General features: G+C 66.7%; 49 protein-coding genes, 2 tRNA genes and 1 pseudogene (2 of these 52 only partly in view). 16 read left to right on the forward strand and 36 right to left on the reverse strand.

Annotation, left to right across the window (positions count from 1 at the left end):
* Window positions 1-148: the 5' end (the start) of a hypothetical protein gene (locus tag H261_RS01340; RefSeq protein WP_008613454.1), read on the reverse strand. The gene continues 455 nt to the left of window position 1, outside the view; 148 of the gene's 603 nt are visible here — the first part of the coding sequence; the start codon lies at window positions 146-148; the stop codon falls past the left edge of the window.
* Window positions 149-174: 26 nt separating this feature from the next.
* Entirely contained in the window at window positions 175-1,260 is a 1,086-nt protein-coding gene (locus tag H261_RS01345; protein WP_008613455.1) for an ATP-dependent 6-phosphofructokinase, read from the reverse strand.
* Between the two features lie 91 nt (window positions 1,261-1,351).
* Here H261_RS01345 and H261_RS01350 point away from each other — a divergent pair, with 91 nt between their 5' ends.
* The 3 genes from H261_RS01350 (at window position 1,352) to H261_RS01360 (ending at window position 2,531) form a co-directional block, all read left to right on the forward strand.
* Window positions 1,352-1,558 carry a YdcH family protein gene (locus H261_RS01350; RefSeq protein ID WP_008613457.1) on the forward strand — a complete coding sequence of 69 codons (207 nt, stop codon included), beginning with the start codon at window positions 1,352-1,354 and terminating at the stop codon, window positions 1,556-1,558.
* Window positions 1,559-1,567: 9 nt separating this feature from the next.
* On the forward strand, window positions 1,568-2,056 hold the full coding sequence (gene folK, locus H261_RS01355; protein WP_008613459.1) for a 2-amino-4-hydroxy-6-hydroxymethyldihydropteridine diphosphokinase: 489 nt from the start codon (window positions 1,568-1,570) through the stop codon (window positions 2,054-2,056).
* Between the two features lie 70 nt (window positions 2,057-2,126).
* Window positions 2,127-2,531, forward strand: a complete 405-nt coding sequence (locus H261_RS01360; RefSeq protein ID WP_235062840.1) for a dihydroneopterin aldolase — start codon at window positions 2,127-2,129, stop codon at window positions 2,529-2,531.
* A gap of 92 nt (window positions 2,532-2,623) precedes the next feature.
* Here H261_RS01360 and H261_RS01365 read toward each other — a convergent pair whose 3' ends face one another.
* From H261_RS01365 to rpoZ, 3 genes are all read right to left on the reverse strand, one after another.
* The gene (locus tag H261_RS01365) at window positions 2,624-3,355 is read right to left on the reverse strand and encodes a pyridoxine 5'-phosphate synthase (protein WP_008613463.1); all 732 of its coding nucleotides are present in this window, start codon (window positions 3,353-3,355) and stop codon (window positions 2,624-2,626) included.
* A gap of 138 nt (window positions 3,356-3,493) precedes the next feature.
* Window positions 3,494-5,656 (reverse strand): RelA/SpoT family protein, encoded by a 2,163-nt coding sequence (locus H261_RS01370; RefSeq protein ID WP_008613466.1) that lies wholly within the window; start codon window positions 5,654-5,656, stop codon window positions 3,494-3,496.
* A 133-nt stretch (window positions 5,657-5,789) separates the two neighbouring features.
* A complete protein-coding gene (gene rpoZ, locus H261_RS01375; RefSeq protein ID WP_008613469.1) occupies window positions 5,790-6,170 on the reverse strand; it encodes a DNA-directed RNA polymerase subunit omega in 381 nt (126 codons plus the stop codon).
* A 187-nt stretch (window positions 6,171-6,357) separates the two neighbouring features.
* On the opposite strand from rpoZ, the gene H261_RS01380 reads away from it, so the two are divergent.
* From H261_RS01380 to H261_RS01390, 3 genes are read left to right on the forward strand one after another with little or no spacing between them, the layout of a single operon-like run.
* Complete coding sequence (locus H261_RS01380) at window positions 6,358-6,927, forward strand: LabA-like NYN domain-containing protein (RefSeq protein WP_008613476.1); 570 nt, start codon at window positions 6,358-6,360, stop codon at window positions 6,925-6,927.
* 50 nt (window positions 6,928-6,977) lie between these two features.
* Window positions 6,978-7,613 carry a uracil-DNA glycosylase gene (locus tag H261_RS01385; RefSeq protein ID WP_008613479.1) on the forward strand — a complete coding sequence of 212 codons (636 nt, stop codon included), beginning with the start codon at window positions 6,978-6,980 and terminating at the stop codon, window positions 7,611-7,613.
* Window positions 7,614-7,673: 60 nt separating this feature from the next.
* The gene (locus H261_RS01390) at window positions 7,674-8,105 is read left to right on the forward strand and encodes a bacteriohemerythrin (protein ID WP_008613481.1); all 432 of its coding nucleotides are present in this window, start codon (window positions 7,674-7,676) and stop codon (window positions 8,103-8,105) included.
* A gap of 2 nt (window positions 8,106-8,107) precedes the next feature.
* Here the strand turns inward: H261_RS01390 and H261_RS01395 are convergent, their stop codons facing one another.
* The 5 genes from H261_RS01395 to H261_RS01415 form a co-directional block, all read right to left on the reverse strand.
* Window positions 8,108-10,036 (reverse strand): diguanylate cyclase domain-containing protein, encoded by a 1,929-nt coding sequence (locus H261_RS01395; RefSeq protein WP_008613483.1) that lies wholly within the window; start codon window positions 10,034-10,036, stop codon window positions 8,108-8,110.
* Between the two features lie 116 nt (window positions 10,037-10,152).
* Complete coding sequence (locus H261_RS01400) at window positions 10,153-12,816, reverse strand: valine--tRNA ligase (protein WP_200860219.1); 2,664 nt, start codon at window positions 12,814-12,816, stop codon at window positions 10,153-10,155.
* A 94-nt stretch (window positions 12,817-12,910) separates the two neighbouring features.
* A complete protein-coding gene (locus H261_RS01405) occupies window positions 12,911-13,618 on the reverse strand; it encodes a DUF2497 domain-containing protein (RefSeq protein WP_052004123.1) in 708 nt (235 codons plus the stop codon).
* A gap of 144 nt (window positions 13,619-13,762) precedes the next feature.
* Entirely contained in the window at window positions 13,763-15,097 is a 1,335-nt protein-coding gene (locus H261_RS01410) for a TolC family outer membrane protein (protein ID WP_008613490.1), read from the reverse strand.
* Between the two features lie 237 nt (window positions 15,098-15,334).
* On the reverse strand, window positions 15,335-15,991 hold the full coding sequence (locus tag H261_RS01415; protein ID WP_008613492.1) for a protein-L-isoaspartate O-methyltransferase family protein: 657 nt from the start codon (window positions 15,989-15,991) through the stop codon (window positions 15,335-15,337).
* A 204-nt stretch (window positions 15,992-16,195) separates the two neighbouring features.
* Here H261_RS01415 and H261_RS01420 point away from each other — a divergent pair.
* Together H261_RS01420 and H261_RS01425 are read left to right on the forward strand one after the other, a co-directional pair.
* Window positions 16,196-16,269, forward strand: a tRNA-Cys gene (locus tag H261_RS01420).
* A gap of 74 nt (window positions 16,270-16,343) precedes the next feature.
* Window positions 16,344-16,418 (forward strand) — tRNA-Asn (locus tag H261_RS01425).
* A gap of 43 nt (window positions 16,419-16,461) precedes the next feature.
* On the opposite strand, the gene scpB is transcribed toward H261_RS01425, so the two are convergent.
* Entirely contained in the window at window positions 16,462-17,241 is a 780-nt protein-coding gene (scpB, locus tag H261_RS01430) for a methylmalonyl-CoA decarboxylase (protein ID WP_008613495.1), read from the reverse strand.
* 139 nt (window positions 17,242-17,380) lie between these two features.
* On the opposite strand from scpB, the pseudogene H261_RS26685 reads away from it, so the two are divergent.
* Together H261_RS26685 and H261_RS01440 are read left to right on the forward strand one after the other, a co-directional pair.
* Window positions 17,381-17,561 (forward strand): annotated as a pseudogene (locus H261_RS26685) (methyl-accepting chemotaxis protein); the annotation flags it as partial.
* Between the two features lie 120 nt (window positions 17,562-17,681).
* Complete coding sequence (locus tag H261_RS01440; protein WP_008613500.1) at window positions 17,682-19,352, forward strand: trypsin-like peptidase domain-containing protein; 1,671 nt, start codon at window positions 17,682-17,684, stop codon at window positions 19,350-19,352.
* 10 nt (window positions 19,353-19,362) lie between these two features.
* On the opposite strand, the gene H261_RS01445 is transcribed toward H261_RS01440, so the two are convergent.
* The 7 genes from H261_RS01445 to H261_RS01475 all read right to left on the reverse strand — a co-directional run bounded on the left by H261_RS01445 (window position 19,363) and on the right by H261_RS01475 (window position 30,822).
* The gene (locus tag H261_RS01445) at window positions 19,363-19,791 is read right to left on the reverse strand and encodes a bacteriohemerythrin (protein ID WP_040475573.1); all 429 of its coding nucleotides are present in this window, start codon (window positions 19,789-19,791) and stop codon (window positions 19,363-19,365) included.
* A 68-nt stretch (window positions 19,792-19,859) separates the two neighbouring features.
* A complete protein-coding gene (locus H261_RS01450; RefSeq protein WP_008613504.1) occupies window positions 19,860-20,306 on the reverse strand; it encodes a hypothetical protein in 447 nt (148 codons plus the stop codon).
* Window positions 20,307-20,311: 5 nt separating this feature from the next.
* Window positions 20,312-22,528 (reverse strand): cyclic nucleotide-binding domain-containing protein, encoded by a 2,217-nt coding sequence (locus tag H261_RS01455; protein WP_008613507.1) that lies wholly within the window; start codon window positions 22,526-22,528, stop codon window positions 20,312-20,314.
* 62 nt (window positions 22,529-22,590) lie between these two features.
* The gene (locus H261_RS01460) at window positions 22,591-26,247 is read right to left on the reverse strand and encodes a CHAT domain-containing protein (protein ID WP_008613519.1); all 3,657 of its coding nucleotides are present in this window, start codon (window positions 26,245-26,247) and stop codon (window positions 22,591-22,593) included.
* A gap of 52 nt (window positions 26,248-26,299) precedes the next feature.
* The gene (locus tag H261_RS01465; protein ID WP_008613521.1) at window positions 26,300-28,363 is read right to left on the reverse strand and encodes an adenylate/guanylate cyclase domain-containing protein; all 2,064 of its coding nucleotides are present in this window, start codon (window positions 28,361-28,363) and stop codon (window positions 26,300-26,302) included.
* Window positions 28,364-28,421: 58 nt separating this feature from the next.
* Window positions 28,422-29,366 carry a DUF7354 domain-containing protein gene (locus tag H261_RS01470; protein ID WP_008613523.1) on the reverse strand — a complete coding sequence of 315 codons (945 nt, stop codon included), beginning with the start codon at window positions 29,364-29,366 and terminating at the stop codon, window positions 28,422-28,424.
* Window positions 29,367-29,568: 202 nt separating this feature from the next.
* Window positions 29,569-30,822: a D-alanyl-D-alanine carboxypeptidase family protein gene (locus H261_RS01475; RefSeq protein ID WP_040475574.1), complete on the reverse strand. Its 1,254-nt coding sequence runs from the start codon at window positions 30,820-30,822 to the stop codon at window positions 29,569-29,571.
* 149 nt (window positions 30,823-30,971) lie between these two features.
* Here H261_RS01475 and H261_RS01480 point away from each other — a divergent pair, with 149 nt between their 5' ends.
* Window positions 30,972-32,864, forward strand: coding sequence for an ABC transporter ATP-binding protein/permease (locus H261_RS01480; RefSeq protein ID WP_008613527.1), 1,893 nt, complete (start codon window positions 30,972-30,974; stop codon window positions 32,862-32,864).
* A 208-nt stretch (window positions 32,865-33,072) separates the two neighbouring features.
* Here H261_RS01480 and H261_RS26615 read toward each other — a convergent pair whose 3' ends face one another.
* From H261_RS26615 to H261_RS01540, 14 genes are all read right to left on the reverse strand, one after another.
* On the reverse strand, window positions 33,073-33,858 hold the full coding sequence (locus H261_RS26615) for a glycoside hydrolase family 1 protein (RefSeq protein ID WP_322096271.1): 786 nt from the start codon (window positions 33,856-33,858) through the stop codon (window positions 33,073-33,075).
* Entirely contained in the window at window positions 33,855-34,430 is a 576-nt protein-coding gene (locus H261_RS26620) for a glycoside hydrolase family 1 protein (protein WP_322096272.1), read from the reverse strand. Before H261_RS26620 ends, H261_RS26615 begins: the two co-directional genes overlap by 4 nt.
* Window positions 34,431-34,501: 71 nt before the next feature.
* Complete coding sequence (locus tag H261_RS01490; RefSeq protein ID WP_008613528.1) at window positions 34,502-34,987, reverse strand: cupredoxin domain-containing protein; 486 nt, start codon at window positions 34,985-34,987, stop codon at window positions 34,502-34,504.
* Window positions 34,980-36,338, reverse strand: coding sequence for a cbb3-type cytochrome c oxidase subunit I (locus tag H261_RS01495; RefSeq protein ID WP_008613529.1), 1,359 nt, complete (start codon window positions 36,336-36,338; stop codon window positions 34,980-34,982). Before H261_RS01495 ends, H261_RS01490 begins: the two co-directional genes overlap by 8 nt.
* A 61-nt stretch (window positions 36,339-36,399) precedes the next feature.
* On the reverse strand, window positions 36,400-36,903 hold the full coding sequence (locus H261_RS01500; protein ID WP_008613530.1) for a hypothetical protein: 504 nt from the start codon (window positions 36,901-36,903) through the stop codon (window positions 36,400-36,402).
* Window positions 36,900-38,474 carry a hydrogenase iron-sulfur subunit gene (locus tag H261_RS01505; RefSeq protein WP_008613531.1) on the reverse strand — a complete coding sequence of 525 codons (1,575 nt, stop codon included), beginning with the start codon at window positions 38,472-38,474 and terminating at the stop codon, window positions 36,900-36,902. The genes H261_RS01500 and H261_RS01505 overlap by 4 nt, the downstream gene beginning before the upstream one ends.
* Before the next feature lie 57 nt (window positions 38,475-38,531).
* Complete coding sequence (locus H261_RS01510) at window positions 38,532-39,308, reverse strand: SCO family protein (protein ID WP_008613532.1); 777 nt, start codon at window positions 39,306-39,308, stop codon at window positions 38,532-38,534.
* A 36-nt stretch (window positions 39,309-39,344) separates the two neighbouring features.
* On the reverse strand, window positions 39,345-40,211 hold the full coding sequence (gene cyoE / locus H261_RS01515; RefSeq protein ID WP_008613534.1) for a heme o synthase: 867 nt from the start codon (window positions 40,209-40,211) through the stop codon (window positions 39,345-39,347).
* 88 nt (window positions 40,212-40,299) lie between these two features.
* Window positions 40,300-41,979: a cbb3-type cytochrome c oxidase subunit I gene (locus tag H261_RS01520; protein WP_008613536.1), complete on the reverse strand. Its 1,680-nt coding sequence runs from the start codon at window positions 41,977-41,979 to the stop codon at window positions 40,300-40,302.
* A gap of 16 nt (window positions 41,980-41,995) precedes the next feature.
* Window positions 41,996-42,541: a cupredoxin domain-containing protein gene (locus tag H261_RS01525; protein WP_008613537.1), complete on the reverse strand. Its 546-nt coding sequence runs from the start codon at window positions 42,539-42,541 to the stop codon at window positions 41,996-41,998.
* Between the two features lie 15 nt (window positions 42,542-42,556).
* Entirely contained in the window at window positions 42,557-42,718 is a 162-nt protein-coding gene (locus tag H261_RS25705; protein WP_008613538.1) for a hypothetical protein, read from the reverse strand.
* Window positions 42,719-42,882: 164 nt separating this feature from the next.
* Window positions 42,883-43,947: a COX15/CtaA family protein gene (locus H261_RS01530; protein ID WP_008613539.1), complete on the reverse strand. Its 1,065-nt coding sequence runs from the start codon at window positions 43,945-43,947 to the stop codon at window positions 42,883-42,885.
* A gap of 17 nt (window positions 43,948-43,964) precedes the next feature.
* The gene (locus tag H261_RS01535) at window positions 43,965-44,546 is read right to left on the reverse strand and encodes a TlpA disulfide reductase family protein (protein ID WP_008613541.1); all 582 of its coding nucleotides are present in this window, start codon (window positions 44,544-44,546) and stop codon (window positions 43,965-43,967) included.
* Window positions 44,547-44,631: 85 nt separating this feature from the next.
* Window positions 44,632-46,209 carry a fused MFS/spermidine synthase gene (locus H261_RS01540; RefSeq protein ID WP_008613542.1) on the reverse strand — a complete coding sequence of 526 codons (1,578 nt, stop codon included), beginning with the start codon at window positions 46,207-46,209 and terminating at the stop codon, window positions 44,632-44,634.
* Window positions 46,210-46,386: 177 nt separating this feature from the next.
* Here H261_RS01540 and H261_RS01545 point away from each other — a divergent pair, with 177 nt between their 5' ends.
* The 3 genes from H261_RS01545 to H261_RS01555 all read left to right on the forward strand — a co-directional run bounded on the left by H261_RS01545 (window position 46,387) and on the right by H261_RS01555 (window position 49,668).
* Entirely contained in the window at window positions 46,387-46,830 is a 444-nt protein-coding gene (locus tag H261_RS01545; protein WP_008613543.1) for an Hsp20 family protein, read from the forward strand.
* A gap of 205 nt (window positions 46,831-47,035) precedes the next feature.
* Window positions 47,036-47,797, forward strand: coding sequence for a type 2 periplasmic-binding domain-containing protein (locus tag H261_RS01550; protein ID WP_008613544.1), 762 nt, complete (start codon window positions 47,036-47,038; stop codon window positions 47,795-47,797).
* On the forward strand, window positions 47,794-49,668 hold the full coding sequence (locus H261_RS01555) for an ATP-binding protein (protein ID WP_008613545.1): 1,875 nt from the start codon (window positions 47,794-47,796) through the stop codon (window positions 49,666-49,668). Before H261_RS01550 ends, H261_RS01555 begins: the two co-directional genes overlap by 4 nt.
* Window positions 49,669-49,720: 52 nt before the next feature.
* Here H261_RS01555 and cysC read toward each other — a convergent pair whose 3' ends face one another.
* Genes cysC through H261_RS01575 form a run of 4 tightly spaced genes read right to left on the reverse strand, consistent with a single transcriptional unit; the run spans window position 49,721 to window position 55,286 of the window.
* Window positions 49,721-51,646, reverse strand: coding sequence for an adenylyl-sulfate kinase (gene cysC / locus H261_RS01560; RefSeq protein WP_008613546.1), 1,926 nt, complete (start codon window positions 51,644-51,646; stop codon window positions 49,721-49,723).
* Window positions 51,647-51,664: 18 nt separating this feature from the next.
* Window positions 51,665-52,465 (reverse strand): sulfate adenylyltransferase subunit CysD, encoded by an 801-nt coding sequence (gene cysD, locus H261_RS01565; protein ID WP_008613548.1) that lies wholly within the window; start codon window positions 52,463-52,465, stop codon window positions 51,665-51,667.
* A gap of 26 nt (window positions 52,466-52,491) precedes the next feature.
* Entirely contained in the window at window positions 52,492-53,190 is a 699-nt protein-coding gene (locus H261_RS01570) for a phosphoadenylyl-sulfate reductase (RefSeq protein WP_008613549.1), read from the reverse strand.
* On the reverse strand, window positions 53,190-55,286 hold the full coding sequence (locus H261_RS01575; RefSeq protein WP_008613550.1) for a nitrite/sulfite reductase: 2,097 nt from the start codon (window positions 55,284-55,286) through the stop codon (window positions 53,190-53,192). Before H261_RS01575 ends, H261_RS01570 begins: the two co-directional genes overlap by 1 nt.
* A 152-nt stretch (window positions 55,287-55,438) precedes the next feature.
* Here H261_RS01575 and H261_RS01580 point away from each other — a divergent pair, with 152 nt between their 5' ends.
* The gene (locus H261_RS01580) at window positions 55,439-55,873 is read left to right on the forward strand and encodes a rhodanese-like domain-containing protein (RefSeq protein WP_008613551.1); all 435 of its coding nucleotides are present in this window, start codon (window positions 55,439-55,441) and stop codon (window positions 55,871-55,873) included.
* Window positions 55,874-56,012: 139 nt separating this feature from the next.
* Window positions 56,013-57,142, forward strand: partial view of a L,D-transpeptidase family protein gene (locus H261_RS01585; protein WP_152426637.1) — the 5' portion only. It continues 481 nt past the right edge of the window; 1,130 of the gene's 1,611 nt are visible here — the first part of the coding sequence; the start codon lies at window positions 56,013-56,015; the stop codon falls past the right edge of the window.

A 57,142-nucleotide genomic window follows, 5' to 3' on the forward strand; every position in this document is an offset into this window, starting at 1 on the left:
ACCCGACGTCATGAGTGACGGCAAGGCTCCCTTCGGCGCGGTGGTTGGTGATGTTCCCATTCCGCTCAGTGATGATCTTAGGCGGCGCCATGGTCTGACTGTAGGCTGATGTCGACAACAGCACGATCAGGATACACAAAACCCGCATCTTCTCCCTCCGCCAGCCAGGTACCCCTACATCTCGCCGATATAGATGCCCAGGCCGCGGGCCGTCTGGGCCAGGGTGCCATAGGGGTCGATGGGCCGGGTGATGCCGGCCACGTCCGAGATCGGCACATCCACCACCTGGCCGTGCTGCCAGGCCACCATGCGGCCCAGCTTGCCCTGGGCGATCAGGTCCACGGCATGAACGCCGAAGGCCGAGGCGATGATGCGGTCGCGCATGGCCGGCATGCCGCCGCGCTGTACATGGCCCAGCACGGTGACGCGGGTTTCCGCCTCCACCGTCTCCGCCAGCCGCGCCGCTAGGTACTGGCCGATGCCGCCGTAGCGGGCCTGGCCGCCGCTCTGCACCTGGGTCACCGAAAGTCCGGTCTCGGTCTTGCAGCCCTCGGCCACCACCATCAGGGCGTGGTTGCGCCCCTCGGCCTTCACCTCGGCGATCTTCCTGGCGATACCGTCCAGGGTGTAGGGAATCTCGGGGATCAGCACCACGTCGGCGCCGCCGGCGATGCCGGCGTTGATGGCGATGTGGCCGACGTCGCGGCCCATCACTTCCAGGATCATCACGCGGTGATGGCTGGCCGCCGTGGGGGCCAGCCGGTCCATAGCCTCGCCCGCCACGTTGAGCGCCGTGGCGAAGCCGATGGCATAGTCGGTATGGGCGACGTCGTTGTCGATGGTCTTGGGGATGCCGACCATGGGGATGCCGCCCTGGCGGCACAGCTGGTTGAGGATGCGCATGGAGCCGTCGCCGCCGATCACCACCAGCGCCTCGATCCCCAATTCCTTGTAGCCGTCCACGAAGTCCTGGGAGCGGTCCTTCTTGCTGCCGTCGGGCATGGGATAGGCGAAGGGATCGCCCTTGTTGATGGTGCCAAGGATGGTGCCGCCCAGGCGCAGCATCTCGTCGCCCACCGACTTCAGGTCGAACTCGACGTAATTGAGCGGCCGGTCCATCAGTCCCAGGCTGCCGTCACGGATACCGAACACCTGCCAGCCGTAATTGCGGATGGCACGGTGGACGACCGCGCGCAAGGCCGCGTTCAGTCCGGCGCAATCGCCGCCGCTGGTCAGAATTCCGATACGCTTGGCCGCCATTCCCCAACCTCCTCTTTATCCTACCTTACCCATACCGTTTCCGGCCGAGTTCTGCTACCCTCCAACCACTTATTCCTGACCTCGTCCCGCCATGATCGATGACAATCTTGAAGAGGTCCGCCGTCAACTGGCGGAATTGAAGACCGAGCACCGCGATCTGGACGACGTGATTTCCCGCGTTTCCGGCGAGGCGCCGTTCGATCAGCTGCGCCTGCAGCGCCTGAAAAAACGCAAGCTGTATCTCAAGGACGAGATTTCCCGGCTGGAAAACCAGTTGATTCCCGACATCATCGCCTGACGCTCCATCATGACACTGGTTCACCTCGGCCTCGGCACCAACCTGAGCGACCGGCCCGCCAACCTGCGCGCCGCCTTCGAATCCCTGGCCGCGCTGGGCACCGTCGCCGCCCGCTCCCATCTGTGGGAGACGGCGCCGCTCTACGTCACCGACCAGCCGGCCTTCCTCAACATGGCCGCCGCGCTGGACACCGCGCTGCCGCCGCTGGACCTGCTGGCCCACCTCAAGGCCCTGGAGGACGAACTGGGCCGCGTCGCCTCGGTGCGCTACGGGCCGCGCCTGATCGACCTCGACATCCTTCTCTACGGAGATGTGGTGATGGAGAGCGAGACTCTCACCCTGCCCCACGCCCGGCTGCACGAGCGCCACTTCGCCCTGGCCCCCCTGGCCGAGATCGCCGGAACCGTTCTTCATCCGGTGCTGGGCGCCACCATCGCCCAATTGCTGGAGCGCCTGCCCGAAGCCGCCGACGTCCGCCGCCTGGGGCCCCTTCGGTAATTGCTTGCGCGCCGCTCGCCGGAAGCGCTATGACCCTGCTTTCCCAGCCTGAGGAAAGAGCCAAGTGTTCGTGAGCCGCAGTCAAGCCGAGACCCAGCCGGGCGAAGCGCCGGTCCGCCGCCTCTACCGCATCCTGGTGCGCGATCTGGTGCTGAAATGTTTGATCGGCATTCACGCCCACGAATTGCTGGCCCCCCAGCGGGTGCGCATCAACGTGGACATGAGCGTGCTGGAGCAGGCCGGCCCGTTAAGCGACGACATCGCCAACGTGGTCTCCTACGAGGACGTGATCGACGGCATCAAGGTCATGCTGGCCGAGGGCCACATCAACCTGGTCGAAACCCTGGCGGAAAAGATCGCCGAGCTGTGCCTGACCGATGAGCGGGTGGAAACCGCCCGCATCCGGGTGGAAAAGCTCGACGTCTACGCCGAGGCCGCCTCGGTCGGCATCGAGATCGAGCGCGGACGGCAGTAGAACTTATACCAACCTGCGTTGAGTGAAACTCATCGCGGGTTGGATAGGCCCAACGGGCCGCGCGCCTTACGGCGCCCGCCCGCCGCTTGGCATTACGTCCGGCGGGCCTCGTCCATCAGCTGGCGCATGTGGCGGATGGACGCGTCGAGGCCGACGAAAATGGCCTCGCCCACCAGGAAGTGGCCGATATTCAGTTCCATGATGGAGGCGATGGCCGCCACCGGCTTGACGGTGTCGTAGGACAGGCCGTGGCCGGCGTGGCATTCCAGGCCGATGGCCTCGGCATGGGCCGCCGCCGCCTGGATGCGGGCGAATTCGCGGTCACGCCCTGCCCCCTCGGCGTCGCAATAGGCGCCGGTATGCAGTTCGACCACCGGCGCCCCCAGGGCCTTGGCGGCGTCCAGCTGCTTCGGGCTCGCCTCGATGAACATGGAAACGCGGATGCCGGCGTCGAGCAGGCGCCCGACCAGCGGCATCAGGCTATCGAACTGGCCGACCACGTCGAGGCCGCCCTCGGTGGTGCGCTCCTCGCGGCGCTCGGGCACGATGCAGGCGGCGTGGGGCCGGTGACGCAGCGCGATGGCCACCATCTCCTCGGTCGCCGCCATCTCGAAATTGAGCGGCAGGGTGATCTCGTTGGCGAGGCGCTCCATGTCGCGGTCGGAGATGTGGCGCCGGTCCTCGCGCAGATGCGCCGTGATGCCGTCCGCTCCCGCCGCGGCGGCCATGTGGGCGGCCCGTACCGGGTCGGGATGGCGCCCGCCGCGGGCGTTGCGGATGGTGGCGACGTGGTCGATGTTGACGCCGAGGCGCAGGCGGGTCATGGCCTAAGAACTCCATTGGATTGAATTGGGCTATCGCCCGAACCCATCCGGGGCCAATGCCCCGGACCCCATTTTATTTCATGAATGGGGTTTGGGGCCTTTGGCCCCAGGCGGGTATGGGCGGCAGCCCATGAACACTTAATTCCTTGCCCGGTCCACCGAGTTGATGGCCGGGGTGGCGCGCAGCGCGGCGATGACGTTGGTCAGGTGCTTGACGTCCCTCACCTCGATATCGATCAGCATCTCGAAGAAATCGGTGGTGCGGTTGGTGATCTTGAGATTGGTGATGTTGCCCATGTTCTTGGCGATCACCGTGGAGATGGCCCCGAAGGCGCCGGGTTCGTTGGTCACCACCAGATCGATGCGTCCCACATGGGCGTTGCTGTCCGCCTCGTCCCAGGCGAGATCGAGCCAGCGTTCCGGCTGGTCGGCGAACTGCTCCAGGTTCTCGCAGTCGATGGTGTGGATGGTGACGCCCTTGCCGGTGCTGACGATGCCGACGATGCGGTCGCCGGGCAGCGGGTGGCAGCAGCCGGCGAAGTGCATGGCCATGCCGGGGATCAGGCCCTTGATGGGCACCGCGCCGGCCTTGTCCTTCTTGTTGGTCGAGGGCTTGTCGCCGCGCGCCTTCAGCGCCACCACGTTGTCGTTGCGGTTGGCCTGGGCCTTCAGTTCGGGAAAGACGGTGGAGACCACCTCGCGGGCGGTCAGCGTGCCTTCGCCCACCAGGGCCAGCAAATCCTCGGATGACGGCGCCTTGAAGATGCGCAGCACCCCGTCCAGGGCCTTTTCCGTGAACTCGTAGCCTTCCTGGCGGAAGCTGCGCACCAGGATGGCGCGGCCCAACTCGGTGTACTGGGCGCGCTGCTGGGTGCGGATGAAGCGGCGGATACGGGCGCGGGCCTTGCCGGTGACGACGAAGCGTTCCCAGGTGGGATTGGGCGTCTGGGCCTTCGAGGTGATGATGTCGACCTGATCGCCGTTCTGCAGCTGGGTGCGCAGCGGCATGATGCGGCCGTTGACCTTGGCGCCGACGCAGGTGTCGCCCACCTGGGAGTGGACGGCATAGGCGAAGTCCACCGGGCAGGCGCCGCGCGGCAGCGAGATCAGGTCGCCCTTGGGGGTGAAGCAGAACACCTGGTCGGAGAACATCTCCAGCTTGGTGTGCTCGAGGAATTCCTCGGGGTTGGAGGCGTGCTCCAGGATGTCGAGCAGTTCGCGCAGCCAGCGGTACTGGCGGCCGTCGGTCATGTTGCCGCCGTCGCCGCCCCCCTTGTACTTCCAGTGGGCGGCGACGCCCAACTCGGCCACCTCGTGCATCTCGGAGGTGCGGATCTGCACCTCGATGCGGTGGCGCTCCGGCCCGAACACGCCGGTATGCAAGCTGCGGTAGCCGTTGGGCTTGGGCGTCGAGATGTAGTCCTTGAAGCGGTTGGGAACCATGGGGTACTTGGAGTGGATGACCCCCAGCGCCCGGTAGCAATCCTCCATGTTCCCCACGGCGACGCGGAAGGCCATGATGTCGGACAGCTGCTCGAACCCGACATTCTTCCTCTGCATCTTCTGCCAGATGGAATAGGGCGTCTTCTCGCGCCCCGAGACGGTGGCGGTGATCCCCGATTCGTCGAGAATGGTGCGCAACTCGTCCAGGATGCGGCCGATCAGATCGCCGCCCTGCTCGCGCAGGAAGGACAGGCGGGCGACGATGGAGCCGCGCGCGTCCGGATGCAGCTCGGCGAAGGCCAGGTCCTCCAGCTCCATCTTGATGCCCTGCATGCCGATGCGTTCGGCCAGCGGCGCATAGATCTCCATGGTCTCCATGGCGATGCGGCGGCGCTTGTCGGGGTTCTTGATGTAGTGAAGGGTGCGCATGTTGTGCATGCGGTCGGCCAATTTCACCAGCAGGACGCGGATGTCCTCGCTCATGGCCAGCACCAGCTTGCGCAGGTTCTCGGCCTGCTTGGCGTGGTCGGACTGCAGTTCGATGCGGTTCAGCTTGGTGACGCCGTCCACCAGACGGCCGATCTCGCGCCCGAACAGCTTCTCGATATCCTCCAGCGTTGCCGGGGTGTCCTCGATGGTGTCGTGCAGCAAGGCGGTGATGATGGACGACGAATCCAGCCGGTACTTGGTCAGGATGCCCGCCACCTCGATGGGGTGCGAGAAATAGGGATCGCCCGAGGCGCGGAGCTGCGAGCCGTGCATCTTCATGGCGAAGACGTAGGCGCGGTTGATGGCGTCCTCGTCCGCTCCCGGATCGTAGGACTTGACGCGCTCGACCAGTTCGAATTGGCGCATCATCGCCACGTCACCTCACCTTTCCTCGCCTCAAGTTTGTACCGGGGAACCGTCCCCGGCAAAGAGGAAAAAGCATAAACAAAACCGCCCGCCCCCACCTTCATCAGATGGGAACGGGCGGTTTGGAACGACAGGCTTACTCGTCGCCGGAATCGATGTCGAAATCGGCGCCGGTGTCATTGATCGACATGCCGTCCTCGATCATCTCGTCCTCGTTGGCGACGGTCTCGAAGGCGAGGTCGCGGTCGGGGATGAAGCCTTCCATCTCGTCCTCTTCCGGCTCGTCCACCTCGACGTGCTTCTGGAGGCTCTGGATCAGGGCGTTCTGCAGGCCGTCCAGCGGCACGGTCTCGTCGGCGATCTCGCGCAGCGCCACCACCGGGTTCTTGTCGTTGTCGCGCTCCACCGTCAGCTTGGCTCCGGCGGAAATATCCCGGGCCCGCTGGCCGGCGATCAGCACCAGCTCGAAGCGGTTCGGAATCTTCAGTACACAGTCTTCAACCGTAACGCGCGCCATCGAAGATCCTTGTCTTTAGGCAATCTCGGAAAGAGAAAGCTTATATCGTCGCTTGGCCCATGAAAGCAAGCCCCCATGCCATCGTCCCCTTGCGGCGGGGCCTGCCGCCGCCTACGTTGAAGGTATTCTTCCCCGCCCCTCCCGGTTTAGGACGGCGGGCCAAACCATTTCGACAAGTGAGTACACCATGCAGTTTTATTCCGCCGAGCGACTCGGCCTGTTCATCGACGGCTCGAACCTTTATTCGGCCGCCCGCGCGCTGGGCTTCGACATCGACTACAAGAAGCTGTTGAACCTGTTCGCCGGCAAGGGAAGGCTGATTCGCGCCTTCTACTACACCGCCCTGATGGAGGATCAGGAGTATTCCCCCATCCGCCCGCTGGTGGACTGGCTGGACTACAACGGCTACACCATGGTCACCAAGCCGACCAAGGAATTCACCGACGCCATGGGCCGGCGCAAGATCAAAGGCAACATGGACATCGAACTGGCCATCGACGTGATGGAGATGTGCCAGTACCTGGACCATGTGGTGCTGTTCTCGGGCGACGGCGATTTCCGCCGGCTGGTGGAGGCGGTGCAACGCAAGGGCGTCCGCGTCTCGGTGGTCAGCACCATCCGCTCGCAGCCGCCCATGGTGGCCGACGAATTGCGGCGCCAGGCCGATGTGTTCATCGAGCTGCAGGACCTGGAAAGCCAGATCGCCCGCGCCCAGCAGCAACAGCACCGCGACGACCGCGCCTATCCCGCCGATTGACATCGATCCCGTGCGGATGTCCCGCCCGCATCCTTGCGCAAGGCCAAGACATGCCCCTCTCCCATCCCACTCCCGATTGCGGCCTGTGCCCGCGTCTGGCCGAGTTCCGCCACGCCAACCGCGCCCAGTATCCCGGCTGGCATCACGATCCGGTACCGTCGTTCGGAGGGCTGGACGCCCGGCTGCTGGTGGTGGGCCTCGCCCCCGGCCTCAAGGGCGCCAACCGTACCGGCCGGCCGTTCACCGGCGATTACGCCGGCGACCTGCTCTACGCCACCTTGCTCAAATACGGGCTGGCGAAGGGCGAGTACCGGGCGGCGGCCGATGACGGGCTGGAACTGACCGGCTGCCGCATCACCAACGCGGCGCGCTGCGTGCCGCCGGCCAACAAGCCGCTGCCCGCCGAATTCGCCGCCTGCCGCCCGTTCCTGGCCGCCGAGATCGAGGCCATGCCCCATTTGCGCGGCATCTTCTGCCTGGGCCGCGAATCCCATGACCAGGTGCTGTCCACCCTGTCCTTGCGCAAGGCCGCCCATCCCTTCGGTCACGGCAGGCTTCACGACCTGCCCGGCGGGCTGGTGCTGGGCGACAGCTATCACTGCTCGCGCTACAACACCAATACCCGCCGCCTGACCGAGGCCATGTTCCATCAGGCGCTGGAGGGCTTGCTGGACCGGCTGCGTTAAGACTCCCTTGAAGCGGAAGTGCTAGACTCTCGCGGTGAACGGACGGCGGGAGCGCATGGCATGACCGTCATCGAGTGGTCCAACGAGTTGAAGCTGGGCGTGCCGGCCATGGATGCCGAGCACCGCCAGTTGCTCAAACTGACCAACGATTTCCTGGTCGCCGCCGACGGGCACGCCCCCTTTCCGCGTCTGGCCCGCATCATGGGCGAATTGATCGCGCGGACCCGCATCCACTTCCAGGCCGAGGAAACCCTGCTGGACCGCGCCGCCTATCCCGGGCTGGCCGGCCACAAGGCCGCGCATGGACGGCTGCTGGTCGAGGCCCAGCGGCTTTACGAGCGCTTCACCGCCCTCGAGACCACCGCCAGAGCCGACCAAACCGCCACCCGCGCCCTCACCCGGGAGGCGGCGCGGTTCCTGCAGCGCTGGCTGGTGGACCACATCACGGCCGAGGACCGCTCCTACCGCCCCTATGTGCTGCGCCTGACCTGACGTCAGGATTCGGGCGGCAGGTCGCCGGCGAACAGGAAGTCGTTCTTCCCTCCCCGCTTGACCGCGTACATGGCGGCATCGGCCCGGCGGATCAGGGCCGGCCCGTCGCCGGCGTCGTCGGGGTACAGCGCGATGCCGATGGAGCCGTGCACCTGGGCGGTTCCGGCCTCCAGATCATAGGGCTTGTCCAGCACGGCCAGGATCTTGGCGGCCACCTTGGCGGGATCGTCGCTGCCGTGCACGCCGTCGAGGATCACCACGAACTCGTCGCCGGCCAGCCGGGCCAGGGTATCGGTGGCGCGCACGCATTCGGACAGGCGGGTGGCGGTCTGCTGCAGCAGCACGTCGCCGGCGGCGTGGCCCAGGGTGTCGTTGACCGCCTTGAAACCGTCCAGGTCGAGGAACAGCAGGGCGAAGCGCTTCTTCTCGCGCCGGGACTGGCGCACCGCCTGGTTGAGGCGGTCGAGGAACAGCGAGCGGTTGGGCAGGCCGGTCAGCGCATCGTAATTGGCCTGCCGCCAGATGCGCTCCTCGTCTTCCTTGCGGTGGGTGATGTCGGAGAACACCGCCACGAAATGGGTCATGCCGCCGCCACCGTCGCGCAGAGCGTTGATGGACAGCCACTCGGCATAGAAGGCCCCCGACTTGCGCCGGTTCCATATCTCGCCTTCCCAATGCCCGCTCTCGGACAGCACCCGCCACAGATTGGTGTAGAACTCGGGTTCGTGCCGCCCCGACCGCAGGAAGCTGGGGTCCCGGCCCAGCACCTCCTCCTTGGAATACTCGGTGATGGTCGTGAAGGCGGGATTGACGAAGATGATGCGGTTCTCGGCATCGGTGATGAGCACCGCCTCGGTCACGTTCTCCAGCACTTTGGAGGCCAGCAGGATCTGCTGTTCCGCCGCCTTGCGCTCGGTGATGTCGTAGATCCAGGCCAGATTGACCTTCTCGCCCTCGAAATCAGCGGAGCGGATGGTCAGGAGACTCCAGAACGGACTGCCGTTCTTGCGGCGGAACTCCACCTCGGCGTCGTCCAGGTGGCCGTCGCGGCGCAGGATGGCCAGCACCACCTGCCGCTGGGCGTCGTCCACATAATGCTCGCGCGCCGTGGAGCCGAGGAACTCCTCCTTGCTCATGCCGATGATGTCGGTGAAGCGGGTGTTGGCGAACACCACCTTGCCGTCGCGCCGCCGCGATACCGAGACGCCGACCGGGCTCTCCTCCAGGATGCGCCACAGCCGCTCCTCGCTCTCCTTGAGGCGGGACGCCGCCGCCGAACGCTCGGCGATGTCGGTCTTCAGCCGCTCGACCATGGGACGGAAGACCCCGACCGCCGACAGCACCAGCAGGCCGACGGCCAGGAGCACCGTCACCCCCTGCAGGGTCATCAGTTCTTCCATCTGGCGCTCGCTGTCCCGTTGGAAGCGGGCCGTCACCTCCTCCAGGGACCGCAGCAGCGAACCGCCGGCCCCCGCCGACAGGGCCGCCAGACCGGAATCCGAGGCCGCCGGCCCGCCCTCCGCCGCCAGCACGGCGCGGCCCCGGGCGATGAAGGCCCGCAGTTCGCGGTCGAGATGCCAGGGCGGGGCGGCGAAGACCTCGAGGATTTCGGGCGGCGGCGGCACCCGCCCCCCCCGCATCAGACGGCCGTGGCGATCCTCCAACTGGTCCAGGCCTTCGGCCAACAGACGGCGCACGGCCGGGCGCTCCGTCTCCTCGGCGATGACCAGACGGTTGGCGGCGAAAGCCACCCTTTGAACCAGCATGCGCTGGCGGCCGGCCATGTTGACCAGTTCGGCGCTGCCCTCGGCATCGCCGATCATGCGGGCCAGGGCCATGAACGACATCAGGGCGAGCGCCCCCAGCACCACCAGGACGGCGACATACCGTGTGGTCAGTTCCCGTGTGATTCGTTCACCGAGATCAGGCATCCCCAAATTCCCGCACAGCCCGCCTTAATCATAGCGGTAAAGCGAGACCATGTCTCGAAGAGCGGAGCCCTCCGGGACATGGCGCAGGGAACATAAGGAGTGGCGGGAGGGCCGGGTTACGCCCCGGACAACCGCTCCAGGGCCTCCTTCAGCTTGGCGACGGCGCCGGCCCAGTCGGCGCGGCGCTCGTGCTGCTCGTCGACCACTTCGGGTCGGGCCTTGGCGATGAAGTCGGCGTTGGAGAGCTTCTTGTCCACCTTGGCGATCTCGCCTTCCAGGCGGGCGATCTCCTTGTCCAGACGGGCGCGTTCCTTGTCCACGTCGATGACGCCGCCCAAGGGCATCACCAGGGTGGCTTCGTCCACCACCATCTGGGCGGCCCCGTGGGACGACGCCTGGGCCACCCGCTCGGGTGTGGCCTGGGCCTCGAAGGCGGTCAGCCGTCCCAGACGGGTGATCAGGTCGGCATGGGTCCTGGCCCAGCCGCGCTTGGCCTCGGCCAGACCGGAGACCAGCAAATCCACCTGGGCCGAGGGCGGCACGTTCATCTCGGAGCGCACGCCGCGCACCGTGGAGATCATGCGCACCACCCAATCCATCTCCTCCTCGGCCTCGGGAGCGTGCAAACCGTCCAAGGCGGGCCAGGAACGCAGCATCAGGTCGCCGTCGCGCTCGGCGATCTGGCCCCACAATTCCTCGGTGATGAATGGCATCAGCGGATGCAGCACGTGCAGGATCTGGTCCAGCACCCAGGCGGCGGTGGCCCGCGCCTCGGCCTTGGCCGCCTCGTCACTGCCGTTGAAGATGGGCTTGGCGAATTCCAGGTACCAATCGCAGAAGGTGCCCCAGACGAACTGGTAGGCGCCGCCGGCCGCCGCGTCGTAGCGGTAGCCCTCGATGGCGGTGCCGACCTTGGCGGCCAGTTCGGCGGTCTTGGCGACGATCCAGCGGTTGACCGTCTCCTTCACCGCCTTGGGGTCGAAACCGGCCACCGGCCGGCACTCGTTCATCTGGCAGAAGCGCGCCGCGTTCCACAGCTTGGTGGCGAAGTTGCGGTAGCCCTCCACCCGGCTCTCGGCCAGCTTGACGTCGCGGCCCTGGGCGGCCAGGGCCGCGAGGGTGAAGCGCAGGGCGTCGCAGCCATACTTCTCGATCAGGTCCAGGGGATCGATGATGTTGCCCTTGGACTTGGACATCTTCTGGCCCTTCTCGTCGCGGACCAGGGCATGGATGTAGATGTCGCGGAACGGCACGTCGCCCATGAAGTGGATGCCCATCATCATCATGCGGGCGACCCAGAAGAAAATGATGTCGAAGCCGGTGACCAGCACGTCGCCGGGGTAATAGCGGGCCAGCTCCGGGGTCTTTTCCGGCCAGCCCAGCGTCGAGAACGGCCACAGCGCCGACGAGAACCAGGTGTCGAGCACGTCGGAATCGCGAGTCAGCACCACGTCCTTGCCGTAATGCCTGGTCGCGGCGGCCTGGGCCTCTGCTTCCGTCTCCTCGACGAAGAACGTCCCATCGGGGCCATACCAGGCCGGCACCTGATGGCCCCACCAGATCTGTCGCGAGATGCACCACGGCTGGATGTTGCGCATCCATTCGAAATAGGTGTTCTCCCAATGCTTGGGCACGAAGCGGGTCCGCCCCGATTCCACCGCCTCGATGGCCGGCTTGGCCAGGGTGGCGGCGTCCACGAACCACTGGTCGGTCAGCCACGGCTCGATCACCACGCCCGAACGGTCGCCGTAAGGCACCATGTGGGTGTGGGACTCGATCTTGTCGAGCAGGCCCAGTTCCTCGAACTCGGCCACCACCTTCTTGCGGGCGTCGTAACGGTCGAGGCCGCCATAGCCCTCCGGCACCTCGCCATTGGTGCGGGCGTCGCGGTCGAAGATGTTGATCTGCGGCAGGTCGTGGCGCACGCCCACCTGAAAATCGTTGAAATCGTGGGCCGGGGTGATCTTCACCGCGCCGGTGCCCTTGGTGGGGTCGGAATACTCGTCGGCAACGATGGGAATCAAGCGATTACAAATGGGTAGACGGACCATCTTACCCACCAGGGCGGTATAGCGCTCATCTTCAGGATGAACGGCAACCGCCGCGTCGCCGAGCATGGTCTCGGGCCGGGTTGTCGCCACGGTAATGTACGTATCTTCAAGGCCTTCCACGGGATACTTGAAGTGCCACATATGACCCTTCACCTCGCGCTGCTCGACCTCCAGATCGGAAATGGCGGTGTACAGCTTGGGGTCCCAGTTGACGAGGCGCTTGGCGCGGTAGATCAGCCCCTGGCGGTGCAGGGTGACGAAGACGCGGCGGACGGCGGCCGACAGGCCCTCGTCCATGGTGAAGCGTTCCTTGGCCCAATCGGGCGAGGCGCCCAGGCGACGCAGCTGGCGGGTAATGGTGCCGCCCGATTCCGCCTTCCACTCCCAGACGCGCTTGATGAAGGCGTCGCGTCCCAGGTCGTGGCGGGTAACCTTCTCGGCCTCCAGCTGGCGCTCCACCACCATCTGGGTGGCGATGCCGGCATGGTCGGTCCCCGGCTGCCACAGGGCATCCTTGCCGGTCATGCGGCGATAGCGGATCAGCACGTCCTGCAGGGTGAAGGTCAGCGCATGGCCCATATGCAGGCTGCCCGTTACGTTGGGCGGCGGCATCATGATGGTGTAGGGCGCGGCATTGGAGTCGGTGTGGGCGGCGAAGGCCCCCTGGCCCTCCCAGCGCTCGTAATGCTTCGGCTCCACCTCGGCGGGGCGATAGGTCTTATCCAGCATGGCCATGGGACTTGTCACTTCAATTGGGGGGACACAAACGAAAAGGGCGGCCCGATCGCGCCGGGCCGCCCCTGTGGCTTCGAACCGGCGGAGATTAATACTCTCCGGTGCGGTTTACCATCCTCTCGATCTCTTTCTTGACGATGCGCTCGATCATGTAGGGCAGGTTCTGGTCCAGCCATTCCGACAGGATCGGACGCAGCAGCTCGCGCACCAAATCTTCCAGGGTGATGGCGCTGTTGCCCAGGCCGAACGACTTCTGCCGCACGATCTCGCGCGCCAGATTGGTCAGCAGCGAGGCGCCGTGATCGATGCTGGGCGGGCTCATCAGGCCTTCGTCGTCGGGCGGCGGCGCGGCGCGGCGCGGCGGCGGCTCGTAATCGTCCATCACCCGGCTGGCGGCGGCCATCACCGGGGCCGGCTCGAACTCGCCGAGATCGGCCTTGAAATCGTTGATGTCGAAAGCGGGTTCCGGTTCCTCGGCCTGCTCTTCCATCACCATGTCGTCGGTCAACTCGAGGATGTCGTCCTCGGGTTCCGGCTCAGGTTCCGGTTCGGGTTCGGGCTCCGGTTCGGGCGCCGGCGTATCGAACAGGGAATCGATATCGTCCTGGGCGAAGGTGGGTGCCGGCTCGGGCTCCGGTTCAGGCTCCGGCGGAGGCATGGGCTCGGGCTCCGGTTCGGGAGCGACCGGCTCGGGAGCCTTGGGCTTATCCTCGGCCTCATCCTCCGACAGAATGCGTCGGATAGAGGCGAGGATATCCTCCATCGATGGTTCTTGCTGGGCCTTGTCTTCGCTCATGTCACGGCTATTCTGTCTGCCTGCGCCCAAGAAAGGGACCTGCCGTAATAGTGACTTACGGCTGGTAACAAATGGTTAAAATTCCACGAGTCCCCAAGAGAAACCCGGGTCAGCCATTCGGCCGCAGCCCCGATCCCACTATTTCTACTCGTATCCTTTCTCCTTGTCGATGCCATTGCCGATCCATTGGCCGCGCACATCGTCATAGTGCTTGGCCGGATCATAGACCTCGACAGGAAGATTGAGCCCGGGGGCGGTCATTTGCCCCAAAGCCGACTTGACCTGATAGGAAGCGGCCAGCACGTCGCGGCTCGCCTTGACCAGATTGACGCGGGCGTCGAACAGCTCCTGCTCGGCGTTCAGCACGTCGAGGATGGTGCGCGATCCCACCTTGGATTCCTCGCGCACTCCGGCCAGGGCCAGTTCGGACGCCTTGATCTGCGCCTGATAGGAGCGGGCCTGGGCGCGGGCCGCCTGCAGGCTTTCCCACGCCTTGGTCCCGGTCTCGACGGCGTCGCGCCGCGCCTGATCGGCCTCGATACGGCGCTGGCCGGCGGTGTGCTTGGAGGCGCGCACCCGGGAATAGACGCTGCCCGATTCATAGAGCGGCACGGTGACGTTCAACAGGACCTCGCGGTTGGTGTACGAGGATTCCTGAGTGGAGGTCTGGAAGCCGCGGGTGATGTCGGCCGACAGCGACACGGTGGGCAGCAATTCGCCCCACACCAGATCGATGCCGTCCTTGGCGGCGGCATGGGTGTAATCGGCGGAAACCACGCTGGGATTGGCGGCCAGCGCCATGGAGGTGACGTCCTCCAGATTGGCGGGCAGGGCCGGCGGCGTGGCCGGCGGGCTCAACGCCTCGGGCGGGCGGCCGACATTGTTGACGTAATTGGCCCGCGAGTTCTGCAGGTTGCCCTCGGCGGCGACACGGTCGGCGGTGGCCTTGGCCAGACGGGCCTCGGCCTGGCTGACGTCGGTGCGGGTCAGTTCACCCACCTTGAAGCGCTCTTCCGTCGCCTCGTACTGGCGGCGCAGCACCTGCTCGTTGTTGATGGACAGCTTCAGCACCGCCTCGTCGCGGACGACGTTGAGATAGGCGGAAGCGGCGGCCAGCAGGATGGTCTGCTCGGTGGCGGCCAGTTGGGCCCGCTCGCTCAGCACGGTGTTTTCCGCCTGGGCGGTGGCGGCCACGGTCCGCCCGCCGCGGAACAGCGGCTGGCTGATGGTCAGCGCCTGGGTCCGGGGGCTCCGGGTCATGGTGTACTTGGACAGGGTGTTGTTGTCGAACTGACCGCGTCCGGCGGACCCGGTCAGGGACACGGTCGGCCGCCAGTTGGACAGCGCCTGGGGAACGCCTTCATCGGCGGAACGCAGCTTGGCGCGGCGCGCCAGCAGCGTGGGATTGGAGGAATAGGTGGACGCCAGCACCTCCTCCAGCGTCTCGGCGGCAACGGGGGTTGACGCAGCCACGACCATGCACGCCGCGCCGATCAGCCGACAGCTTACCTTCCTCATTCAACACCTGTATTCAGCAATGCGGGTCCCCATCCCGGAACGACCTAATTTTCGCTCGAGAACATTAGACCTTGGACGGGGAAGATCAAGGACAATTCCTGCCCCCTACCCTTGCGTCCGGGGTGGACGGGCCATCCCCGGATCGCGGAGGCAATGGCTCAGAACACCAAGCCGGGGCTCAGAACACCAAGCCGGGGCTCAGAACACGAAGCCGGGCTTGGGCGCCATGCCGGGCAGATAGGGCGTGGCGCCGTCGAACAGCGGACGCCGGCCGAAGGTGTCGCCGACCCGGACCACCTGCACCAGCTTGCCGGCTCCCTTGCCGCTAGGGTCGACCACCGCCACCAGACGACCGCCGTCGCTGAGCTGGCGGCACAGACCGGCAGGGATTTCCCCCACGGCGCCCACATAGACGATCACGTCGTAGGGCGCCTGGGCGGGATAGCCGGCGGCCAGGTCGCCAGCCACATAGGCGACGTTGTCGATTCCCTGGTCGGACAGCGCCTGGGTGGCGCGGCCGGCGAGATCGGCGTCGCTTTCCAGCGCCACCACGGTGCTGGCCAGCTTGGCGAGCACGGCACTGGCCCAGCCGGTGGCGTCGCCGATGGACAGCACCACGTCGGCAGGCTGGACCGAGGCGGTTTCCAGCAGACGGGCCAGCACCAGCGGCTCGATCAGGAAGCGGCCGCCGCCGATGGCCACGTCCTCGTCCACATAGGCGAAGCCGCGCATGGATTTGGGCAGGAACGCCTCGCGCGGCGTCGAGGAAATGGCCCCCGCCACCTGCAGGTCGTGCACCTTGTTGGTGCGGATCTGGTTCTCGACCATATTGAATCTGGCGCCGGCGTAATCCATGGCCCTCGGGCTCCCGTATTGATGGTCAATATCTCGGATGGGCCCGCCCCCCTTGGATATCGGGCAGAGCCACGGGGGGAATTTATAGGCGCGGCGGCCATCGAAAACAATGCTGCGAAAAGGGTGAAACAGCGGCTTGACCCGATATCGAACAGCGCGTATAAGCAGCGTCCTCACGTCGGCACCCGCCGGCTGGGCCGGTTGGGCCGGGTGGCAGAGTGGCTATGCAGCGGACTGCAAATCCGCGTACGTCGGTTCAATTCCGGCCTCGGCCTCCACCGTCCCCAGGTCCGGGTACTTGATGTGGGAAACAGAATTCCTCGGCTTGCCGTACCGCTTGGCAGGCCGTTGATCCGGAGTAGCTCAGCGGTAGAGCAGCCGGCTGTTAACCGGCTGGTCGGGGGTTCGAATCCCTCCTCCGGAGCCAAAGCGAAAGGCCGGCCATCCTCGGATGGCCGGCTTTTTTCATTCTATTCCCCGGTGAAGCTGGGCGGGCGCTTCTCCTGGAAGGCCTTCACCCCTTCCTGGTAGTCCTGGCTGTCGTAGACCCGGCGGCGCAAGCCCTGCACCCGCTCGAACATGCGCGGCGTGATGGAGTGGGCCGAGGCCAGGACGCGCATCTCCTCCTTCATCACCGCGATGGCCAGCGGCGCCAGCTTCTCGATGTCGCGCGCTATGCCGACGCAGAATTCGGTGATCCCGGAGGGCTCGACCAGATGGTTGACGATGCCCAGCGCCTGGGCGCGCTCCGCCGGAACCGGCCGGGCGGTGAAGGCCATCTCGCGCACCACATGGATGCCGGTGACGTTCATGAAGGTCAGCAGGCCGGAGATGTTGTAGGGAATCCCCAGCTTGGCCGGGGTCAGGGCGAAGGTGGAATTGGGCGTGGCCACCACCATGTCGCAGGCCAGGGCCATCTCGCAGGCCCCGCCCCACACGCCGCCCTCGATCAGGGCGATCACCGGCGCCTGGAATTCCTCGATGGCGCGGATCACCACCCGCAGGGGATCGCCCCAGCCCAGCGGGTCGCGGTGGGCGGCGGGCAGTTCCGACACGTCGTGGCCGGCCGACCACACCGTGCAGCCCGGCTCGGCCCGCAGGATAACCGTGCGCGCCCTGGCCCGCGACGCCTGTTCCAGTCCCGCGATGATTCCGCCGATCATCGCCTCGGACAGCACGTTGCGCTTGGCCTGGTTGGTCATGGTGATGACGGCCAGCTTGCCGTCCAGTTCGCACCGCATGATGGTCATCGGCCTGTCGCTCCCTTCCCCGTGATGCGGCGCACAATGACACAGCCGGCGGCCAACCGCACGAATTCACACGCAAGCGATTGCCCGCCGCCCGGTCCCCCCTTACACTGCATCAAACACTCTCGCGGGAACCCACATCATGTCCGATCAGGAACGCATCATCGAACTGACCGCCACCCTTGCCGACGTGGTCTCCCGCAAGGTCGAGGAGATCAAGAAGGTCACCGGCACCACCCGCATCCTGGCGCTCAACGCCCTGATCGAGGCGGCCCGCGCCGGCGAGGCCGGCAAGGGCTTCGCCGTGGTGGCCGGCGAGGTCAAGAACGTGTCGGAAAGCATCGACGGCATCACCCAGTCGCTGGAAGCCGAGATGGGCGCCGCCGTGGACGAACTGGGCCGCCTGGCCAGCCGCCTGCGGGCCGAGGCCGCCGAATAATCCCATGATTCCCCGCCCCAGGAGGGTCCGCCCGCTCGCTCCGCTTGCCCTCGGCCTGCTGCTGGCCCTGGGGGCCGCGCCCGCCTGGGCCGGCTATGACGAGGGCCTGGCGGCCTATCAGAAGCGCGACTGGACCGCCGCCATCCGGGAATTCAAGCCGCTGGCCGCCGAGGGCAACCCCGCCGCCCAGGCCCGGCTCGGTCACATGCTGTTCGAGGGGTTGGGCGGCGCCAAGGACGACGTCGAGGCGCTGAAGCTGCTCAACGCCGCCGCCGTCGCCGGCGATCCCCTCGCCCAGCACTGGCTGGGCAGCGCCTATTTCAACGGCCGCGCCGTGCCCAAGGACATCTCCCAGGCCCTGGTCTGGTTCGGCCGCGCCGCCGACAAGGGCCAGCCGGAATCGCTGCACGCCATGGGCGAGATCCATTTCAACGGCCTTGGCATCAACAAGGACGAAGGCAAGGGCGTCGAGTACTTCAAGCGCGCCGCCGACAAGGGCTGGGCCGCCTCGCGCGAGCGCCTCGCCCAGTTCAACTGGGACGGCCGCGCCATGCCCACCGACAAGGCCAAGGCGCTGGAATTCGCCCGCTTGGCCGGTGATGCCGGCCGCCCCGTCGCCCAGTTCATCCTGGGGCTGGGCTATCTTCTGGGCCAGGGCGGCGTCGAGAAGGACATGGCCAAGGCCGCCCAGTGGTTCCGCAAGGCCGCCGACCAGGGCCACCCCCAGTCGCAGCACAATCTCGGCGTCATGTACGTCAACGGCCACGGCGTGCCCAAATCCGCCCCCGAAGGGTATGTCTGGATGGCGCTGGGCGCCCAGCGGGCGCCGGCCAACCTGAAGCAGAACTACGAGAAGGAGCGCGACGCCGTCGCCGCCCGCCTGCCGCCCGCCGACCTGGACACCGCCCGCCAGCGGGTGGCCCAGTGGAAACCCAGCCTTCCCGGACAGCAGGTGGCCAATGCCGCGCCGGCGCCGGGTGCCCCCTCCTCCGCCCCGTCCACCCAGGAATCCGCCACCGCGCCCCCCCGCTCCACCGGCGGCAGGGTGTCGTCGGGATCGGGATTCGTGGTGTCCATGGACGGAGTGGTGATGACCAACGCCCATGTGGTCGAGCAGTGCCGGACCATCACCGTCAAGCCCCAGGACGGCCCCGCCCAGGTGGCCTCGCTGAAGGCCAAGGACAGCGCCAACGACATGGCCCTGCTCAAGACCACCTTGCGCCTGCCCGAGATCGCCCGCTTCCGCCAGGACCGGCCGCTGCGCTCGGGGGACGAGGTGGTGGTGATCGGCTATCCCCTCTCCTCGCTGCTGTCGCGCGAGCCCAACATCACCGCCGGGGTGGTCAGCGCCATGAACGGCATGCGCGGCGACCCACGCCACTACCAGATCACCGCCCCGGTGCAGAAGGGCAATTCCGGCGGGCCGCTGATCGACATGGGCGGCAACATCGTCGGCATCGTGACGTCCAAGCTGAACGCCATGAAGATCGCCGACAAGACCGGCGACCTGCCCCAGAACATCAATTTCGCCATCAAGGCCGACCTGGCGCGCAGCTATCTGGACAGCAACGGCGTCACCTACCAGACGGCCGCCTCCTCGGCCCAGATGTCGGTGGCCGACGTGGGCGAACGCATCAAGCGCGTCACCGTCTTCATCGAGTGCCAGGTGCAGTAGGGGCGGCGCGCTACGCCCGTTTCCGCACCCAGGGCAGGATGCGTCCGCGCATCTTGCGGTCGGTCTTCATGATGTGCTCCTGCAGCCAGATGGCCAGGAAGCTGCGCATGTGCTCGGTGGCGGCCTTGAGGTCGCCCCATTCGCCCTTGCGGTGCTTGTCGATGAACTTTTCGAGGGTATGGCGCAGTTCATCGTGCTGGCGCTTGTTCTCGGCGTAGCCCTCGTAGCCGGTCTCCAGCTGGGCCGTCTCCTCGCGCTCGAAATGGTCGTTCACATAGGCCTGCAGCCGCTCAAGGATGCGGCCGATCTCGGCGCCGTCCACCTGACCCGACGAGGTCTTGCTGGCCGTTTCGAATTCCTGGACCAGGGCGAACAGCTCCTGGTGGTCGTCATCGACCACGTCGATGCCGACCCGCATGTGCTCCTGCCACGTCGCCATGCGCCTCTCCTTCCTTCCCTGCTCGCCGGAAAGGATGCTCCCAAAGGTATTGCCTGGCAAGATGCAGATTATGGCGCCGAGAGATCCAGGGCCGGTCCGCCGTTGCGTTGCGTGGCGCGGATGCGCCGGACCGCCTCGGCGTCCAGCTCCATGCTGAAATCCTTGCGGTAGCTGGTGCTGGCCCCCACCGCCTCGTCCACCACCATGCCGAGCACCGCGGCGCCGCCGGTGAAGGCGATGAAGGCGGTATTGGCCCACAGCCAGCCGCTGCCGCCAGCATTCAAGGTGTTGACGGTGCGGCGATAGCCCGGCGCCGTGCAGGCGACGGTGATGGGCGCTGCCTTGTGCGGCAGTTGCAGGACGGCCGGCGTGGTGATTTCGGCGGCAAAGCCGTCGGCGCCGCTCAACGCGCAGCGGGCGCCGGCCGGCTGGGTGGCGATGCCGACCTCGGAGGACGGCCCAACGACCATGGAGGCACAGCCGGCCACCAGCAGGGCGGCCAGCACGATCCGCATATGCCTCAAGACAAGGCCCCCGCATCCTGCCGTAGGGAGGAGAAGGTCCGCTGGCGGCGCTGATAGAGTTCCAGCAGCTTCCAGCGCGCCACCGGGATGTCGCGCACCATGGAGCCCGGCACCAGCAGCAATTCCGAGCGCATGGCGGCCACCAGCCGCCCCTCCCCAGCCTGGGAGAACAGCACCTCGGACTCGTTCAGGGGCTCGCCGATGCCGCAATACTCCACCACGGAATCGTCGAAATAGCGGTCGAGCCGCCCGTCACGCACCATGAAGACGAAATCCTGGCCGGTCATGTCGATCTCCTCGCCGGTGGCGAGGTAATAGGGCTGGCAGGTCTCGGCGATGCGCACCTCGGTCAGGTTGGACAGACTTTCCCCGAACAGCCAGGTGTGGTTGAAAAAATTCCTGAGATCGGCAAGGCGCGAGATGCGCTCGCTCATCTCGTTGCGCTCGACGAAACTGCGGTACAGCCCGGACGGAATCTTCAAGGCGCGCACGAAGCTGAGCGCCCGGTAGGTCTCGAAGGAAGGATCGCCCGACAGGGCGTAGGACTCGCCGATCATGGCGCCGGCCGATAGGGTGGCGGTCTGGTCGGAATCGGGCTCGATAGTCTCCACCAGGCCGGTGAGGATCAGGTGGACGTCCTCGCAATAGCTGCCTTCCCTGAGCAGGATGGTCTCGGGATTGAAGGTCACCACCGGATGGTTCAGCAAGATGCGGATCTGGTGCTCCGGCACGCCCAGGAAATACTCGGCCAGATAGCCGTGGGCGGCGCGCAGCCGGTATTCCTGGTAGGAGGGGATCAGGGCATCCACCGTGCCGAACGGCGCGCCCGAGCCGATGCTCTTCTGCGCCTTGGTCAGGGCCAGGGCGGTGTGGGATAGGATGATCTTGCCCGACTGGTCCTCGCGGAAATCCTCGGCGCAGCCATGGATCAGGCCGCCGCCGATATCGAGCTTCTTGACGTCGGCGGGCACCAGATAATCGGCCCGCACCTGCCCCATCAGCTCGCTGCTGATACCGTGGCGGGTCTCGTCGTCGTCGACCATCTGCCCCAGCACGTCCAGCGAGACGATGTCGGCCATGTGGGCGTAGGAGCGGAAGCCGTCCTCCCACGGGGTGCGGAAGTGGAACACTGTGGTTTCCACCGGGTGGGGCGAGAAGATCGGCCGCACCTCCAGCCCGTCGATGTCGTTCCACACGCCCAGTTGCAGATCGCAGATCTCGAAATATTCGCCGAAGGAATCCTCGCCGATGGCGGTCAGGGCCGCCAGCTTCTTGGCCACCGAGGCGCGCACCGAAGGGTGGGCGTAGTACTTGATGCGGTGGTCGGCGCGGAACAGGGTGGTCAGGCCGCAGAAATGGTCGTCGTGGCAATGGGTGTGGAAGATGCCCTCTACCTCCTGCACGCCGATGCCCAGGGACTGCAGCGCCCAGTGGATGTTGGGGCCGGCGTCGATCAGGTAGATCTTGCCCTGGAACATCAGGATGGAGGACATGGCGGCCCGTTCGGGGTCCCAGCCGTCGCCCTCGCCCGAATGGACCACCGAGAAGTACTCGCGCTCCAGGTCGTGATAGCCCAGGTGGTAGGGCGTCTCGTAGGTGTGCCCGGCCGCCAGGTTGAGATCGACGGTGGTCGTCTCGCCGTCATAGGCGAACTCAAAGACGTTGACGTCCAGGCGCTTCACCGTCACCCCGCCGGGCAGGATGGCCGGCGTGTCGCCGATGATGCAGGTGTCGAGCAGGTCCTGCGGCGGCCGGATGGACCCGAAGGCGAAGCGCAGCTTCATGCGCATCCACTCGGCGGCCATGTCGGCTGGCACCCCGGCGGCCAGCATCTCGTCCTCGGACAGCAGGCCGTAATTGCCGCGCATGACGTATTCCATCTGCGCCTCAACCTGCTGGGCGAGGCCCAGGAGCAGCGGCTTGCGGCCGGAACAGTTGGGATGGCCGGGAATGATCATGCCCTGGCGGTAGAGCATCTGCAGGATGGGGAATTCCGACAGGTTGGAAAAGGCGCCGTTCTGCAGCGGCACGTCGGACAGCAGGATGGCGTTGGGGCCGGTCTCGAAGGTGACGCCGCCGCGTTCGGTGGGAACGATCAGGCCGCGCTTGATCAGGTGCTTGACGCTGTCGGCGGGACAGCCGCACAGGACCCGGAGGTCGGCCTCAGGCACCTCGACCCAGCTGATTCCCGACGATACAGCAACCACCCGCATGCGGCTTCCCCCCACAGGACCGCGTTCCGGTTTGGGTTGTGACTGGCGTCGCGCCTTGGTCATCAACCACCAACCATGAAGAATGCCGACCAGATGTACGGCATGCTCCACTGGCTGTTGCGCAGCATTTCCAGTTGAGCCTCCCGCAAGGCATCGTGAGGAGTCTTGCCCGCCAGAAGCCGTTTGTAAAGGGCCGCCATCAAAGTCTGGGTTCCGGCGTCGCTGACCTCCCACAGGGACGAGACCACCGACCGGGCCCCCGCCTCCTGGAACGAGCGGCGCAGACCGTAGACGCCCTCGCCCTCGTGCACCTCGCCCAGGCCGGTTTCGCAGGCCGACAGGATGGCCAGTTGCGTGCCGGTGAGGTCGAGGCCCAGCACCTCCAGCGCGGTCAACACGCCGTCGTTGTCGGTATCGATGTCACCCAGCACCTGGGCGTTGGAATTGATGCCGGCGAAGGCCAGACCGGCACGCAGCAGCGGATTGTCGCCGGGCGGCGGGAACTGGAAGTCCGAGGAGCGCTGCAGCTTCAGCAGGCGCTTCCGGAGCGTGTCGTCGGCCTTGAGGAAGAAGCCGTGGGTGGCGATGTGCAGCACCTCGGGCGGCTGCCCCACCTCGCGCAGAACCTTCTCCTGGGCGGCGGCCTTGGAATAGATGGTGGTGGGCTTGCCCTGGCTTTCCACCGTCTTGACGATCAGCTGGCCTTCCTTCTCGGCGCCGGGCAGCGGATCGAATTTCAGGCCGCGCATGCCGCTCATGCCGCGCACCGCCGACTGGACGTCGTTGCCGGCCGAGCGCGAGCGCGCCTTTTCCAGGGTCGCCTTGCCCACCGCCTCCTCGGTGTTGTAGTCGGGGCCGGCATTGATCAGGTAACCGCCCTTGGCCGCCGGAATGGACGACGGCAGCAGATCGCGGCTGGAATTGAGCACGTGCAGGTCCACCCGCTCGATCAGGTACTTGCGGTTGGATTCCACCAGGGCGCTGATGGGCAGGATGTTCAACATGCCGTCGGGAATGACGTAGACCTTGATCCGCCCGCCGAGCGCGCGGTCCAACGGCTGCCAGACCTGCTTGTAGACCTCCTGGCCGATATCCAGCAGGTCGTCCATCTCGATCTCTTCGTTCTGGATCTCGGTGCGGTACTTGACGATACCGTCGTCGATGGCCTTGAGGCTGTCGTACTTCACCAGCCCGTAGACCGGCTTGTCGCCGTCCTTGCGCAGTGTGGCGGCCACCAGCTTCTGCTGGCCTTCCTCGCCGTAGATGAAGAAGTCCGCCACCACCGAACCGGCGGGCAGCGCCTTGACCAGATCGTCCAGCGCGATGGCCGCCACCGATTGCTGGAAGCGGGTGGACGAGCGGCCCAGCCGGCCCTGCAACTCGTTGATGGCCTCTTCCAGGCCGTTGACGACCTCGACGTGGTTGTCCTTGGTCTCCTCGGTGGGACCGGACAGGGTCAGCGCCGCAAGGCGCTTGCGCGTCTCGGCCAGATCCTCGGTCAGCTTGGTCAACTCGGGATCGCGCGACAGCCGGGTCACCTGCTGGATCTCGGACGCCACCTTGAGCAGCAGGCCCTTGCGGTTGAGGCTGATTTCCATCAGCGCCTTGCCGGCGGTGGGCTCGTCCAGTCTGGCCAGCAGCGCCACATAGGCGGCCAGTTCGGGGGCGTGCAGGCGGACATAACCCTCGCGGGCGTTGTCGCCGGTGACGTAGAGCACCCGGTTGAGGAATTCGGTGCGGCGCTTGAAAGTGGTCTGGCGGGTGGCGAAGGCCGACTTGAGGTCGCCCATGTCCTCCTGCACCCCGGCCAGGGTGTTGCGCGTCTCGAAGGTATAGGGGTGGTTGGGGCCCAGCACCGTCTCGTTGCCGGCCAGGGTCTTGGCCAGCAGCGCCGAAGCCTCCTTCGGCTTCTTCTGGCTGCGGTAGAGCGCCGCCAGATCGTGCATGGACCTGAGCGTGTCCAGGTGCTTCTCGCCCAGCGTCGAGCGCCGCCCGGCCAGGGCGGTGTCGAAGGCCTTTTCCGCATCGATCAGCTTGCCCTGGCGGTGGAGCGCCCGGGCGAGGTTGTTCAAGGCCTTCAGGGTGTTCTGGTGCTTCGGCCCGTAGGCCTTGACCCAGGCCTCATGCACCGTCCTGAACATGGTGCCGGCGCGCTCGTACTCGCCCTTCAGCATGTAGAGATAGGCGAGGTTGTTGGTGCTGGCGATGGTGTCGGGATGCTTCGGCCCGATGGTCTTGCTGAACACCGTGATGACACTTTGGTACAGCGGTTCGGCCTTGTCGAACACGCCCTGGCTTTCATAGAGCAGCGCCAGATTGTTCATGGTGGTCAGGGTCGCCGGATGGGTCTCGCCGAATGCCTTGCGCCCGCCGTCCAGGGCGCCCCTGAGGAACGGCTCGGCCCGCTCGTAGATGCCTTCCTTCTCGAGAATCTCGCCCACGTTGTTGGCGGCGATGACCGTGGAGCGGTGCTCCGGCCCCAGCACCTTGCGGTAGCGTTCCCACGCCTCCATGAAGGTCTTTTCCGCCTCCAGCAGGCGGCCCTGCTTGCGGTAGATGGAGGCCAGCGACGACAGCGCCGCCACGGTGTTGGGGTGGGCGGCGCCCAGCGCCTTGGTCTGGGCGTCCAGGACCTCCTTGGCCATCTTCTCTGCCGGCTCGTACTCGCCGCGGTCGTCCAGCACGTCGGCGAGATCACCCTTGGCCGACAGCAGGTTGGCCTGGTCGTTGGCGGCCTGGGCGTCGCGCACGGCGGATTCCAGCATCTCCTGCGATTCGGGCAGGCGGCCCTGGCGGTGATAGAGCCCTCCGGCCTCGATACGGGTGGTCAGGCTGAGGGGATCGGTGGGGGCCAAGGCCAGTTTCTGGATGGCCACCGCCTGATCCAGCAGGGTGGCGGCGGCGGCGTAGTCGCCCTGAGCCCGCTTGAAGGCTCCCTGCTGCGCCAGGCAGCGCGAGAATTCGCCATGGGCCTCGCCATAGACCTTGCGGCTGGCGGTGCAGGTGCCGTCCAGCAGCTTGTCGGCCTCCTTGGTCCTGGACGCGTTGACCTGGGCGCGGGCCAGGGCCAGTTGCAGGGAGATGGTCTGGGGATGGGCCGCCCCCAGCTTGGCGGCGGACGCCTTGGCCGCCGCGTCATAGACCTTGGTGGCCTCGCCGTACTTGGCCTGGGAGAGGTAAAGCCCGGCCAGGGCCTGTTGCACCTTGACCGTCTCCGGATGGCCGTCGCCCAGCGCTGCCTGGGACAGTTTCGCCGCCAGTTGGTAATTGGCCTCGGACTCCTCGATCCGCCCGGCCAGCTGCTGCAGAGCGGCCAGATCGGTGGCGCTGATGATGGTGGCCAGATGGCCCTCGCCCAGATTGTCCCGGGCGATGGACAGCGCCTGGGCCGCCTCGTCGATGGCCTTGGGCAGGTCGCCGCCGCCGGCCGAGGCGATGGCCTGCTGGTGCGCCCGGTTCCACAGCATGGCGGCGCGCTGCTTGGGCGCCGGCACGCCCGAGGCGGCCTGCTGCTTTTCCGCCACCCAGGCGGGCAGGCCTGAGCGGGCCTTGGTGATCTCGTCGGCGAGACGGCGCACGTCCTCGCCCTTGCCGGCCTGCATGGCCTGACGGGCCTGGCCGATCAGGTCGTCGGCGGATTGGGCGAGAACCGGCGAGGCCGCGATCAGCACCGCCAGCGCGGCGCCACCCAGCAACGTCAAGGCACGCGATGCCATCATCGAACCCTCTCCCTTCTGCCGCCGGCCATTCCCCAATTCCGGACGGACGAGTCTAACTCTTTTCCTTGTGGGTGTAGACGCCATCCCAATCGGCACCCGGCGGCTCTTCCATGAAATGCTCGATGCGGGCGAGATAGATCGTATAGATCACCCGTTCGGGCTCGGCATTGTGCAGGTCCTGGAAGGCCACCTTGGCGGCCTCCCACTTCTGTTCGCGGAACATGGCCAGCGCCGCCAGATGCTGCGACAGCCGCGCCACGGTCTCGGAATCCACCTCGCCCTCGAAGCCGACCGGTTCGTACAGGCGGACCGGCGTGTCCTTGCCCTTGACGCGCACCAGATCGATCTCGCGGCTGACCAGACCGGGAACCGCCGCCTGGGTATATTCGGTGACCATCATGTTGACGCCGTACTGCTTGGTCAGGCTTTCGACGCGCGAGCCCAGGTTGACCGCGTCGCCCAGCACCGTATAGGCCATGCGGAAGTCCGAGCCCATGTTGCCGACGTTCATGATGCCGGTGTTCAACCCGATGCCCACCTTGATGGGCTTCCAGCCCCGGGCGATGAAGTCGTCCTTCAACTCCTCCATCTTCTTGACCATGCCCAGCGCCGCCTGGACGGCATGGCGGGCGTGGTCGGCATCGTGCAGGGGCGCGCCCCAGAAGGCCATGATGGCGTCGCCCATGTACTTGTCGATGGTGCCGCGGTAATCGTGGATCACGTGGGTCATGGGGCTGAGGAAGGCGTTCATCAGGATGGTCAGTTCCTGCGGCGCCAGGCCCTCGGAAATGGTGGTGAAGCCGCGCACGTCCGAGAACAGCACGGTCATCTCGCGCGATTCGCCGCCCACCGTCACCTGCTGGCCGCTCCGGTTCATTTCGGCCACCAGTTCCGGCGGAATGTACTGGCCGAAGGTCTTGGCGATCTGCTGCTTCTGGTTGCGTTCGATCAGGTACTGGCGGAACTCCACCAACAGGTACGAGAGCACCAGGGCCAGGACGGCGTAGGACATGGAGACCACCACGCCCAGATTCACGTAGAGCGCGCTGGCCGCCAGGATGAATCCCAGTCCCAGGGCGACCACGAACATGCCGCGCAGCAGCGGCCGGGTCAGATAGAGCGACAGCAGCACCATGGCGGCCAGCAGCAGGATCAGCGCCACGGCGTCGGCGGCCGGGCCGGCGGCGCGCAAGGGCGCCCCCTTGAGGATGGAGCCGATGGAATCGGCGATGATCTCCACCCCGTAGACCATGCCCACCGGCGTGTCGAACCAGTCGTGGGACACCTCGGAGGTATCGCCCACCACGACGATCTTGTCCTTGACCCAATATTCCAGCTCGGCCAGCTCGCGCTCGTCCAGCTGCGAGATGTCGAGGAATTCCAGGGCGGAGAGACCCGCCGACTGGCTGAGGAAGCGCGTGCCGGTGGGCAGGGGCGGGAAGTCGATGTAGAGCTTGTGCTCGTGGTCGAGCGGCACCTTCAGGGCGCCCAGCACCAGGGTGGTCCCCTCCAGCCGGGGCTCGACGCCCAGATACATGGCGGCGGCCTTGACCGCGAAGGGCCAGCCCCCCTTCTCGCCCACCGTCTCGGGGAAGACCTTGAGGCGCGACAGGGTGGTGACCAGCTTGGAATTGGACTGGATGTTGGTATAGGCGCTGGCCGACGCCTGATCGAGCAGCGCGGTGGGATAGTTGATCTTGACGAACTTGCCGTCCCGGAACTCGCCCTGGGCCACCAGCAAGGTGTTGCCCGCCTCGGAGAGCGCCTTGGCCAGGGCCGGGTCCTCGTTGTACGAGGAGGGGAAGTCCATCAGCATGTCGACGGCGATGACCTTGGCGCCCAGGGTCTTCAGATTGGTCACGATGACGCCGATATCGGTGCGCCTGAGCGGGAAGCTCTTATAGGCCTTGAAGAACGTCTCGTCGGTATTGACCAGGACCACGTCCTGGGACGGCGCCAGCTTCCTGGTATCGCCATAGGCCAGCCGCAACTGGTGGCGGAAGGACAACGTCTGGTCCTCCAGCAGGGCGAACCATTCGAAGTGCTGAGCGGGGATGGCGGCCAGGAACAGGACGAGGGTGAAGAGGATATCGTATCGCTTGGTCAATCCGCTCATGGCGCTCCCCGGAATCAAGAGGGGCGCCCTCCTCGCGGAAGAGGACGCCCCGTAGTGGTCAGTTGGCGTTGAGCTTGTCGTTGTAGACCAGCGCTTCCTTGTTCTTCAGCTCGACGAGCTTCAGTTCGTTGTAGGCGCGGATCAGCAACGGACGCATCTCGTTGTCGTCCTTGTTCTCATCGAAATACTTGCGGTAGAGGTCCATGGCCGCCACGGTCACGCCCTTCTCGTCCAGCAGGTTGGCCACCGAGAAGTCGTCCTTGGCATTGATGGCGCGGATCTTGCCGATATTGTCGGCCAGAGCCTTGTCCTCGGCCGCCGACAGCCACATGATGGCGCCTTCCTTGTCGGCCTCGGCGACCTTCTGGCCGCCTTCCACCACCGACACGGTAAAATTGTGCTTGCCGGGCGACAGTTCCGGAACCTTGAAGCGGACCAGATCGCCATCGGCGCCGGCTACCTGATGGGCGGTGCCGTCGATGGTCAGCACGAAGGAGCGCTGCTTGCCGAAGCTCTGCCAGGCCAGTTCCGGATAGGTGGCGGACAGGGTGACCTGCTGCACCAGACGCAGCTTGATGGCCCCTTCCTTGGCGACGCCGCGGCGCACCGTGGTATAGCGCTGGGCCTCGGCGAAGCGGTTGCCCAGGCCGGCCACCAGATCGCCCGAGGCGGCTTCCGGCGCGGACAGCTTGCCGCTGACCACCTTCAGGGCGTTGCCGGCCACCTCGATCTGGCTGCCGCCGGCGATGGTCTGGGCCATGTTGGTGGCCTGATCGACCAGCTTGCCGGTGCCGTCGGCCCCGGTGCGGATCATGTCGCCGGCGAACAGGTACTTGTTGCGGGTCACCGGCTTCCAGGCAGTGCCGTCCCGGCTGTGCTCGACGGTGCCGCTGACCTGCATCAGCAGCGAAACCGGCGGGTCGGCGGCCAGAGCCCCGCCAGGGACCTGCGAAACCAGCAGCCCAACCGCGAAAATCAAGGCAGCGAACAGTTTGCTCTTCATCTTGGCCTCCTTAGCCGATTCCCCGAAGTCTACCACAGAAGCCGCCTCGCCATAATCGGGCGGGCACACTACTCCGTCAAACTTCGTCACGAACCTTCGATCCGGTCCAAACCGCCCCGCCTTCCGCCGGAACCCGACGCCCATGCCCCAGCGGGCGATGGCTCCCCAAAATTGCTTATACCCAGAGTATACGTGTTTTCCGTCAATGCGCCGAGATCATTTTGAACCGGCGCTCGTCGTCCAGGGCTCCGGCCAGCATGGCCGGAGTCATCACCAGGCAGCGTTCCTCGCCCACCCGCGCCCGCTCCGCCAGGCAGGTGTCAACGGCCCGGCGCTCGGCCAGGCCGACGATCAGGCCGCGATAGCGCATCAGGCCGTCGCGGGGTCGGATCAGCACCATGGCGGAACCGCCGCCCAGCCTTCCCCGCAGCTCGCGGTGGGCTTTGTCCAGGTCGCGCCGCACCTTGCCCGGGTCGCGGCCGAAGGCGACCTCCAGCCCCCATCCGGCGGGCATGGAGCGGCGCTGGGCCAGGGCGGCCTCAGGGCCGCTCGACCGTCCCCCGCGGGCGAAGCCGCAGGCCTCGACCGAGCGATCGGGAGGCGTGCCGCCGCCATTGGCCAGCCCGGACAGCGGCCGCCCGGCGGCGGGCTGGGGCTGCAGCGCCTGATCCATCAGGCGGCGGATGGCGCCCAGCCGCTCCGCCGAGGACCCCGCCCCCATCACCACCGCCACCGCCCGCCGGCTTCCCCGATGGGCGATGGCCACCAGATTGTAACCGGCCGGGCAGGTGAAGCCGGTCTTCATGCCCTCGGCTCCGGCATAGGCGCCGAGGAAGCCGTTGACGGTGGGCAGCACCCGGCCCTTCCAGGTGGTGTCGCGGCTGGAAAACAGCGGCCGGAAGGCGGGAAAATCCCGCTCGAGGGCCATGGCCAGCAGCGCCATGTCGCGCGGGGAACTGACGTGCCCGGCGGCGGTCATGCCGCTGGCGTTGCGGAACGACGACGAGGTCATGCCCAGGCGAGTCGCCTCCTCGGTCATGCGTTGGGCGAAGGCGGACTCGCCGCCCGCCACGTGCTCGGCCACAGCCACCGCCGCGTCGTTGGCCGAGCGCACGATCATCGCCTTCAACGCCGCCCCCAGGGTGATGCGTTCGCCCCGGCCCAGGCCGAGGGCGGAGCCACCCTGGGACGCCGCCCGTTCCGAGACCACGATGGCGTCGTCGGCCGAGACCTTGCCGGAGCGGATGGCGCCGAAAGCCACATAGGCGGTCATCATCTTGGTCAGCGAGGCCGGGTGGTACGGCGCCCCGCCCCGGCTTTCGGCGACCACGGCGCCCGAGCCGAGATCCACCGCCAGGAAGGCCGGCGGCTCGGCCCGCGCCGCCCCTCCGGCCAGACCCAATGCCAGCGCCAGCGCCGCCACACATCGCCAAGATCCACGGGTCCAGTTCGCCATGATCCCAGGATCGCGCCCCGGCGGCCAACTTGCAACCCCGGCGAAATTAACCGCCGTGAAACGTTGAAATGAGACAATGAGGCCGGTAGAGGCTTCACTCCGCTGACGAATCAGGGTTAAGTGGAGCCAAGAGGGGAAGTACGCGCGGGATGGCAAGCGACGTGGGCAATAGCGACCGCGATCTGGATCGGCAGTCGCCGGGTTTCATCAGGCAGTTCATCCGCCTGGCCGGCCCCTATTGGCAATCGGGCGAGAAGTGGAAGGTGCGGGGTCTGGTCGCCCTGCTGCTCGGCCTGACCGTCGCCCAGGTGGTCGTCCCCATCCTGATCAATCTGTGGAGCGCCGAACTGTTCGACGCGCTCGAACAGAAATCCATGGACAAGTTCTTCGGCCAGATCGTCGAGATCGGCCTGATCCTGCTGGCCTCCATGACGGTCACCGCCACCCATCTGCGGGTCAAGCGCGCCATCCAGCTGGGCTGGCGCCGCTGGCTGACCCGGCGGCTGCAGGACAACTGGATGGCCATGGGCCACCATTACCAGCTGATGCACATGCCCGGCGACCACGACAATCCCGACGGCCGCATCGCCGAGGACATCCGGCTGACCACCGAGACGGCCATCGACCTGATCCACTCGCTGTTCTACTGCGCCCTGCTGCTGGCCAGCTTCGTGCAGATCCTGTGGATCCTGTCCGGCGACCTGACCCTGTCCCTCGGCGGGGTGGAGTTCTCGGTTCCCGGCCACATGGTGTGGGTGGCGCTGTTCTACGCCTCGTGCGCCTCGTCCCTGGCCCTGTGGGTGGGCCGCCCGCTGATCGGCGCCACCGACCGGCGACAGACCGCCGAGGCCAATTTCCGCTTCGGGCTGGTCCGGGCGCGCGAGAATTCCGAGGCCATCGCCCTGCTGCACGGCGAGGTGGGCGAGCGCCGCCGCTTCTCCGAACTGTTCCGCGGCATCGAGGGCGCCTGGAACCGCCAGACCGCCGGGCTGATCCGCCTGTTCCTGTTCACCTCGGGCTACGCGGTGTTCTCCACCGCCTTCCCCATCCTGATCGCCGCGCCGCGCTACATCTCCGGCGTCATCTCGCTGGGCCATCTGATGCAGACTGCCCAGGCCTTCCAGCAATTGTCCCAGGCGCTGTCCTGGCCGGTGGACAACCTGCAGAAGGTGGCCGAGTGGCGCGCCTCGGTGGAGCGGGTCATGTCGCTGCACGACGCCCTGCAGGCGCTCAGGGACGATTCGTCGCGGCCCGACGCCCACACCGTCATCGTCCAGAAGGCGGCCATCCCCACGCTGTGCTTCCACGACCTGACCATCGCCAATTCCGACGGCGCCGTGGTGATCGAGGGCTTCAGCGCCGAGATCATCGGCGGCGAGCATGTGCTGATCGGCGGCGATCCCGGCGCGGCGGTCAAGCTGTTCAAGGTGGTGGCCGGGCTGTGGCCGTGGGGGCGCGGCACGGTGGACCTGCCCTGCGACGCCCACATCTTCTTCATGCCCCAGCGGCCCTACATGCCCATCGGCACGTTGCGCGGCGTGCTGACCTATCCCTCGGCCATGGAATGCTTCCCCGACGACCAGTTGGAAGGCGCCCTGGAGCGGGTCGGACTCGGCCACCTGATGCCGCGCGTCGACGACACCGCCATCTGGGAGCAGAACCTGACCGCCGGCGAGCAGCAGCGCCTGGGCTTCGCACGGCTGCTGCTGCACCGGCCCAAATGGCTGTTCCTGCAGGAGGCCACCGACGCGCTCGACCCCGACGGCGAGCGCAAGCTGATGCAGATGCTGCTCGACGAACTCCCTGCCGCCACTATTCTCACCGTCGGTTTCCACGCCGAACTGGAGCAGTACCACCAGCGCAAGCTGACGCTGATCCCCTCGCCCGACGGGACCATCCTGGTGCGCGAAAGCCGTAAGGACTGGGACCAGCCCAAGCGCGGCATGAACTGGGGCGGCCGCCTGTTCGGCAACCTGCTGCGCCGGGGCGAGCGCCGGGCGCTTTCCGACGGCCTGACCAAGCGCGGGGACAAGCGGCGGTAGATTGTGGACTGCCGCCCACGCCCGCTCGGGGCCATGGGCCCCAAACCCCATTCATTTATACACAGTCCACGCCCCCTCCCCCGGCGAGGCCGGAGGAAGGTCGGGGTGAGGGGAAAGAGTGTGTCCTACCTAGCGCCCAACGCCCTGATTCATAAAATCAAAGGGTGGCCGGGGCATTGGCCCCGGACGGGTTCGGGCGATAGCCCGATTACGTCCTCTGGCCCTTGATCATCTCCCGGTACCACTTGCCGGAATTCTTCAGGGTGCGCTTCTGGGTATCGAAGTCGACGTGGTAGAGGCCGAAGCGCGGGCCGTAGCCCGAGCCCCACTCGAAATTGTCCAAGAGCGCCCAGACGAAATAGCCGCGCACGTCGGCCCCCCCGGCCACCGCGTCCAGCATGGCCTGCTGGTACTCGCGGAAATAGGCGAGGCGATGGGTGTCGTCGACCACGCCGTTCTCGTCGGGGGTATCGCTGCCCGCCCCGCCGCCGCAGCCGTTCTCGGTGACGTAGACCGGCAGCTTGTAGCGCCGGGTGAGCGTCAGCAACTCGTCCCTGAACACCTCGGGGAAAATGGGCCAGCCCACCTCGGGGTGGTTGGCGGATTCAGGGGGAGCGCCCCAGCCGTAGCCCCAGGTGGTGCCCGCGTCGGCCTTGGCGTAGATCGGGCCGTAATGGTTCAGCCCCATCCAGTCGGTGGGCCGGCAGATACGCGCCAGATCGCCGGCCTGGACATAGGGCTCGACATCGCGGGCCATGATCTCGGGATAGTGGCCCAGATGCTGCGGGTCGCAGAAGACCCCGTTCCAGTGGGCGTCGAGCAGGTCGGCCGCCGCCTGGTTCTCGGCCAGTCCGCCCTCGGGCCGGACGATCTGGCGGTTGTGGATGGCGCCGATGGAGACGCCCGGAACATGGTCGCGCAGCACGTCCACGCCCATGCCGTGGGCGAGGTTGACATGATGGATGGCCTTCATGTGGGCGGCGCGGTCGGTCACCCCCGGCCGCCGCCCACGTCGATGGCGTAGCCGAACATGGTGAACACCGAGAATTCGTTGAAGGTGGCGAAGTGCTTGACCCGGTCGCCGTAGCGTTTGGCCGCCAGCACGGCGTAATCGGCGAACCAGCCGGCGCAGTCGCGGTTGGTCCAGCCGCCCAGGTCGTCCAGGGCCTGGGGCAGGTCCCAGTGATAGAGGCACACCCAGGGGGTGATCCCCGCCTCCAGCACCCCGTCGATGAGGCGGTCGTAGAAGTCGAGGCCCTTCTCATTGACCTGCCCCTTGCCCTTGGGCAGCAGGCGCGGCCACGCGATGGAGAAGCGATAGGCGTCGACGCCCAGGTCCCGGATCAGCCCCACATCCTCGGGCCAGCGGTGGTAATGGTCGCAGGCCACGTCGGCGTTGGCGCCGGTCCACACGCCGCCCTGCAGGCGGCAGCGGGTATCCCAGATGCTGGGGCCGCGCCCATCCTCCCTGGTGGCGCCCTCCACCTGGAAGGCCGAGGTGGACACGCCCCAGACGAAATCGGGCCGCAGGCCCACCGTCCTGGTCTTGGTCTTTCCGGCGCCCATGCTCCCCTCCCGGCTGGCTGACGTCGGAAAATCTTCCCACCCCAGGCCGGCGCCGTCAAGGAACCGCCCCCCTATTTCCCGGCGACCACCTCGATGCTGCCGATCATCTTGGTATGGCTGAGGCCGCAATACTCGGCGCATTGCAGACGCACCCGGCCCGAGGCCGGGGTGGTCAGGGTGACCACCCGGACTTCTCCGGGGGTCAGCAGCACCTCGGCCTCGCCGATGGCCGCCGAATGCACCGTATCCTCGGCCAGCAGGTGCAGACGGTAGGTCTTGCCCGGCTCCAGCTCCAGGGCCGGGCTGAACTCCCAGCGCTTGGCCAGCACGGGGATGTCGGAGCCGGCGGGCGGCCGCACCACCGGAATGCCGTCCAGGCTCTGGCCGGTGCCATGGGCGGCCAGCAGAGCCAGATGGCGGCCGTGGAACTCGCTCGGCTCCGCCTTGTAGGTTTCCGCCGGCAGCACGTCCAAACCGCCGGTGCGGCCCATCACCCAGCCCAGCGCCAGGATGGCGGTGGCGGCCAGCAGGGCCAGCGGCGCGAAGCCCTTAAGCATTGCCGTCCTCCTCGCCCCGCTTGAGCAGACGGGAGAGCGCCATCCACACGAAGATGATTCCGCCCAGCACCGCCAGGCCGGTTCCCATGCCGACCACACCCATGGATACTTTTTTCCACAGGGTATTCAGCCCCTGGTCGATTCCGGTGGTCTTGCGCGGCACGCCGGCGGCGCCGGCCAGGAAGAAGCCCAGAGCATGGACCAGCTGGCCCCAGCCGTAGAGGTGGAACTGCAGGCGCACGCCCCGGCCCGTTCCGATGCTGCGCCCCAAAGCGGGCAGTAGATTGACCAGCACCACGCCCATCAGGCCCAACTGCACCCCACCGATCACCGCGTGGTAGTGCGACGGCGTCCGGGTGTCGGCCACGCCGAGGAAGAATCCGGCGAAGCCGCCGATGGCGAAGACGAACAGCGACAGCGCCAGGGAGAGGAAGGCGGGCGAGCGCCAGTCGCGCGGCCCCTGGACCAGCTTCCAGGCCAATCCCATCCCCATCACCAAAGGCGGCAGCGGCAGCCCCACCCACAGCAGGCGGGTGAACACCTGGCGGTGCTCGAGGCCCAGCACGTCGCCGCCGGTGAGGTAGATCAGCGGCGAGACCGCCGCGAACAGGGCCAGGGCGGCGAAGCAGGCACGGCCCAGGCCGGCAGGGACCGGCCCGGCGCCGAAATGACGCTCGGCGAGCGCCTGCCAGGCGATCATCAGGATCATGGTGTTGACCAGCTGCAGCACATGGCCGCCGCCCCAGAACACCCGCTCGTTGAACAGGTCGGCATCGGTCCCCGCCGGGATCAGCGCCCAGGCGATCAGGAAGCAGGCCAGGGCGGCCAAATAGGCCAGACCGGCGCAGGCGATGCCGAACCGCGCCACGACGGGACTGCGCAGCACCGGCATCAGCCGCAGGCAGGCCAGGGCCACGCCGGCGGCGTGCACGCCGAGGCCGATATAGAACAAGGGATGTCCGACCACCGGGACATAGTTGTTGAGCGAGGGCTCGCCCTGGTCGGCCAGGGCCGGAATCAGCAGCAGCACGACGCCCAGGACACCGAGGATCAACGCGACGCGGCCCAGCGCGTCGCCCTTGGGACAGGGCGGCGCCGCCATGGCCGACAGCGCCCCCAGGGCGGCCAGGAACCACACCTCGAAGGACAGGACGACGTGGGTGACCAGGGCGCGGTAGAAGAAGTGCGGCCCCCAGGGCAGCCAGTCCTGCACCTTGGGAGTGCGCGACAGGCCGAGCGCCAGGGCCAGCAGCCCGGCGACGGCCAGCGAGCCGATGGCCAACAGCGCCCAGCCGCGCAATTCGGCCCGGCGTGCCGCCGACAACCCGTCGACCTTCCAGGAATGATCCATGCCGCCCCTATCCGTCTCAAGCCGCGTCACCCCGGCCGGAAAGCCGGGGTGACGGTTCTTGTCACTTGAACTCGAACTTGCCGTTCTCTTCGTCGAAATCGACCACGAAAACCTGGCGGGGCACAAGCTCGACGGTGACCTCGGCCACCTGGTCGAAGACGGTGGGGTCATTGCCGTCGCGCATGCGCGCCGTGATGACGTGGCGGCCGGTCTTGATCTCGCGCGAATCGTAGAAGCGCGAGCGTCCGTCACCCGACAGGCCGGCCGGCTTGGCGACCTGCGAGAACACCTTGACGCCGTCGATGTCCATTTCCAGCGTCACCGCGTTGCGCTCGCGGCCGCAGGACTGCTTGGCCCGCATGTTGGGCGGCAGCTTGGCCAGTTCCTCGGCCGAACGCTCCTTGCATTCGCCGACCTTCTGCCCGGCATGGGTCAGCGACAGCTTCAGCAGGGCGTTGTCCGGGTTGTGATGGCGGTAGACCGGATTGGACGCGAAATAGGCGATCATCACGGCGAAGGCGGCATAGGCCACCGCCTGGCCGGCGATGTAACGGGGCTTGATCATTCCGCCACCCTCCTTCTGGTGGATTCGGGACGCACGATGGGCGGCAACTCCTCCAGCGCCACCCGGAAACCGGCCAGTTCCGACATCAGGGCCTTGGTCTCTGTGCTGGCGGCCCAGAACAGGCGTACCCGGTCGCGCGGCACGGCGCCGCGCAGCTTGGGCACCCGCTCGCCGTTCATGCGCAGTTCGGTCCATTCCGGCCCCAGGCGGTAGAAGCACTCGCCCGGACGGCAGGCGGTGACCAGCACGCCGTCGGCCAGATCCTTGTTGAACACGTAGTCGATCAGCGAGGGCGGCATCATGCCGGTGCAATGCAGGGGCAGAACGCCCACCGACGGACCCTTGAGGTGGTCCAGCACCGCCCCGTGCTCGCAGCCGATCACCAGAACCCGGTTCTTGCCCACCAGGCCGTGGGTGCGGGCGGAAACCCGTTTCACCATCAGGTCGAAGGTGAAGTCGGGAATGTCGATGGCGGTGTTGCGGGTCTCGCCCGCATGGGGCAGGAACGGATTGGTCTTGTTGCACGACGCCATGCACATGCCGCAGCTGGTGCACAGATCGGGCTGGACCACCGCCAGCTTGGCGCTGGCATGCAGCCCATCGGTGCGCGGGCGCAGGACCACGGCGCCGAACGGGCAGTCCGAGGCGCAGTTGCCGCAGCCGTTGCAGATGTCCGAGGTGACCACCGCGGCGGCACGGCGCTTGCGGCGGAAGGCCATCCACGGCATCAGCGACAGGAACATGCTGGCGCCGATGGACACCGCCCAGGTCACCAGCGGCCCCTTGGCGTCGTACAGCGGATACAGCGCCATGAAGTACCAGTCGGGATTGAGGTCGCCGATGGCCTTGCCCAGGTCGGCCGGCGGATGGCTCTGGGCCGGATGGATCAGCGACAGCGCCACCAGCATGATGGAGGTGCCGATGATCAGCGGCCGCGGCGGATTGGTGTTGGCGCGGTTGATACGCAGGATGTGCACCCACATGGCCATCAGCAGGAACAGCGGCACGGCGATGTGGATGAAGATCAGCAGGGTGAAGAAACGGTCGGTCAGCGCGCCGGGATTGAGGAAATTGCGCGCGATGCTCTGGCCGAAAATGCCCAGGAAGTCCATCCACTCGGCGGTGCCGATGGCCAGGTACTGGGCCAGTTCGTCCCACACCAGCCAATAGCCGGTGATGCCGGAGCTGAACACCATCCAGATCAGCGGCACGCCAGTGAACCAGGCGAACCAGCGGGCGCCGTGATAGCGGTCCAGCGCCCACTCACGCAGCAGGTGGAGCATCATGGTCAGCACCATGGCGTCCGAGCCGTAGCGGTGCAGCGAGCGGATCAGGCCGCCCCAGTACCATTGCTCGCGCGAGATGTGCTCGATGGAACTCCAGGCGCGCACCGCGCTGGTGTCGTAGGGCACGAACAGGTACAGCCCGGTGGCGCCCACCACCCAGAAGAAGAACCAGGACATGGCGCCCAGGCAGTACATGGGGTTGGACTCGCGGCCCACCAGCATGTCCCAGCCGCTCTCGAAGCGGAAGAGGCCCGCTCTGACGGCGGATTTGATTGGATTAGACAAGGCGAAATTTCCTTTTCGTTTCCATTTTCTTGCCCCCTCGGCGGGTGCGGGCGGGAATCATCGCGGCGCCCTGCGGCTGTCGCGCCACATGCGGATGGTCATCCAGATGATGGTCAGCACGGCGAGAAAACCCGATCCGATGCTGAAGAAGATGCCGAAATCGAAGCGGTAGGCATCGGAATGAGGGTCGTAGACGGTACAGAAGAAGCGGACCCGGTCGCTGATGGATTGCAGCGAGGTCAGCGCCGCGGTACGGCCCAGCACCAGATCCTTCAGCGGCTCGACCAGCAGCGGCAGCTCGAAATTCTCGCCGTAGACCTGGCGGTAGATGCTGCCGTCCTTGTCCAGCACGGTGGTCTGGGCGATATGGTCGAAGCCGCGCGAGGTCACGTACCAGGTGAAGCCCAGCTCGGCCGACAGGGCCTCCATGGTGGCGTGGTTGCCGGCCAGGAAGGTCCAGTTCTTGAGGTCGATCCCCTGCTGGCGCGCGTACATCTTGAGATTGGCCGGGGTGTCGCGCACCGTGTCGAAGCCGATGGACAGCACCTGGAAACTGTCGTCGCCCAGGGCCTTGCGCGCCCCCGACACCGCCTTGGCCACGTTCTGGGTGGTGACCGGGCAGGTATGGTCGCAGGCGGTGTAGATCATGCTGATCACCACCGGCTTGCCGCGGAACTGGGTGATGTCCACCGCCTGGCCGTCCTGGTCCAGCAATTGGTGGGACCCGACCACGTTGCCCTCGGCGGCGCGCGAGCGCTTCAGCGCTTCCTCCGCGGTGGCGGAAACGGTGGGCGCCGCATGGGCGGTGAGGCTCCCCGCGGAGAGGAGCCCCAACAGAATCAGGACACTTGCGCGTATCATGGCGGTGTTCTAACCGGCCAGCAGCGGCTCCACCATGACGGCGGTCAAGAGCAGCACCAGCTGGATCAGGGAAGCGAAGAAATTTCCCATGGCCGCGCTTCGTCCGGGCCGCATCACCAGGAGGACGCTCTTGTAGAGGAACCACAACCCGCCCGCCAGGGCGGCGCCCACATAGAGCGGGCCGGCGCCGAACAGCGCGGGCAGCAGCGACGAGGCCACCAGGGCGACGGTATTGGCCAGGATGATCCAGTTGGTCTCGGATTCCGGCTTGACCACCGGCAGCATGGGAATGCCGGCGGCGGCGTAATCGTCCTTGAGCGCGGTCGCCAGGCTCCAGAAATGGGGCGGCGTCCACAGGAACAGGATCAGGGCCAGGATCAGGGATTCGGGGCTGAGCGTCGGAACCGCCACGGCGGCGCCCGCCAGCACGGCGAAGCTGCCCGACAACCCGCCGATCACGATGTTCCAGGCGGTGCGGCGCTTCAGCCAGACGGTGTAGACGATGCCGTAGACGAAGGCGCCGAGAAAGACATGGAGCGCCGCCCAGGCATTGGCGGCGAAGGCGGCCAGGGCCACCGCGGCGACGGTCAGCGCCAGCAGCCCCAGAGGCCACAGCGGACCGGCGGTGAACTGGCCGGTGACGAAGGGACGGTTGCGGGTGCGGTTCATCTTGGGATCGATGTCGCGCTCCCAGTAGTGATTGAAGGCGCCGGCCGCGGCGGCCGACAGCAGCACGGCCACGGCCACGGCCACGACCTGGGAGGTCTCGGGAACGGCACCCTTGGTTACCAGGGCTCCGGCGATGGCCGCCAGGGCGCAGAACACGCCGATGCGCAGCTTGAACACCGACGCCAGGACTTTAAGGTTCGCCGTCATCACCACTCCCACCCTTTCAAGAAATTCCGCCTTGGAGGGAAAACGGGCGGGACCCGAGGGTCCCGCCCGCCTTTACCCAGGTCCTGGATCAGCTGAGGATCCAGGTGCTGGCCAGATACTTCCAGTTGACGAAGTAGTAGAGCACAAACATCGTCAGGAAGAGCAGCGCCAGGGCGAAGGTGCCCGGAACGGCCACGTGCTCGGCATTGCCGTACGAAGCCACCGGCGAGGGAGCCGGAGCCGGAGCGGCCGAGTGGACCACCGGCTTGCCGAACAGCACCGAACCGACGATGACCAGGACGAACAGAGCGCCGCCGATCACCGCGATCACCGCCGACACGCCCACGATGCCCATCATAAGGAAGGCAGCGGGAGCGTGAGCGAAGGCGTGCGGAGCGTCCGAGAAGGCCATGTCCCAGTGACGGCGGGACACGCCCAGGGTGCCGGCACCCATCATGAACAGCGAGAACACGCCCATGCCCAGGCCGAACAGGTACGGCTGGAGCTTGGCCAGGCCCGGCATGACCAGTTCACGACGGAACAGGACCGGGACCAGGAAGTACGTGATCGCCATGAACGCCAGCGTCGTACCGGCCGCCACGGTCGCGTGGAAGTGGCCGGGAACGTAGATGGTGTTGTGGATCATGATGTTGATCTGTTCCACGCCCATGGTGACACCGGAGATGCCGCCGAGGAAGCCGAACAGGATCAGGGACAGGAACATGCCGGAGAACACCGGATTGCCCCAGGGGGCCTTACGCAGCCATTCGAACATGCCGTTGTTGAAACCGCGACGGCGCTGGGCCGCCTCGATGCAACCCGGAACGGTCAGGCCGTGGATCATCGAACCCAGCACGGCGAGGTACATGCCGTACGAGGTGTTGAAGATCTTGTAGGCGGAGGACAGACCGGGCTCGACCAGAAGATGGTGGGCCGAGGCGATCTGCAGGAAGAAGATGTAGGTCAGGTAGGCACAGCGGCTGACCTTCTCGGACAGCGGCTTGGCGCCGAACAGGATCGCGGCGATGGCGTACCACACGGCAATGTGGGCGGCCACGTTGATCTGCTGCGACGAGTGACCCATGCCCCACCACACGACCTTGTACATCAGCGGGTCGATGTGGCTGATCAGCCCGATCGACCACAGGAAGGTCGGGATCAGGATGATGGCGCCGGACGCGATGGTGTAGATGGCGATGATGCAGGCCACCAGCGCACCGAAGGTGACCAGCGGGATCGACCCTTCATAGGTCTTCTCGGCCTTGGCGACGACCAGGGTGCCGAGGAAGATGAAGCAGGCGATCAGGGCACCCACGGCGAACAGGATCAGACCCACGTAGAACAGCGGATCGGCCTGCATCGGCACGTAGGAGGTCATCATCACGCTGGAATTGCCCTCGAGGACCTTCCAGTTGGTGATGGCGGCGCCCAGAACCATCAGAGCGTACGAAACCCAGCCCATCTTGGGCGTAGCGATGCGGGTCTGCAGCAGGATGGACGAGGCGAAGTACATCAGGGCAACTTCGAAGAAGATGCACCAGACGATCAGGATGTCGATACCGTGCGCGGTCAGCGCCAGGTAGAACAGGTCGGCCGGCAGCAGGTGCACGGTCGGCCAGCGGGTCAAAGCGACGAGAAGGCCGAACAGACCTCCGACGGCCAGCACCACGATGGCGGTGACCGCGTTGATCTTGATCAGCTTCTCTGCTTCGTCATGGATCTTCAGACCCGTGAAGCCGCAGGTTCTGAATACGGGCTTGGCAACCATTTGCGCTCCCCCTCGATTACTTGCCCGCCACGACTCGGATTTTTCCGAGCATGGTGTGGTGGCCGATACCGCAATATTCGTTGCAGATGATGCCGAAATCGCCGGCGTCGGTCGGGGTGATGGTCACCACCTCGTCGATGCCGGGATGGACCTGCAGATTGATATTGGCGGGCTGCACGGAGAAACCATGCTGCCAGTCAATGGACGAGAGGTGCAGGCGGTAGGACTTGCCCTTCTCGAGTTCGAGAACCGGGTACCATTCCCACAGACGGGCCAGCAGGTACACGTCCGAACCGGCCGGCGGGCGAACCACCGGGGTCTTGGCGTGGCCTTCTTCGCCCACCTTGTACTTCTCGACGAAAGCGTCCACGCGGGCCTGATACACATCCGGCTGGATGCGATAGGCTTCGTTGGACATGTTCTGGGTACCCTTGAGGTGCCAGAGCGGCATCATGGCGAACATGATGAGCGCCCAGGTCAGGGCGATGAGCACCCAGATGACCTCGGTCTTCTCGACGGGCTCATTGTACCAGACTTTTTGCTCCGGAGGAGTAATAGACATTATATTATCCCTCCCTTACTTGGCTATCGGCAGCTGGGCGACTTCCATGATCCCCCAGATCGTGTAGGAAACCGTCGGCACAACGACACCGATAAAGAGAAGCAGGAACGGATTGTCCAGGATGCGCTGCATCGCCGGAATCTGCTCCTCCTCCTTGCCTTCGATTGAATTGGACATCGATCGAACTCCCTTGGCATTTCCGAAAAAAACTCCGGACGACCGGACCATGAACCTCTCATTACCGAAAGTTCATCTCCTTGACTTTGGTAAAGTCCGGACGACTCAATCGTCTTGAATTTCTACATTTTTCACGGGAATATTCCGGCCGGCAGGACCGGGAATCAGATGCGCCGGCGCAGGTCGTGGATGGCCCACAGGCACAGGGTGAGCAACGCCATGGCCCCCATCTGATGGGCGGAGGCCAGCCACACCGGCACCACCAGGATCAGGGTGCCGACGCCGAGCGCCACCTGAATCAGGGCCATGACCGCCACCGCGTGGACGGCGGCGGGAGTCTGGGCGCCCAGGCGGGCGCGGACCCGGAACCACCCGACCAGCGCCACCACGATGGTGATCTCGGCCAGGGTGCGGTGACCGAACTGGACGGTCTTGATGTCCTCGAACAGGCTGTGGAAGCCGTCGGGAACCAGATCGCCGGGAATGAGGGCGCCGTCCATCAGCGGCCAGGTATTGTAGATCAGCCCGGCCTTGAGCCCGGCCACCAGCCCGCCGAACAGCAGGGTCGCCACCACCAGGAGGGTGAGGCCCGTCAGCCAGCCCAGGGCGCGGCCGGCCTCGCCATGCAGGCGGCGGGGGGCGGAACCGTGGTCGGCCAGGATGTCGAGCGCCAGCCAGAACATCCAGCCATGGATCAGGAAGGCCAGGGCCAGATGGGCGGTCAGGCGGTAATGGGAGACGGCGGGGTTGTCCACCAGGCCGCTCTTGACCATGAACCAGCCCATGCCGCCCTGGGCGGCGCCCAGCAGGAACACGCCGATCAGGCGGGGAATCATCGCCCGTCCGAGACGGCCCGAGACGGCCAGCCACAGGAAAGGCACGAAGAAGACGATGCCGATCAGCCGCCCCCACACCCGGTGGATGTATTCCAGCCAGAAGATGCCCTTGAAATCCGCCAGGCTCATGCCGGCGTTGACCTTGAGGTATTCGGGGGTCTGCCTGTACTTCTCGAAGAACAGCTGCCAGTCGGCCTCGTTGAGGGGGGGAATGATGCCGCGGATAGGCTCCCATTCCACCATGGACAGGCCGGAATGGGTCAGGCGGGTCAGACCGCCCAGCAGCACCATCACCGCCACCATGAAGCAGCAGACCAGCAGCCAGACGGCCACGTCGCGATGAGCGCCGTTGGCGAGGTCCGTACGACCGAAGGATCGCGACATGGCGGTCATTCCTATCCCCTTGAAGCTCAGCGGGCCAAGACAGGCGACGACGGAAGTTTCAGCAGTTCGACGACCACGTCCACCACGCCCGGCTGCGACCAGTCGGCCTCGCCTTCCATGCGGGCCGCCTCTTCCCCCTTGGGGTTGACCAGCAGGGCGGTGGGCATGCCGCGCACCTTGAACGCCTTGGCCACCGAACCGTCGGGATCGAGAATCACCGGCATGTCCTTGATGCCGTTGTCGTCCAGGAACTTCTGCGCCACCGGGGCGCCTTCCTTGTCGACGTTGACGGTCAGCACCTGGATGCCGACCGCCTCGGCCATGGGCTTGAACTTGGCGAACAGCGGCAGTTCGCGCACGCAGGGAATGCACCAGGTGGCCCAGAAATTGATCACGGTGGGCTTGGTGATGCGCTCGCGGAACGGCTTGGTCACTCCGGCCATATCGGTGGTCATGGGATTTTCCAGCGGAATGGCATAGTCCGGCCGGCGCATGGATTCCTTCACCAGAATGGGAGTGGGCTGCGGGCGGCGGATCTGGATCGCCGTTCCGGCCACCATGGCGAGGATCAGCGACAGGGCCACCAGGATGAGAATGCGGTCGGACATGGTTTACCTTCCAAAATACGGCCCGGAGTAGACCACGGGGACCGTGGGAATGAACTTGCTTTTGGTCAAGCCCCCTTCCCCGGCCCTAATCCACCAGGATGGGATCGGGAATGGTGGCCACCGCCCCGCGGCGATAGGCCATCTGGGCGGGCGCGGCCAGGGCGGCCAGCGAATTGTCCTCGTCGGAGAGCGGCTTGACCCCCGCCACCAGCGGCGCGGTAGCATCGATGATCCGCAGGGATTCGAGCGAGGCGGCCATCCGGACCGCCATGTGGGGGGAAACGATCCCCGGCCCGATCCACAGGTCGGCCAGGGCGTCGAGGCGGCCGGGCTGGCGGGCGGCGAACAGGAAGCCGTTGGTGATGGACCGGGACGGCGGGCGGTCCTGCTCGACGAAGGCCACCCGGCCGAACACCGCGGCCAGGGTGGCGAGGATGGCGCGGGTGGGCTCCATGTGCCCGGCGTCGAGGAAGCTGTTGATGGCCACCACGCCCTCTTCCGCCAGACAGCCCCGCACGTCGGCGAAGAATTCGCGGGTCAGCAGGTGTTCGGGGATGCCGTCGCCCGAGAACAGATCGACGAAGACGATGTCGTGGTCGGGGGCGCAGCCGCGCACCTGGGTGCGGGCGTCGGCGAAGACCAGGGTGGTGGCCGGGCCGGGGCGATAGCCGAAATGATCCCGCGCCGCATCAAAGGCGCGGCGGTTGATCTCCACCACCTCCACCGCCGCTCCCCTTGCCTCGAAGGCGGCGGGAATCACCCCGGCGCCCAGGCCGAGGACCAGCACCTTGCGCGGCGCGGGCACCAGATGGGCGGCGCCGGCCTCGAGGAAATGGGTGAATTGCAGGGCCGGCCGGCCCTGGGCGTCGAAGCCGTTCTGGGCCAGCCCGTCGTTGAACAGGATGCGCAGCATCCCGGCGCCCTCGCCCACCTCCACCACCTTGAGCACCCCGAAGGCCGAGGGATAGACGGCGATGGTGGTCCAGGCCCGGTCCTCGCCGTCGCGGGCGGTGCGCCCGCTTCGCCCGGCGGGATCGATCAGCCCGAGGGCCAGGGCGGCGGCCAGCCCGGCCAGGGCCACGGCCAGGACAATTCCCCGCCGTCCGCCCAGGGCGGCCAGCAGGCACAGCGTGGCGGCGATCACCAGGATGGAATGGCGGCCGGAAAGATAGGGGATCAGACCGAAGGCGGCGACCAGCACCCCGGCCACCGAGCCCATGGTGCTGATGAAGAACACCCAGCCCGCCCCGGAATCGGCCGCGCCGTGCAGGGGACGCTCCAGGGCCACCAGCAGCGGATTGAGCGCCGACAGCAGGATCAGGGGCACGGCCAGCAGCAGCACCGAGGCGAGGAACGCCCCGCCCACCAGATTCAGCTGGGCCAGCGGGCCGAGGCTGACGGGATAGAGCAGGACGGCGGCCACCAGCCAGGCGCCCGACAGCGCCGGACTGAGGTAATAGGCGGCGCGGATCGCCTCGGCGGAGCGGCCCCGGCAGAAGACGCCGCCGTAATAGTAACCCAGCGCCAGACACAGCAGGGTGACCGACAGGATGCCGGTCCAGATCAGCAGGCTGACCCCGAAGAACGGCGTCATCACCCGGGACGCGATCAGTTGCAGGCAGAGAATCGCCGCCCCCGTGATCACGATGGTCGCCCGCGCCATTCTCTCCCCTCCCCGCCATAAATCGGCGCGACTATGGCAAATCGCCGGTGAACAAACCACCCTTGCAGCCGCGCGAAGCCATCCTAAATCAATTTCGCCGGATGCCTTTCGAAGGGTCCGGACCGGTCCAAAAGGACGACTTACGCGTGACATTGCTTCGCAAAGGAGGATGGAACCATGTTGACCTACGACTTCGCCCCCCTGCTGCGCACCGCCGTCGGCTTCGAGCGCCTGGCCCGCCAGGCCGAGGCGGCGGCCCGCTTCGACGACACCAACGGCTATCCGCCCTACGACATCGAGGCGGCGGGGGAGGACCATTACCGCATTACCCTGGCCGTGGCCGGCTTTTCGTCCGGTGAACTGGAGATCGAAACCCAGGACAACACCCTGACCGTCACCGGCAAGAAGGCGGAAAAGCAGGGCGAGACCACCGGCTATCTGCACAAGGGCATTGCCTCGCGCGGCTTTGCCCGCCGCTTCTCCCTGGCCGATCACGTCCGGGTGACCGGGGCCAATCTGGCCGACGGCCTTCTCACCATCGATCTGGTGCGCGAGATCCCCGAGGCCATGACCCCCCCCCCCGGATCGAGATCGCGGGCGAAGCCCCCACCAGCCTGTTGACCAAGGCCAAGAGGCTGATCGAAGGCCCCGGCAAGAAGGAAGCGGCCTGACCGCCCCCAAAAGGGTCGGGTGCCGGAGGGTGCCCGACCCGCTGTGGCGTTTCCCGGCCCGCCCCCCAGAATCACGGCCTTGTCATCAATCTTCGTCAATGCACACGCACCTAAGACCCATGGTATAGTCGTTCAACCGGAAGGTTGGGGGACGCATGGTGCATTCTGCCGGAAAGATAGGATTTGTTCTGGGGCTGGCGGCGGTCTTGCTGGCCCTGCCCGCATCCGGCCGGGCGGATGACGCGCTGCGCTTCTCAACCGGAATGATCGATCCCTGGACCAATGCGGCGGGCACCGGCTTTCACCAGGTTCTCATCCACGACGCGCTGGCCAGGCTGGGCAAGGCGGCGGAGCTGGAGGTCAATCCCGCCTCGTCGCGGGTCATCAAGCTGGCCGACGACGGCATCATCGACGGACTGGCGGGACGGGTCGGCGGGCTGGAGAAGGACTACCCAAACCTGCTCGCCGTTCCCGAACGGATGTTCGTCAACGACTTCGTGGCCTGCACCGCGCCCGGCGGCAAGCCTCCTGCCGGCTGGGCGGCGGCCGCACCGTTCTCGGTCGCCTACGTGATCGGCTGGCAGATCTTTGAACACAACCTGCCGCCGGTGCGCGAACTGACAACGGTCAAGGATTCGGTTCAATTGCTGAACCTGCTCAAGGCCGGGCGCGTCGAGCTGATCCTGCACGAGCGCTGGCAGGTCCTGTGGCTGGCCCGCGAGATGAACATCCCGCTGGTCTGCGCCGAGCCGCCGCTGGCCAGGGTTCCCATGTTCATCTACCTCAACCGCCGCCATGCCGGCATGGCTCCGGCGCTCGGGGACGTGTTGCGCCGGATGAAATCCGACGGCTCCTACGAAGCCATCGCCCGCCGGGTATTCGGCGGCCTCGGCGCCTCGGTGACGGAGGTGAAATGACCTTTGCCGCCGCCCTTGCCCGCAAGGACAGCGTCGCCCACCGGCTGATCACCCGCCTGGGCCTGGTGGGGCTTGCCCTGGCGGTGATCATCGCGGCGGGACTGGTCACCGCCGACTACCACATCGTCACCCAGCGGGCGGAAGAGCGCTTCCAGGAGATCGAGGCCGGCTATCTGGCCAGCCTGACGGAGAACGTCTGGCTTCAGGACGACGAGCGGCTGGCCCAGCTGGTGGCCGGCATCCACCAGTTCCCCCACGTCCAGATGGTCCGCGTCACCGACGAGACCGGGGCCGTCCTGGCCGAAAGCGGCAGCCGCCAGGATGTGGACGAGGCAAGCAAATCCTACCCCCTCTCCCGGGCCTATTCGGGCCGGGAGCTGAATATCGGCCGTCTGGACGTCTCCATGAGCCGGACCAGGATGCTGCAGCCGGTCTTCCAGCGGGCCTGGATCCTGTTCCTGGCCAACATCGTCCTGATGGCGGGCATCCTGTCCACCCTCTACTGGCAGGTCTACAGGCTGGTCGCCCGCCCCCTGGCCCGCATGGCGGCCCATGTGCGCCACACGAACCTGGACAAGGCGGATTGGGAGATGCCGCTGGACAGCCCCGATGATGAATTGCGGGACCTGGCGGCGGCCTATACCGAAATGCGCCTGACCATCGACCGGAGCTACAGCGCCATCCAGTCACGGGAAGAACATCTGCGCATCCTGTTCGACAACTCCCCGGTCTCCTTGTGGGAGGAGGATTTCTCCAGGGTCAAGGCCGAGGTGGAATCGCTGCGCGGGCGGATCGACGGCGGAATCGAGGACTATCTCGACATCCATCCCGACTTCATCGACCGCTGCGCCGCCCAGGTGGAGGTCATCAACGTCAATGCCGCCACCCTGGCGCTGCATAACGCCCCGGACCGGCGGGCGTTGCTCGGCAATCTGGAGAAGACCTTCACCCCCGCCTCGCGCCAGGCCTTCGCCCGCCAGATCGTCGCCATCTGGAACGGCGAGGTCCAGCTTTCCGTCGAAGGCGAAGTCAGGACCCTGGACGGCTTCCCGCGGGTGGTGGTGGTCCACTGGCGGGTTCCGCCCGGCCACGAGGAGCGGCTGGACCGGGTCCTGGTGGCGCTGGAGAACATTACCGACCGCAAGGCCGCCGAGCGGGCCCTGGCCGCCTCCATCGACAAGCTGGTCCGCACCAATCGGGACCTGGAGCGGATGACCGAAATCACCGCCCATGATTTGCAGGAGCCGGTACGCGGCATCGTCAGCTTCAGCCAGTTGCTGGACCGCCGCGTCGGCCGGACGCTGGATGCCGAAACCCATGAACTGCTCGACTACCTCGCCAAGGCGGGACAGCGCATGCAGGATCAGGTCCGCGGCCTGCTGGCCTATGCCCAGACGGCGCCGCAGGACGCCCCCGTCGAGCCCACCGGCCTGGGCGACGCCCTGCATCAGGCGCGGGCCGCATTGAGCGACGAGATCGGACAGAGCGGCGCCGTCATCGAGGCCGGGCCGCTGCCCCGCGTGCTGGGCAATGCCCGGATGCTGGCCGACCTGTTCACCCGACTGATCGACAACGGCCTGAAATTCACCAGGACCGGTTCGCAGCCCCGCATCGAGATCACGGCGTACGCCGCCGACGGCGTGGTCGGCGTGGCCGTCACCGATCACGGCATCGGCATCCTGCCCTCCTATGCCGACGACGTGTTCCAGGTCTTCCGGCGGCTGCACGGCCCCGATGAATTTCCCGGCATCGGCATCGGCCTGGCCATCTGCCGCAAGATCGTCGAGCGCCTGGGCGGTCGCATCTGGATCGACACCTCGGTGATCGAAGGCTGCACCATCCGCTTCACCCTGCCCCAGGCACCGCAATAAAAAAGGCGCCGCCAGCGGGGCGACGCCCTTTTCATCATACGGAACCCGGAGGCTACAGCCCCCAGCCGTTGGCCTGTTCGCGGGCCGACAGCGAGAAGGCGTTCTCGATGTAGCGCAGCAGGTCGGCGACGCTCTCATCGACGCTCTTGCCCTCGGTGGCCAGGGCCAGCTCCGGCAGGGCCGGCGCTTCGTAGGCCGAACCGATGCCGGTGAAGTAGCTGATCTCGCCGGCGCGGGCCTTCTTGTACAGGCCCTTGGGATCACGGCGCTCGCACTCGTTCAGGCCGGTGGCGACGAACACCTCGTGGAAGGCGTCGGGGTTGATGGCGCGCACCTTCTCGCGGTCGGCGCGGAACGGCGAGATGAACGAGGTCACCACCACCATGCCGGCCTCGGCGAACAGATGGGCCACCTCGCCGACGCGGCGGATGTTCTCGGCGCGGTCGGGATCGGAGAAGCCGAGGTCGCCGCACAGGCCGGTGCGCACGTTGTCGCCGTCCAGCACGGTGACCTGCCAGCCCTTGAGGAACAGTTGGCGCTCCACCTCCATGGCGATGGTCGACTTGCCGGCCCCCGACAGGCCGGTCAGCCACACCACGCCGCCGCGATGGCCGTTGGCGATGGCCCGCGTCTCGGAATCCACCTTGTGGGGCACCACGGTGACGTGGGACGAGCGCGAGCGCGCCTCCTCGGACGGGGTCTCGGCGATGACGCCGCCGCCGACGATGTCGTAGCCCTCGACCAGCACGAAGCGGCCCAGGCGGGGATTGTCGACGAACGAATCGTGGGCGATGGGCGACTTGGCCCGGAACACCACCTCGGCCACGGCGTTGCGCGCCACTTCGCTGCCCTGGTGGTTGGCCAGGTCTTCCACGTCGATGACCCGCTCGATGGCCACCACGTCGACCACATGCTCGGCGGTGGCCAGCTTCAGCTTGTAGCGCGAGCCCACCTTGAGCGGCCCCCGGCCCAGCCAGAAGACGCGGGCCTTGAGGTCGTGGGACTGGTGGGGGAGGTGATGCTCCAGGCTGGCGACGTTGCCGCGCTCGACGAAGATCTGCTCGTCCAGCGTGATGCCCACCGACTGGCCGGCCCCGGCCGACACCGAGGCCAGGGAATTGCCCCAGGTCTCGATGGTGGCAATCTTGGCCATCTTGCCCGACGGCGAGAACACCAGGGTATCGCCCACCTTGAGGCGGCCGGATTCGATGCGCCCGGCGATGATGCGGCGCTCGTCGAACTTGTAGACGTCCTGCACCGGCAGGCGGAGCGCCAGATCGGTGAGCGGCTTGGCCGGCTCGAAGCGGTCCAGCGCGCCGAGCACGCTGGGGCCCGTGTACCAGGGAGTCTCGGCGGCGATAGAGGCGATGTTGGCGCCCGAGCGGGCCGCCACCGGGATGACGTAGGTGGGTTCGACGCCGATGGAGTTGAGATAGGCGACGATCTCGGCCTTCACCTCCTCGAAGCGGTCTTGCGAGAAGTCCACCAGGTCCATCTTGTTGACCGCCACGGCGATCTGGCGCAGGCCGAGCAGATGCAGCAGATAGCCGTGGCGGCGCGACTGCTCCTGCACGCCCTCGTGGGCGTCGATGACCAGCACGGCGGCCTCGGCCGACGCGGCGCCCGACACCATGTTCTTCAGGAATTCCTTGTGGCCGGGGGCGTCGATGATGACGTAGGGCCGGGCCTCGGTGCGAAAGCGGATCTGGGCGGTATCGATGGTGATACCCTGGTCGCGCTCGGCCTGCAGGGCGTCCATGACGAAGGCCCATTCGAAGGGCATGCCGCGCTTGTCGCAGACTTCCTTCAGGTACTCGACCTTGCCCTCGGGCAGGGCGCCGGTCTCGTTGAGGATGCGGCCCACCAGGGTGGACTTGCCGTGGTCGACGTGGCCGACCACGACGATCTTCATGGGGGAAGCGTTCTGGGACACGGAAACCTCGGGGCTGATCTTACGGGCGGTTGCGGTGTTGCTCATGATCCTTGGGTCCCTCGCTCACATATAGCCGCCGGCGCGCAGACGCTCGAAGGCGTCCTCGGATTCCTTGTCCTGGGCGCGGCCCGAACGTTCGGAAATCTTGGTGGTCTCCAGTTCCTCGATGATCTCGGCCACCGTCGAGGCGGTGGACGCCACCGAACCGGTGCAGGGCGCGCAGCCCAAGCTGCGGTAGCGCCGCCCGTCCCTGGCGAAGTAGAGGTCGACCATGGGGATGTTCTCGCGCTCGATATAGCGCCAGACGTCCAGTTCGGACCACGCCAGCAGCGGATGGATGCGCAGATGGGTGCCCGGCGCGAAATCGGTCTTGAACTGGTCCCAGAACTCGGGCGGCTGGTCCTTGAAATCCCACTCGGCCGACTGGTTGCGCGGGCTGAAGACGCGTTCCTTGGCCCGCGTGCCCTCCTCGTCGCGGCGGATGCCGGCGATGACGCCGGTGAAGCCATGGCTCGCCAGAAGGGCCTTCAGGCCCTCGGTCTTGAGCGCGGTGCAGCACTCGACGCGGCCGTTGTGCGGCCCCATGCCGGCGGCCAGGGCCTCGGTGTTCTCGCCGACGATCAGCGGCAGGTTCCATTCCTTGGCGACCCGGTCGCGGAACTCGATCATCTCGGGGATCTTGTGCTTGGTGTCCACATGCAGCACGGGGAACGGCACATGGCCGAAGAACGCCTTGCGGGCCAGCCACAGCATGACGTTGGAATCCTTGCCGATCGACCACAGCATGGCGATCTTGTCGAGGCGATTGAAGGCCTCGCGCAGGATGTAGATGGATTGGCTCTCCAAGGCGTCGAGATCGTTCATGATCATCTCTTTTTGTCTTTCCGCGTTCAGATCCCGGCGCCGTCGAGGCCCAGGGACAGGGTATGAATGCCGCATTCGCTCTTGCCCTTGCCGGCCCAGCGCCCGGCGCGGGCGGGCTGGCCGGGATCGACCGGACGGGTACACGGCCAACAGCCGATGGAGCGGTAGTTGCTCGCCACCAGGGGATGGCGCGGCAGGTTGCGCTTGACGAAATAGGCCTCGATGGCCGCGGCACTCCAATTGGCCAGAGGGCTGACCTTCACCACGCCACCACCGTTCTCGATGGTGGCGAGGTGCTCGCGCTCGAAGCCATGGGCCCGCTTGCGCCCGTCCACCAGGGCCTCGTAGCCGGCGACGGCGCGGGCCAGGGGGCGCACCTTGCGCAGTTCGCAGCAGCGGTCGGGATCATCCCGCCACAATTCCTCGGCCAGATGCAGTTCCTCTTCATTGGGACGGACCACCACCACGTTGGAAAGGCCCAGGCGGCGCTCCAACTGGTAGCGGTACTCGATGGTCTCGTCGAACAGCTCGTTGGTATCGAGGAAGATCACCGGGGTGGCCGGATCGACCTCCGCGACCAGATCGAGCAGCACCGCCGATTCCGCCCCGAAGGACGAGGTCACCGCGACGCGCCCGGCCAGATCGCCCTTGATCAGGGCGGCAAGAAGCTCCTTGCCGTCCAGATGGCCGTACCGGCGGATCAGATGCTCCACGTCCAGGGACATCAGGCCACCACCGCCAGGATCGAGGAGAGATCGCCGATTTCGGCCACCACCGGCGCCTTGGGCCTGGCGAACAGCACGCCGACGGTGTCGATGAAATAGGCCACCGCCTCGCGGTAGGTGTCGGCCTCGCCGGTCACCAGGGCCGAGGTGCGCTCGGCCAGCACCGATTCGAAGGCGTTGACCGCCTCGATGGTCGCCGCCGGGGAGGCGCGGAACAGGGCGAACACCGCCTCGGCATCCTGGTCGTCCTCGGTCGCCACCCCATGGCCGCCCAGCAGCAGGCGCACGGCGTAGACGGTGGCCTCCTCGCCGGCCTTCAGCGCCTCGGGCCAGCGGCCGCGCGACAGGAAGCGGTCCAGGTTGATCAGGCCGTCATCGGCCAGATCGGCGTAATAGGTGGTGCTGACCTGGGGCGCGGCGCATTCGCCCTTGGCCTTGGGCGGACCGACGAAGACGTCGCTGTCGCCCCAATCGGTGAACAGGTCGTCGCCCTCGCCCGCCGCCAGCGGCTTGAGCACCTCGTTGATGCCGTCCTTGCCCAGGCGCTCGGCCCAGGCCCGCGCGCTCTCACCCTTGGCGCGGGCCGCCTGGATGTCCCGGCGCAGCAGAGCCACCGCCTGGTTGGCGAGGCGGGCGGGAACGATGGGCCCCTCGATCCCCACTTGGCCGGCATAGGCGTCGCCGCCGAAATGCAGCTGGTAATGGGGGGCGGGCTTGCCATCGATCTTCTTGCCCATGCCGTGCAGGCCGATATCGGCCACATGGTGCAGGCCGCAGGAATTCTGACAGCCCGACACGTGCACCGAGACGCCCCTGGCGTCGGCGGCGCCCGACTTCAGGGAAAACTGCGCTTCCTTCTCCACCTGAAGACCGAAGCTCTGGGAATTGGTGATGCCGATGCGGCAGGTGGTGGTGCCGGGGCACGACACCACGTCGGGCGCGTCCTCGGCGCTGGCGGGGATGTCGAAGCCCAGGGCGCGGACCTTGGCGGTCACCTCGGCGACCTTGTCCTGGGCCACGTCCAGCAGGGCCAGCTTCTGGTCGCGGGTGGTGGACAGCCGGCTAACGCCCGCCGAAACGGCGATGTCGTAAAGAGCGTCCAGCTGGTCGGAGTCGATGATGCCCAGCGGCACATAGACCACCAGGGCGACCTTGCCGTCATGGCCGGGGACCACGCCGACCGGGGTGCGGGCCACCGGGGCCTCCACCGGCGTCCGCCAGGACAGCGGCTGCCAGGGACGCTGCTGCAGGCTGCGCAGGCGCTCGAACTCCTCCTGGAAGAGGGCGGTGAACTTCTCGGCCCCGAAGCGCTTCAGCACGAACTTCAGGCGGGCCAGGGCGCGGTCGCGGCGGTTGGAATAGCGCTGATGAAGGCGGGCGGTGGCTTCGATGACGGTGGGCAGGTCCTCCTCGGACACGAAGGACAGGACCTCCACCGCCATGATCGGCTGGCCGCCCAGGCCGCCGCCGGCCAGGACCTTGAAGCCCTTGCGGCCGTCCTTTTCCACGGCGACGAAGCCCAGGTCGTGGATGGGCGAGGCGCCGCAATCGGTGGCGCAGCCCGACACGGTGAACTTCATCTTGCGCGGCATATGCTGGACCAGGGGATGACGCAGCCAGCTCCGCGCCAGCTGTTCGGCCACCTTGCCGGCGTCCACCAGCTCGCGGCCGCAGGCGCCGGCCAGGGCGCACGACGTCATGTTGCGCAACGTGTTGCCGCAGGCCTCGCGGGTGGTGATGCCGCCGGCATTGAGCACGTCCAGCATGTCGGCGCTGCGCTCCAGCGGCACGTAGTACAGCTGGAAGTCCTGGCGGGTGGTGATGTGGGCCGGGCCCTTGGCGAACTCGCGGTTGACGCGGGCCAGGGTCTTCAGCCAGGGGGTCGGCACGATGCCGCCGGGGATCTTGATGCGGACCATCTGGACACCGGCCTGCTTTTGGCCGTAAACGCCATGGCGCAGACGGAAGGCGGTGAAGCGCTCAGCATCCCACTCGCCGCTCTGGTGGCGCTGGAGGCCCCGCCGGTACTCCGCCAGATCCGAAGAGCGAACCAGCGGCTCGATGGCGGTGAGGTCGGCGTGGGTGGCGTCCTTCATGACAGGCCCTCTTGCTGATTTACACGTAAATATGTGTGCGATCTCGATGAACTACGGTGTACCCCACATTTCACGCCAAGGTCAACATTTTTCTGTGTACATTAACTCTATTATGCACTAGCTTTTATGTAGTTTCTTCTTCGGAGCCTTCCATGACCCAGCCGTCCACCCCCGGTTACGCCGGTGAAATCACTCCCGCCGAAGCCTGGGAACGCCTCGCTTCCGACCCCTCCGCCAAGGTCATCGACGTCCGCACCCAGGCGGAATGGTCGTTCGTCGGCGTCCCCGATCTGTCGCCGGTGGGCAAGCAGGTGCTGCTGGTCTCGTGGCAGGTCTTCCCGACCATGGCCCGCAACGACGCCTTCGCCGCCCAGGTCGAAGCTCATGGCGTGAGAAAGGACGACACCCTGCTGCTCCTGTGCCGCTCGGGGGTGCGTTCGCGCGCCGCCGCCGAATTGCTGACCCAGTTGGGCTATACCGCCGCCTGGAACGTCACCGACGGGTTCGAGGGCCCCCATGACGCCGCCAAGCATCGCGGCGCGATGGCGGGCTGGAAAGCCTCGGGCCTGCCCTGGGCCCAAGGTTGACGAGTTGTAATAATTCCGTACAACGCCGCTGTTGCCCGTTGACACCCGGGCCGATTGGATCGATATCGAGTCATGCTGGAGGGGCGCCCCCTCCGCCAACGGTTTTGTTCGCCCGTCTTTGCGGGCCAGAGGTCTTACGGTGTTGTCGTCGCGCCCGCTGCTTTTCTCGCTGACCATGGGTCTGGCCGTCCTCGGCTGGGAGCCGGCCGTGCAGGCCCAATCCGCCGCAGAAACCCAGCGCCGGCTCGATGCCGCCATCGCCGCCGCCCCGCTGGCCGAGCCCACCCCCGAGGGCAAGGCGCTGCGCGACTTCTATCGCGGGCGCCAGGGCCAGGCCGCCTGGACCGGCGCCGCCGCCGAGACCCTGCTGCGCGACACCCGCGCCCTGGCGGCGGCCCAGGGTCTCGACCCCGCCACCTACGCCCTGCCCAATGCCGGCAACGACCTGGACGGCGACGTGCTGGTCAGCGCCGCCCTGCTGCGCTTCGGCCGCGACCTGTCCATCGGCGCGGTGCTGCCCGCCCGCAACGTGGGCGGCTTCGGCGCCGAGACGCGGGGCGATTTCGACGGCGTCCGCTTCCTCAGGGCGCTGGCCGAGGGCAAGCCCCTGGCCGAGCAGACCGAGACGGCCACTCCCCATTATGTCGGCTATGCCCGCCTGCGCGAGGGGCTGGAAAAGGCCCGCGCCATCGCCGCCGCCGGCGGCTGGCCCACCCTTCCGGCCGGCGACAAGCTGGCGCCGGGTGAGACCGACGAGCGCGTGCCGGTGCTGCGCCGCCGCCTGATCGCCTCGGGCGATCTCGCGGCGGACCTGGCCGAGGGCGCCACCTATGACGGCCCGCTGGTCGAGGGGGTGAAGCGCTTCCAGCTCCGCCACGGCCTCGACCCCGACGGCGTGGTGGGCGGCAGGACGCTGGCCCATCTCAACGTCCCCGCCGAGTCCCGCGCCCGGCAGATCGCCGTCAACCTGGAACGCTGGCGCTGGATGCCCCGCTCGTTCGGGCGCCACCACATCGCGGTCAATATCGCCGCCCAGCAGATGGAAGTGGTCGAGGACGGCAACGTCGCCATGACCATGCGGGTGGTGGTGGGCGACATCAAGCATCCGACGCCCAGCATGAACACCACCATGAGTTCGGTGGTGCTCAACCCCGCCTGGCGGGTGCCGACCAGCATCGCCAACAAGGAAATCCTGCCCAAGTTGCGCAAGGACCCCAACTATCTGGCCACCAGCAACCTGCAGATCGTCGACTATCCCGAGGGCAGCCC

This window comes from Paramagnetospirillum caucaseum (assembly GCF_000342045.1).
Classification (GTDB): Bacteria; Pseudomonadota; Alphaproteobacteria; order Rhodospirillales; family Magnetospirillaceae; genus Phaeospirillum; species Phaeospirillum caucaseum.

Bases quoted from the DNA above. Each gene is read 5' to 3' on its own strand.
- H261_RS01345 (WP_008613455.1), bottom strand. From the start codon at position 1,260: ATGGCGGCCAAGCGTATCGGAATTCTGACCAGCGGCGGCGATTGCGCC.
- H261_RS01350 (WP_008613457.1), top strand. From the start codon at position 1,352: ATGATCGATGACAATCTTGAAGAGGTCCGCCGTCAACTGGCGGAATTG.
- folK (WP_008613459.1), top strand. From the start codon at position 1,568: ATGACACTGGTTCACCTCGGCCTCGGCACCAACCTGAGCGACCGGCCC.
- H261_RS01365 (WP_008613463.1), bottom strand. From the start codon at position 3,355: ATGACCCGCCTGCGCCTCGGCGTCAACATCGACCACGTCGCCACCATC.
- H261_RS01370 (WP_008613466.1), bottom strand. From the start codon at position 5,656: ATGATGCGCCAATTCGAACTGGTCGAGCGCGTCAAGTCCTACGATCCG.
- rpoZ (WP_008613469.1), bottom strand. From the start codon at position 6,170: ATGGCGCGCGTTACGGTTGAAGACTGTGTACTGAAGATTCCGAACCGC.
- H261_RS01380 (WP_008613476.1), top strand. From the start codon at position 6,358: ATGCAGTTTTATTCCGCCGAGCGACTCGGCCTGTTCATCGACGGCTCG.
- H261_RS01385 (WP_008613479.1), top strand. From the start codon at position 6,978: ATGCCCCTCTCCCATCCCACTCCCGATTGCGGCCTGTGCCCGCGTCTG.
- H261_RS01390 (WP_008613481.1), top strand. From the start codon at position 7,674: ATGACCGTCATCGAGTGGTCCAACGAGTTGAAGCTGGGCGTGCCGGCC.
- H261_RS01395 (WP_008613483.1), bottom strand. From the start codon at position 10,036: ATGCCTGATCTCGGTGAACGAATCACACGGGAACTGACCACACGGTAT.
- H261_RS01400 (WP_200860219.1), bottom strand. From the start codon at position 12,816: ATGCTGGATAAGACCTATCGCCCCGCCGAGGTGGAGCCGAAGCATTAC.
- H261_RS01405 (WP_052004123.1), bottom strand. From the start codon at position 13,618: ATGAGCGAAGACAAGGCCCAGCAAGAACCATCGATGGAGGATATCCTC.
- H261_RS01410 (WP_008613490.1), bottom strand. From the start codon at position 15,097: ATGGTCGTGGCTGCGTCAACCCCCGTTGCCGCCGAGACGCTGGAGGAG.
- H261_RS01415 (WP_008613492.1), bottom strand. From the start codon at position 15,991: ATGGATTACGCCGGCGCCAGATTCAATATGGTCGAGAACCAGATCCGC.
- scpB (WP_008613495.1), bottom strand. From the start codon at position 17,241: ATGACCATCATGCGGTGCGAACTGGACGGCAAGCTGGCCGTCATCACC.
- H261_RS01440 (WP_008613500.1), top strand. From the start codon at position 17,682: ATGATTCCCCGCCCCAGGAGGGTCCGCCCGCTCGCTCCGCTTGCCCTC.
- H261_RS01445 (WP_040475573.1), bottom strand. From the start codon at position 19,791: ATGGCGACGTGGCAGGAGCACATGCGGGTCGGCATCGACGTGGTCGAT.
- H261_RS01450 (WP_008613504.1), bottom strand. From the start codon at position 20,306: ATGCGGATCGTGCTGGCCGCCCTGCTGGTGGCCGGCTGTGCCTCCATG.
- H261_RS01455 (WP_008613507.1), bottom strand. From the start codon at position 22,528: ATGCGGGTGGTTGCTGTATCGTCGGGAATCAGCTGGGTCGAGGTGCCT.
- H261_RS01460 (WP_008613519.1), bottom strand. From the start codon at position 26,247: ATGATGGCATCGCGTGCCTTGACGTTGCTGGGTGGCGCCGCGCTGGCG.
- H261_RS01465 (WP_008613521.1), bottom strand. From the start codon at position 28,363: ATGAGCGGATTGACCAAGCGATACGATATCCTCTTCACCCTCGTCCTG.
- H261_RS01470 (WP_008613523.1), bottom strand. From the start codon at position 29,366: ATGAAGAGCAAACTGTTCGCTGCCTTGATTTTCGCGGTTGGGCTGCTG.
- H261_RS01475 (WP_040475574.1), bottom strand. From the start codon at position 30,822: ATGGCGAACTGGACCCGTGGATCTTGGCGATGTGTGGCGGCGCTGGCG.
- H261_RS01480 (WP_008613527.1), top strand. From the start codon at position 30,972: ATGGCAAGCGACGTGGGCAATAGCGACCGCGATCTGGATCGGCAGTCG.
- H261_RS26620 (WP_322096272.1), bottom strand. From the start codon at position 34,430: ATGGGCGCCGGAAAGACCAAGACCAGGACGGTGGGCCTGCGGCCCGAT.
- H261_RS01490 (WP_008613528.1), bottom strand. From the start codon at position 34,987: ATGCTTAAGGGCTTCGCGCCGCTGGCCCTGCTGGCCGCCACCGCCATC.
- H261_RS01495 (WP_008613529.1), bottom strand. From the start codon at position 36,338: ATGGATCATTCCTGGAAGGTCGACGGGTTGTCGGCGGCACGCCGGGCC.
- H261_RS01500 (WP_008613530.1), bottom strand. From the start codon at position 36,903: ATGATCAAGCCCCGTTACATCGCCGGCCAGGCGGTGGCCTATGCCGCC.
- cyoE (WP_008613534.1), bottom strand. From the start codon at position 40,211: ATGACGGCGAACCTTAAAGTCCTGGCGTCGGTGTTCAAGCTGCGCATC.
- H261_RS01520 (WP_008613536.1), bottom strand. From the start codon at position 41,979: ATGGTTGCCAAGCCCGTATTCAGAACCTGCGGCTTCACGGGTCTGAAG.
- H261_RS01525 (WP_008613537.1), bottom strand. From the start codon at position 42,541: ATGTCTATTACTCCTCCGGAGCAAAAAGTCTGGTACAATGAGCCCGTC.
- H261_RS25705 (WP_008613538.1), bottom strand. From the start codon at position 42,718: ATGTCCAATTCAATCGAAGGCAAGGAGGAGGAGCAGATTCCGGCGATG.
- H261_RS01530 (WP_008613539.1), bottom strand. From the start codon at position 43,947: ATGACCGCCATGTCGCGATCCTTCGGTCGTACGGACCTCGCCAACGGC.
- H261_RS01535 (WP_008613541.1), bottom strand. From the start codon at position 44,546: ATGTCCGACCGCATTCTCATCCTGGTGGCCCTGTCGCTGATCCTCGCC.
- H261_RS01540 (WP_008613542.1), bottom strand. From the start codon at position 46,209: ATGGCGCGGGCGACCATCGTGATCACGGGGGCGGCGATTCTCTGCCTG.
- H261_RS01545 (WP_008613543.1), top strand. From the start codon at position 46,387: ATGTTGACCTACGACTTCGCCCCCCTGCTGCGCACCGCCGTCGGCTTC.
- H261_RS01550 (WP_008613544.1), top strand. From the start codon at position 47,036: ATGGTGCATTCTGCCGGAAAGATAGGATTTGTTCTGGGGCTGGCGGCG.
- H261_RS01555 (WP_008613545.1), top strand. From the start codon at position 47,794: ATGACCTTTGCCGCCGCCCTTGCCCGCAAGGACAGCGTCGCCCACCGG.
- cysC (WP_008613546.1), bottom strand. From the start codon at position 51,646: ATGAGCAACACCGCAACCGCCCGTAAGATCAGCCCCGAGGTTTCCGTG.
- cysD (WP_008613548.1), bottom strand. From the start codon at position 52,465: ATGAACGATCTCGACGCCTTGGAGAGCCAATCCATCTACATCCTGCGC.
- H261_RS01570 (WP_008613549.1), bottom strand. From the start codon at position 53,190: ATGTCCCTGGACGTGGAGCATCTGATCCGCCGGTACGGCCATCTGGAC.
- H261_RS01575 (WP_008613550.1), bottom strand. From the start codon at position 55,286: ATGAAGGACGCCACCCACGCCGACCTCACCGCCATCGAGCCGCTGGTT.
- H261_RS01580 (WP_008613551.1), top strand. From the start codon at position 55,439: ATGACCCAGCCGTCCACCCCCGGTTACGCCGGTGAAATCACTCCCGCC.